This window comes from Phascolarctobacterium succinatutens (genome assembly GCF_023497905.1).
GTDB lineage: Bacteria > Bacillota > Negativicutes > Acidaminococcales > Acidaminococcaceae > Phascolarctobacterium_A > Phascolarctobacterium_A succinatutens.
On the sequence record NZ_CP097284.1, the window covers coordinates 2,207,816 to 2,265,486 of the forward strand.

Consider the following 57,671-nt stretch of genomic DNA (forward strand, 5'->3'; position numbering starts at 1 on the left):
GAAATATTTATCACCGTCATAGTACCATTTTTTCAGCTCGCGCTGCTTCCAGCGCACAACAACCTTATTATCCTTGTTGAGCAGCACCGCCTTATCCTTCATAGGCCCCTTGCCCTCTACATAGCGCTGCACATTCAGCTTTGTACCGTTTACCTTAATTGTTGTTTTGTACTGCGTCGCCGCCCACGCCAATGCCGTAAAAGCCACGAGCATTGCCAGGCACGCCACGAGCACAACCTTCAGCCGTTTCATTTTTCCGCCTCCTAACCGCCGGATATAAAAAGACCCGGCATATACTTCTTCATTTACAGTATATACCGGGTCAATATTAACTATAAGTAACCTTTAGTTAAGAGTTGGAGAAAAAGCGCTCCAGCTGATGTCTTTTATTTTTGGCCGCCGCATCAATCTGCAGCTTGGCAAAAATTTTGTTGAGATATTGCTTAATCGTCCCCTCCGACAGCGACAATCTTTGCGCAATCTCCCTGTTCGTATGGCGTGCCGCCGCCAGCTGCGCTATCTGCAGCTCCTGCTCCGTCAGCTCCTGCAGGCCTGCTTCGGCAAAGCGTGCGGACATAATCTGCCCCCGGCCCGCCTCCATCTGCTGTCCCAGGTGCAGCGCCGCTGCCGCCGCTGCCGAGTATTCACCCTGAGCCTCCTGCTCCAGATAAGGACGCAGCAGCGCTATGTTCTGTGCCAACGGCAGCACAAGCTTATCCGCCTCAGCCATTGCCAGCGCCTGCTTCAGCGAAGCGCGGCAGCTCGTTACATCGCCTCTGCCGGCAAAGGCCGCCGCCCTTTGCACCTGCAAATACAGCAGGCACAAAAAATTACTGTAGGGACGGCATTCCTGCTCCCAGTCGGACCAGCGCACCAAAAGCTCCGTATACTGCCCTTGTGCCAGCAGGCACTGGGCACTGATATAGTTGCGGCAGGGACGCGCCGGATAAAGCACCGAAGGCTGCTGTCCGTTTCCGTCCGTCAGCCAGCTTGGGATATATTCCGGCTTGCCCAGCAATGCATAGTAAAAGCCGGCGCACATATCGGCACTATTCAGCAGCATGCTCTGCTTCCAAGGCTGCAGTTGCCACTGATGGCGGCTGTACGCCTCTGCCTTACTGCTGTAAACGCCGCGGAAAAGATCGCGCTGCATCTCCAGAAAATCACAGCAGATAGTAATGCACTCCTGCCCATGCTTTTCCGCCTGATAATACGCCTTCTGCAGAGTCATATCCATTTCGTCGATGCGTCCCTGCAGCAAAAGTGCTTCCGCCTCCGTCAGCTCGGCGGCTCCGGCACCGTGCCAGCCGCTCAGCAGATAGTACGGCGGCATACACTCCTGCATATCCTCAACCGTCTGCCGCAGACTGCAGCCCGTGCGCAAATACAGCCCCAGAACACTGGGCGCGCCGAAGGTCCAGATGCCCTGCTTGCTGAGCGTCTGCGGAGCGCCGCTCAGCAGCTTGTAGGCACGCCGATGATGCTCGCTCATACCGGTGATGCTGTTGAAGGCCAAAAAGCTCAGGATAACCTCCAGCTCGCCGTAATAATTATCGCGCTCACGCTGGCTAAGCGCAGTATTGCGCTCCAGCGCTGTCACGTACCATTCCTTAACCTGCAGCATTTCCGGCACCATATTCAGCGAAAACATGCGCCGCATAATTATCAGCACTGCCTGCGGATACTGCCACAAGATTTCCGGCGGACATTCGCACAGCCAGTCGAAAAGATGCTGCCTGTGCTGCGGGTACATCGACCAGTCGCGCAGCTGCTGTACTGCAGCCAGCAGGCCGTCAAAATCACGGCCGCGGTACAGCCAGTCCAACGCTTCCTCGTACTCCTTCTGCTGCGCGTACCATTGTCCCAAACGGCGGAAGTACATTTGCTGCTCCGCCTCAGGCAACAGGCCGAAGGCATGGCGCGTTGCCTGCTTCAGCATATGATGACACCGCAGTCTGCCGTTAGCCAGCCTGATAATAAAGGCGTTGCATTCCAGCAGCCTGCCTACAGACTCTCTGCAGCTTGTGCCATAGGCATAGGCCACCTGCTCCGGTGTAAATTCCTCCGGCTGCCCCATAAGCAGCAGCAAGCGCTGCTGCTCCGACGGCAGCGGCCGCAGCAGTACATTGGCTATCATCTCATAAACGCTGCCTGTATCAAGGCAAAAGCGCTGATACCTGTCGTAGTTCAAAAAGTTAAGATAGGTAACGGAAAACCAGCCCTCGCAGGCCTCATGCAAAGCATCCAGCTGCTGCGCCGTAAGCTGCAGGCCGCATCTGCTGCTGTATTCCGCCAGCTCGTCACGCTGCAGCGCCAGGTCATGCTTATCAAGGCAAAAGACCTTACGTCCCAGCTCCAGCAGACGGCTGCCGTCAAAAATCTGCCCTCTGCTTACCAGCAGCAGATGCAAATCAGCAAAGCCTGCCTTGCTCAGAGCAAAGAGAAAGTCAATTGCCTCGCTGCTCTCCAACAGATGCAAATCATCTATAAACCAATAGACAGGCTCCTGCGGCAGCAGCTGACGGAACAGCTCCAGTACCAGCGTTTTGGCGTTGGCATCGGCAGGCAAAGACTGCTGCAGCAGCGCAGCGCCCAGCTCCGTATTTTGCCAGCTGTGGCATACTCCCTGCCAGAAGGCCTCGGCACCGGCGCCGTAAATACTCTGGCGCAGTACCCTTTTGCCGCAGCGCTCCTGCTCCTGCAAAAAGTACTGCACTGCCAGTGTTTTACCGTAGCCCATGGGAGCAACAACCAGCGTTGTTCCCGCTGTCTGCAGCTCTGCCAAAAGCTCTTTTATTCTCTTGGAATAATATAAATTATTGAGCCTTTTCATAGTGTTTTTACTTAATTACGTTCTGCGGTGCTCCTGCCAGCCATTTTTCGATGTTGGCAAAAACGATATCGGCACGTGCAGCCAGTGCTTCGGCGCTGGCGAAGGCCACGTGCGGTGTCAGCACGGTGTTCTTTGCATGGCACAGAGGATGCTCCGGCGCAATCGGCGGCTCGCTCTCAAACACATCAATGCCTGCGCCCGCCAATCTTCCTTCGTTCAGCGCCTGTGCCAGCGCCTCGCTGTCCACAACAGGACCGCGCGCAGTATTCAGCAGTACGGCCGTCGGCTTCATCTTGGCAATAGCCTCAGCGTTAATCAGTCCGCGGGTTGCGTCCGTCAGCGGCACATGCAGGCTGACAACATCGCTGGCAGCCAAAAGCTCATCCAGACTTACATAGCTTACACCGTCAGCCTGCAGCTCTGCCTTCGGAGTACGGCTGTAGGCCAGCACCCTGCAGCCGAAGGCAGCGGCAAGCTTCGCCACTCTGCTGCCAATCGCACCGGTGCCGACTACGCCGAAGGTCTTGCCAAAAAGCTCAAAGCCTACCAGCCCATCCTTCGTTCCTGCCTGACGGCAGCGTGCATCACAGGGAACAATGTTGCGGATAACGCTGATAGCCAGGCCGAAGGTCAGCTCTGCTACCGCATTGGTGGAATAGCCTGCAGCGTTGCACACTACAATTCCGCGCTCACGGCAGGCAGCCAGCGCAATATGGTCTACACCGGTAAAGGCTACAGACAGCATTTTCAAATTAGGGCAGGCGTTGATAATCTCCGCACTCAGCGGCTGATTAGCCAGCATGATAATATCGGCCTGCTGCACACGTGCCAGCAGCTTCGTCTGGTCGGTGTCCTTCTCAGTATAATATACAAAATCATGACCTGCAGCCTGCAGCGGCGCTGCCAGTGCATTAATCAGCTCCATCTTTACGCCTAACGGCTCCATAACTACTATTTTCATCAAAGCACCTCCGAAAAAGTCTATAAAATTTTTGCTTATCACTTACATATTACTACTGTAGGAATTGATTAGCAAGGAAGAATTTTTCAGGGCCTGCGTCCGCCTTTATAAATATTTGCATCCGCAAATACAAAAAAGCCGTTCTTCTTTCGAAGAACGGCATATTTTCGTTGGTGATCCACCCGAGACTCGAACTCGGGACACCCTGATTAAAAGTCAGGTGCTCTACCAACTGAGCTAGTGAATCATTTGTTACCATAAATTAGCAACATTAATATTATACAGACTAATGCAAGGAAAGTCAAGTACTTTTTTAAAATATTTTTGCTGTTTTTTCAGCAGCCTAAGCTTACAGCAGCTCTTTCAGAACGATAGTCTGCTCGCGGTTAGGACCAACGGAGATAATACCCAGCTCAACACCGGATACCTCGCTGATTTTAGCCAGATATTTTTTAGCGTTTTCCGGCAGCTCGTCATAGTTACGGATGCCGCTGATGTCGGTCATCCAGCCGTCGAACTCTTCGAAAATCGGCTCAACCTTAGCCAAAACGTTCAGGCTTGCAGGAATGCGTTTGAGAACCTCATCGCCAATCTTGTAGCCAACGCACATTTTAATCTTCGGCATATTGTCGAGGATATCCAGACGGGTAATTGCCAGATAATCCAGGCTGTTCAGGCGTGCGCTGTAACGCAGCATGAAAGCATCCAGCCAGCCGCAGCGACGCGGACGACCGGTTACGGTGCCGTATTCATGGCCGGTTTCGCGGATTTGGTTGCCGGGGCCGTCTGTATCCAGCAGCTCGGTGATGAAGGGACCTTCACCAACGCGGGTGGTATAAGCCTTAACTACGCCGACAACATGGTCGATGAAGCGGGGACCTACGCCACTGCCGGTGCAGGCATTACCTGCAGTCGGGTTGGAGCTGGTAACATACGGATAGGTACCATGGTCGATATCGAGGAAGGTAGCCTGTGCGCCTTCAAACAGAACGTTTTTGCCGGCGCTGAACAGCTCATCCATGACAACGCCGGTATCGGCAACGTACGGACGCAGCTCTTCTGCATAAGCCAGATATTCCTTCAGTACGGTATCATAGTCAAACGGTTCTGCACCGTAAATTTTGGTGATAATAGCATTTTTTGCTTCCAGATTAACCTTCAGCTTATCAGCAAAGGTTTCGGGCTCCATCAGATCGCAGATACGAATGCCTACGCGAGCAACCTTATCCATGTAGCAGGGACCGATGCCGCCTTTGGTGGTGCCGATTTTGTGATTGCCCAGTGCTTCCTCCTGCAGCTCATCAAGACGTTGATGATACGGCAGAACAACGTGTGCACGGTCAGAAATAACCAGATTGCTGCAATCAATGCCCTTTTCCTTCATGCCGGCGATTTCAGCCAGCACAACGCCGGGGTTGATTACAACGCCGTTGCCCAGAACGTTAGTCTTATCATTGAACAGTACGCCGGAGGGCAGCAGACGCAGCTTATAATTAATGTTGTTAACTACAACGGTATGGCCTGCATTGGAGCCGCCGCTGTAACGAACTACAGCGTCAGCCTTTTGCGCCAAATAGTCAACAATTTTACCTTTACCCTCATCGCCCCATTGGGCGCCTAAAACTACAACAGATGACATTAGCAGTCACTCCTTATCAAAATTATAAACCAAATCTAGCAAAAATCTCGTCAACGTGGCGCAGCATCGGTTTCGGATCGAAGCAATGCTCAACCTCTTCGTCAGTCAGATATTTTTTGATATCCGGGTCAGCTTCAACGTTGGTCTTGAAGTCAGCGCCTTGCAGCCAACGTGCCATAGCGTTGCGTTGTACCCATTTGTAAGCGTCCTCACGCAGTACACCTTTGGTAACCAGAGCAATCAGCAGGTTTTGGCTGAAAATCAGACCGCCGGTTTTGTTCATGTTGGCAATCATTGCATCAGGATATACTAGCAGCTTGTCGATGATGTTGGAGAATTTACGCAGCATATGGTCCAGAGCAATAGTTGCGTCCGGCAGAATAACGCGTTCTACGGAAGAATGGGAGATATCGCGTTCATGCCACAGGGTTACATCCTCCAGAGCTGCTACTGCATAGCCGCGCAGCAGGCGAGCCATACCGGAAACCTTTTCGCAGGTAATAGGATTACGTTTATGCGGCATAGCGGAAGAACCCTTTTGGCCGGGTGCAAAATATTCTTCAGCTTCACGGATATCGGTACGTTGCAGGTTACGGATTTCGGTTGCCATCTTATCCAGAGAGGAACCGATGATTGCCAGAGTAGTCATGAAATGTGCATGACGGTCACGTTGGATAACCTGGGTTGCCAGGCGTACCGGAGTGAGCTCCAGCTTTTCGCAGACATATTTTTCTACAAACGGATCGATGTTGGAGTAAGTGCCTACAGCACCGGACAGCTTGCCGACTGCCATCATTTCACGCGCTTGTTTCAGACGTTCGATGTCACGCTCGATTTCAGCGGACCACAGCAGGAATTTCATACCGAAGGTCATCGGTTCTGCGTGGATGCCGTGGGTACGGCCGATCATAACGGTATATTTGAATTCAGCGGCACGACGGCGCAGAATTTCATGGAAGTTTACCAGATGACGCATAATCAGGTCTGCGGATTGTACAGTCATGTAGCACAGTGCAGTATCCTTTACGTCGCTGGAGGTCAGGCCTTTGTGAATGTATTTGGACGCATCACCTACATACTCAGCCACATTAGTCAGGAAAGCAATAACATCATGGTTGGTAACTGCTTCAATTTCCTTAATGCGGTCCAGACGGAAGTCAGCCTTCGTCTGAATATCCTTCAGCGCTTCGTCAGGCACAATGCCCAGTTTGTTCATAGCCTCGCAAGCCAGAATTTCTACCTTCAGCATGGTACGGAATTCATTTTCGAGTGTCCAGATATTACCCATTTCAGGATGAGTATAACGATCAATCATTTTTGTATGCCTCCCAAGACAATTTTATTCATGAAAAAACATCTGAAAGCCACAGATATTACCTTCAGATTCTTCACTACACTTTGTTGCATAAATATCATATCATTTTCCGCGTCTTATCGCAAGCTTTATGAACATTTTTTGTTGATTTTAGGTAAAATATTCGGTTTTTCTTCGCAGCTTCCTTGTAAGCTTTTTTACACTTATCAGAAAAAATCTTTTGCCAAGAGAATAAATTTCACGCTTTTAACACCCATCAGGCAATGCTCCATGCAATACTCAAAAAGTCCCGAGATGTTAAAATCCCGGGACTTTTATTATGTCGCTGTATTCTATTCTCAGCTTTCGCGCTTCGTAAAGCCGACAAATTTGGTGAACTGCTTTTGGAAGAACAGATTAACGGTATCTACCGGACCGTTACGATGCTTAGCAATAATCAGCTCGGTGTGCTTGTTTTCCGTTTCCGGATTGTAGTAATCCTCGCGGTACAGGAATGCTACGATATCCGCATCCTGCTCCAGAGAACCGGATTCACGCAGGTCACTGAGCATGGGGCGCTTAACCTGACGCGATTCAACGCTACGGCTCAGCTGTGACAGCGCCAACACCGGCACATCCAGCTCACGCGCCAACGCCTTCAGCGAGCGGGAGATTTCCGAAACCTCCTGCTGGCGGTCGCCGGAATTATTGCGCTTGCCGCTGCCCTGCATCAGCTGCAGGTAATCGACAACAATCAAATCCAGGCCATGCTCTGCCTTCAGGCGGCGTGCACGACTGCGCATATCCATCGCCGTAATGCCTGCTGTATCATCAATATAAATTTTCGCACGGCTCATCGTATCGCAGGCATCCCAAAGGTGCGTCCAGTCCTCGTCACGCATCTCGCCTACGCGCAGGCGCTGGCTGTCGATGCCTGCTTCGGCGCAAAGCATACGGTTAACCAGCTGCTCCTTGCTCATTTCCAGGCTAAAGAAGGCTACACTGCGCGGTTCACCGCCGATAACCTTGTGCGCACGCAGCGCTACGTTCTGCACAATGTTCAGCGCCAGCGCAGTTTTACCCATGGAAGGACGCGCTGCCAGAATAATAAAATCGGAAGGATGCAGACCGCTCGTCAGCTTATCCAAATCCGCAAAGCCTGCCGGCAGACCTGTAAGACCGCCCTTGTTCTGCAGCAGACTTTCGATGCTCTGCACGCTGTCCATCAAAATATCATTAATCGCTGTAAAATCATTCTTTTTCTTACGGTTGGAAATCTCCAGGATACGGCTTTCCGCAGTATCCAGCAGCGTACCGACATCCTCGTTGGCCTCATAGCCCATAGCCGCAATTTCGGTAGAAACGCGCACAAGCTGGCGCAGAACCGACTTTTCAGCAACAATCTCCGCATGGTACTTAACGTTAGCCGCCGTCAGCACCACATTCGCCAGACTGGTGATGTAGGCGATGCCGCCAATGTCCTCCAGCTTATTGTCACGCTTGAGGATTTCTGTCACAGTAACCATATCTACTGCTTCATTCTTATTATAAAGCTCCAGCATCGCACTAAAAATAACACGATGCGCCTCGCGGTAAAAGTCATCTGCTGACAGCACTTCGGTCGCCTTGGCAATAGCTTCTTTATCAATAAGCATCGCACCCAGCACAGCCTGCTCCGCTTCTATATTTTGCGGTGGCACTCTTTCTTCAATCACTCGCTTCTACCTCCTGTCAGTAATCTTTTCATTCATATTATTATACATTATTTGCTACAAAGCTGAAAGCTTTTTATTTGAACAGTATCAATGCTAAAACAAAAACAACCTCCCGCAAGCAATAGCCTGAGTGATATGTACCCAGTTTTCTGGACACCGCTAAAAATTTGAATAATTATATTTACATCATGGATGCTTCTCTGAATTTAGAGGGAGGCATCCATTTTGTTTTAGCTTGAATTCTTTTGTTGTTATAATAATCGATGTACTCAGCTATAGCGTTTGAAAAAGATTCAAACGAAGGGTAATCTTTTTCAAATCCGTAGAACATCTCGTTTTTTAATCTGCCAAAGAAAGTTTCCATAATACAGTTGTCATAGCAGTTACCTTTCCTAGACATTGATTGAATGATTCCGTGCTTTTGCAATTCATTCCTATAAAATGCATGCTGATATTGCCATCCTTGATCTGAGTGCATAATAAGACCTTTTACAGAAGGAAAACCTTTAAATGCCTTTTTCAGCATGTCCTTTATTTGCGCCATATCTGGATGTAGAGAAAGATTGTAAGAGATTATTTCATTGCTGTTCATATCCAAAATCGGAGAAAGATAACATTTGCCCCAAGGCAGATTGAACTGCGATACATCGGTTGTCCACTTTTGCAAAGGTTTTTCGGTATTGAAATCTCGATTGATGATATTATCAGCAACTTTGCCAACATCGCCTTTATAGGAGTGGTATTTTTCCTTGGGACATTTTCCAAACAAGGTAAGCTGATTCATGATTCGTTGGACACGCTTGTGATTTACTCGAAAACCTCGATTCAGAAGCTCCTTATGTACGCGCCTTACACCATATCGCTTTTTGTTCTCGTTGAAGATAACAATAATTTCGGATGATAAGTCGGCATTTCGTTCGCTAACTTTATCTGTCTTGCTAAGCTCGTAATAGTACGTTGAACGCGACAGTCCAATCGCATCCAGCAAATAATTCAGTTTGTAACCTTCTTCACGCAGTTTTTGGACGAGCGCAGCTTTTTCGCCTTGAGTTGCGCTGCGCATCTCTCTTCTCTCAAGGCAATCTCTTTTTTTACAATAGCAATCTCCGCTCTCAAGCGCTCATTTTCTGCTCTGAGCAGAATCATTTCTTCTCGTTCTGATGGAGTAAGTTCTGCCGGCTCTATTTTTTTCTTCATTTCAGGCTCCTTGGGTGGTCGTCCTTTTCGTTGTGCGACCAATCCCTGATACCCTTTAATTTTATAGCATCTAACCCACTGATACAAGAGTCCAGCGTTAATTCCTGCAGAAATAGCTGTTTCCTTATTTGACGCACCAGCTAATACTTTGGCTACAAGTTCATATTTCTCTTCTGCTGACCAAGTTTTTCTCTGATTTTTATGTCTTAATGCTTCTGGACCACATTTATCTTCTATCCGAACCCAAACTCGGATTGTATTGTGGAAATTTTTTTCTGTTATATCTTTAGGCGTTTCAGGCCATTTACCTTGTCGATATAATTCTACACACTGTCTTTTGAACTTATAGCTGTATTTCATTAAAATACCCCCAATACTGGGTGTCCAGTATTGGGGGTACATATCAATTCAGCTCTTCGGCTTTTGCGACGGAACTTTTTGCTTTTTGAGCGCATATTTATATTGTTATTCCTGTTTAAGACCACTATACTACGATTTAGACGAGTTGTCAATAGCTAACCGCCGTTTTTTATGTTTTTTCCCACAAAAAAAAGACGAAGATAACAGTAATTTAATCCGTTATCTCCGTCTTGTATTTTCAGCTTAGTTTCTGTCGAAAACCATTACTCTGTCAAAGTCCAGGTATACCTTGGAGCCGTCAGGAATTGCATCAATGTCTGCGCCCTTAACGATAACGCGGATGTCATGACCGTGAACGTTTACACGATAGTCAACCGCATCGCCCAGGTAGAAGCGGTGAGTTACCTGACCTTCCATCTGACCGCCGCTGAGGGACATGGTAATATTCTCAGGACGTACGGCAATGGTAGCTTCGCCGGTAACCTTAGCGGTATTCGGGAAGGAAACATTGCTGCCCTTAATGAATACTCTGTCACCCTTAACCTCGCCATCGATAAAGTTAACCAGACCGATGAAGTCAGCAACCATTTTGTTGGCAGGCTTGGTATAGATTTCGTGCGGCGCACCGATTTGCTGTACAACGCCGGCGCTCATAACAACTACGCGGTCACTCATTGCCATTGCTTCGCCCTGATCATGGGTTACATAAACAACGGTGATGCCCAGTTCCTTTTGAATAGCAAGGATTTCAAAACGCATGGATTCACGCAGCTTAGCATCCAGGTTGGACAGAGGCTCATCCAACAGCAGCAGGCCCGGCTGTGCTACCAGAGCGCGCGCCAAAGCTACACGCTGTTGCTGACCGCCGGACAGCTGATGCGGATAACGCTTGCTGTATTCGCCCAAATGAACCAGCTCCAGCATCTTCTGTACGCGTTCTTCGCGTTCCTTTTTATCTACCTTTTGAATTTTCAGCGGATAGCCTACATTTTCGGCAACAGTCATATGCGGCCAAACAGCATAGGACTGGAATACCATACCGATATCACGTTTTTCCGGCGGAGCGAAGCTGCCCTTAATGGAGGAGCTTACGCAGTGGTCGCCGATATAAATTTCACCTTCGGTAGCACGCTCAAAGCCTGCAATCATACGCAGGGTAGTGGTTTTACCGCAACCGGAAGGACCGAGGATGGAAATAAATTCGCCATCCTTTACAACTAAATCAAAATCGTTTACGGCAGTTACAGCGCCGAAACGTTTAAATACATGCTCAATTCTTACCTCAGCCATTTATTACACTCCTTTAATTAAATACCTACGTTACCCTTGGAAACCTTGTTCAGAATCAGGTTACCAATCAAAACAATCAGCAGAATGATTACAGAAAGCACAGAAGCGTTCTGCGTATCTGCATAGGTCTGCAATTCATACAGCAATACGCCGATGGTCTTGGTATCACTGCCGTACAGGAGCAGGGACATAGTCAGCTCGTAGAAGGACGGCATAAAAATCAGGAACCAGCCGGCAACTATAGACGGTGCAATAAGCGGCATGATGATATCCTTACAGCAGCGCAGCCAGCTGGCGCCGGAGTTCAGTGCAGCCTCCTCCAGAGAGATGTGTACCTGACTCAGCGAAGCGGCGATGGTACGCACAGACATCGTCATGTATTTTACCAGATAAGCAACTACCATAATCCACATCGTGGAATACAGGTTCAAACCAAAATTACCGCTGAAGGTAATAATCAAAGCCAGCGCAATAACGATGGACGGGGTACTGCCACCGATAACTACCAGCAGATCCGGCAGGCTGCGGCCTTTGATTCTGGTTTTAACTGCAAGATATGCAATAAAGATGGAAATAAGTGTGCCGATGCAGGCAGCAATAACAGCGTAAACAACAGAGTTCCAAACGCTTTCCATGTACTGGGAGCTGGTGATAACGGGAATCCAGGCATCAAAGCCAATGTTGTCCAGACCAATCGGCTTGGACAGGGTGATAATCAAACTGGTAAGCACGATGGAGCCCAGCGGAATGATAATGGAAATCATGCTGTAAGCGCCAACCAGGCAGAAGCAGGGCCATTTCCATTTGCCCAGCTCTACAATGTTCGGACGGGTGCTCTTACCGCTGATAGTGGTGTAATCCTTTTTACCAACCATCCAGGTCATACCGAACAGCAGGATGTTAGCAAGGAACATGAGGGACGCAGCCAGAGCGGTAGCATCACGTACGCCCGCAGTATCGCCCATGTAAATATAGGTTACGATACGCGTGGTCATTACTTCAATGTTGCCAGGCATACCTACGATAGCAGGAATACCGAAGCAGCTGCCGGCAGCAATAAATACCAGCAAACCGCCGGCCAGAATGGACGGAGCCATCAGCGGCAGTGTTACGTCAAAAACAGTACGCATCGGAGAAGCACCGCTGACACGCGCTGCCTCCTCCAGAGTCGGATCCATTTTCTCCATAGCACGTGAAATGGTAATGAAAGCAAAGGGAGAGTAGAACAAAGTCAGTACCCATCCTAAGCCGGCCATAGTATAAATGTCAAAGGGCGCTGTTTCCAGCCCAAAGACAAATTTAAGAATCTCGTTCAGATAACCTACACTGGGGTTCAGCAGCTGTACCCAGGCAATAGCGCCTACATACGGCGGAATCATGTAGCTGGATACCAGCAGAGTACGGTAGATTTTTTTACCGGGCATATCAGTACGGCCAACCAGCCAAGCCAGCGGGAAGGTAATCAGCACACTGACAATCATAACACCCAAAGACAGCTCGATTGTATTCGTCAACGCACGCCAGTTGACATCCTGGCTATATACATTGCGATAATTTTCCAAGTTAATTGCGCCATCAAGCATGATGCTGTCATACAGCAGGATTCCCATCGGGAAGATAACAAAGTATAAAAGCAACAGCACGGAGATAGCGATAACAATAAATTTACTGTTTATTCTTGACATAGAACGCTTCTTTCTCCTTTTTTAATACCTCAGAGCAACACCAAAAGCAGACTTTCGGCCCCTCTTTATTGAGCAGAAAACAGGGATGGCCTGAAAGGTCTCCCTGTTTCCGCTATAATTTAACTTAGCAACGCATTATTTATCCATAACTCTCTTACGGAATTCTTCTTTGATTTGAGCATTGTTGTTAGCCAGCTTCTGCCAGTCAACTTTAATTCTGCCCTCAACAATCTTCTTGGTTTCTTCAGCACCGGTAGGAGCTTTTACGTCGCCACGAACGGAGTGCATCCAACCCTTAACAACTGCTTCCTGACCTTCTTTGGACAGCCACCAGTCAACCAAAGCCTTTGCACCCTCAGGATTCTTGGTTTCCTTGAAAATAGCGATCGGGGAAGGAACGTTGATTACGCCGTCGGTCGGGTAAACAATCTTCAGAGGCTCTTTCTTGGTGTTAGCCAGCTTCAGGATGTTTTCTTCCAGAATCATTACAGCTGCATATTCGCCGGTCAACAGCTTGTTTTGAATAGCGGAGTTGCCTTCTTCAACGCGCAGGCCGTTAGCTTTCAATTTATCGAAATATTCCCAGCCGTATTTGTCAGCCAGAGCGCCAACTGCTACATAAGCAGTACCGGACAGCATCGGGTTAGGCATAGCGATTTTGCCTTTCCATTTCGGATCGGTCAGATCTGTCCAGTTTTTCGGAGCTTCTTCAGCTTTCAGCTTATTGGAGTTATAAGCAATGATCATGTTGGAGATACGAACGCCGTACCAGTTGCCGTCTTTGTCTTTTTCACTGATAACGTTAGCATCTTCTTTGGATTTATAAGGCAACAGCAAGCCTTGCTCCTGCAGCTTCAGATAATAGGAAGGATCCGCAACCATCAGAACGTCTGCAGCAATTTTTTTAGCTTTGATTTCGCCGGTAATCTTGGTGATAACTTTTTCGGTACCGCCTTGGAACCAGTTAACCTTCATATCCGGGAAAGCTTTTGCAACATTAGGTTTGCACATATTGTCGATAATATCAGGATAAATAGAGGTATAAACCATCAAGCTGCCTTTTACGCCGGCAGCCTTATTGTCTGCTTTTTTGTCGCCGCCGCCGCAGCCAGCCAAAGCTACAGATAAAGCCAACATTGCTGCTGCACCAAGCATCCATTTAGATTTTTTCATTCACATACACTCCTTTTTTTGCATCGTCGTTGAAAATTATATTTTAGCGTGTTCCATTCTACACCCATATTTGATAAATTCGCTGCAGGACGTTTTTCACCTGCTTACACTTTACATTATTTTTACAAATATTTAACTTTTTATGTCACCTTGACACTTATTGAACGGACATTCCACCACCATATTACATTTGACGTTTTTTGTCCTATGTGGACTTTTATTGTCCCGCTATTTTCCGATGCAAATAAAATTCAATTCCCATGCAGGGACATAAGGATGCTTACGCAAATAAATCTTATACTCCGGCACCAGCTCCCACAAAAGCAGCGGCAGACGGAATAAATCAACATCATAATGGTAGGCCGCGACAAACAGCTTCGGCTTACATTCGCCGATAGTCTGTCTGCCACCGGCAATAGCCTGCACCTCCGCCCCCTCGACATCCATTTTGATCATTGTCACCGGGCGTCCCGCCGCTACAGCATCAATCGTCGTCACCGGCACGGTTTTCTTCTCCGCGCCGATAAACGTTGACTGTCTGCCGCCGCTGTCGCTGAAGCCCAGCTCTCCCTGCTCGCTCCAGATGCCTGCCTCGTGTATCTCGACAGTAAGCCCCTTCTCCGCTAGCTCATCTGCCAGCAGACGCAGCTTGCGGCAGTTACGGCGATCCGGCTCTACCGCCAGCACCTCGCGCCATTGCCAGTCAGTCAGGCGTCCCAGCTCCTGTATGGTATCACCGTTATAGGCACCAAGATCCATATATACTTCTTCGGCTGTCGGCGCAAGCAACATCCTGATATCCTCCTCACGCTGCGTTTCACAGTCAAAAAGATAGCTTATCTTGCCGCTAAGCTTATAGTTAAGCGTAGCCGCAAAAACTCTGCGCGACTGTTCATCCGCCAGTCTGTCATAAACCTGCGTCAGCTGCTCTTCGTAACGCTGCAGCCAGGCGGCGCTTACAGTTTCTTCCTCATCAAAAAGCGGCAGATGCGGTGCCACAACCTCCTGCTCGGCAGCCAGCTGCGCAAAGCGCTCCAGCACCTCCGGTCTTTCGCTGGCAAAAGCGATAACAACCAGAAGCTCATTGCCCAGACGCGCACGCAGCACATCATAGCGTTCTACCGTAAAGCCGCGGAACTGCTGTCCGCGGACGAACTCGTCACTGGCAAATACACCCTGCACCTGCACTCCGTTTGCTTCGCACCAGTCGATAATTTTATCGGCTCCGTTGCCCATTCCGTAAAGTACTATCGGTTTTTTTGTATGTTGCAGGAGCTCCCAGACACTTAGTGTTTCCTGCATAAATTTTAACATATCACTACCTCTTTCCGTTTCTGATCATCTATTTTAGATAGCCACAGCTTACTCATTTGACTATTTTGTTTGTTTTTTATTATACACTATCTCTGCTAGTGACGTTAAGAACTCAAACTTCGCAGGTAAAAATCCCCTGCACCCCTTGAAAGTCCAGGCTTTGTAAACAGAAAAATAGCATGAGTCTTGCCAGTTTGGTATAATTATGTTGGCTCAAAAACATACCAAGCACCGGAGGCTCATGCTATGAAAAGTATATCACAAACCACCCAGCAGATGGAATCCATCTCGAAGAAAACTTCGGCGTTCTTCCGTCGTTATCATGTCGGCCAGATTCTGCGCGCGGCCAACGCTTGCAAGCTCAAAGGATTTTCCTCCATTCTCGTTTTCCTCGTGCTCGTAAGCATCATCTTCGAGAACCGCTCGCTCTATATGCAGCGCCGACTTCACGAGGATTCGCTGCCGTTCGGCAAGGACACGGCTTACCGCTTCTTGAACTCCTGCCACACGAACTGGCGCAAGTTCACGCTGCTTCTTGCGGCGCGGATCATCAACGAAACCATCAAGCCGCTGACGGATGCCGGCCGGCGTTGTGCCATCGTCGTCGACGATTCGCTCTTCAGCCGCTCGCGTTCCAAGCGCGTGGAACTCTTGGCGAACGTCTACGACCATGTGAGCCGCCGCTATACGAAGGGCTTCCGCTTGCTCGTCCTCGGCTGGACGGACGGGAACACGTTCCTGCCACTCACGTTCTGCCTTCTTTCAACCTCGAAGGAAAAGAACCGGCTCAATGAGGCCAGCGCATCCGTCGATGCAAGAAGCAACGGCGGAAAGCAGCGCAAGCTCGCGCAGATGGAAGCGCCAGCCGTCGTCCTCAATTTGTTGCAGGAGGTCAAGGCGACAGGAATCCCCGCGCAGTACGTCCTCTTCGACACATGGTTCTGCTCGCCGTCGTCGCTGAAAGCCATCCATGACCTCGGCTATGACGTCACCGCTATGGCAAAGAAGAGCAAGAAGGTGCGCTACCCCTGCGAAGGGAAGATCTCGAACGTCAAGGCCATCTACAAGGAACACAAGAAACGCCGCGGACGCTCGCGTTACCTCCTGTCCGTCGATGCTGTCGCGACGAAACAGGGAGAATCCCTCGTGCCTGTGCGATTGGTCTTCGTGCGGAACCGCAACAAGCGGAAGGATTATCTCGTCCTCGTCACGACAGACCTCTCGCTTTCGGAGGAAGAAGTCATCCAGCTCTACGGGAAGCGCTGGGGCATCGAGGTGTTCTTCAAAGCGTGCAAGTCCTACCTGCGGCTCGGCAAGGATTGTCGTTCCGTCTCCTACGATGCGATGACGGCGCATGTCGCCGTCGTCTGCACACGATATATGCTCCTGGCTGTCGAGGAACGTGAGAACACGGATGGGCGAAGCCTCGGCGAGCTCTTCTATCTGGGGCTTGATGAGCTTCCGGACTTGAAGTACATGGAAGCGCTTCGCCTCGTGTTGCAGGAGTTTGCGGAGCAGCTTCGGGCAGAATATCCGTCAGAAGTCTTGCTGGTCGAATCGCTCTTGGAACGATTCCTGAACGATCTGCCCGCTCTTTGGATGAGTCGTCTGCGTGCACAGAAGTGTGCGTGAATGGCTTTCGACATTCAGTTCAAGCTGATTTATCAAGGCATACGGGATGTTTTCCGTGTGCGAAGTTTGAGTAATTAAGATGTGAAACAAAACATACTAAAGCGGAGGTTCATGCTATGCAAATTATACCACAAACCACCCATCAGATGGAATCCATTTCGAAGAAAACTTCGCTGTTCTTCCACCAATATCGCATCGGCCAGATTTTGCGGTCTGCCAACGCATGCAAACTCAAGGGCTTTTCCGCTATTCTGGTGTTCCTTGTGCTCGTCAGCATCATCTTCGAGAACCGCTCGCTTTACATGCAACGCCGGCTTCACGAGGAATCCCTGCCGTTTGGCAAGGACACGGCCTACCGCTTCTTGAACTCCTGTCACACGAACTGGCGCAGGTTCACGCTGCTCCTTGCGGCGCGGATCATCAACGAAACCATCAAACCGTTGACAGACGCCGGACGTCGTTGCGCTATCATCGTCGACGATTCGCTCTTCAGCCGCTCGCGCTCCAAGCGCGTGGAACTCTTGGCGAACGTCTACGACCATGTGAGCCACCGTTATACGAAGGGCTTCCGCCTGCTCGTCCTTGGCTGGACGGATGGGAACACCTTCCTGCCGCTCACGTTCTGCCTCCTTTCGACATCGAAGGGAAAGAATCGTCTCAACGAGGCCGACGCGTCCGTCGATGCCAGGAGCAACGGCGGAAAGCAGCGCAAGCTCGCGCAGATGGAAGCGCCAGCCGTCGTCCTCAATTTGTTGCAGGAGGTCAAGGCGACAGGAATCCCCGCGCAGTACGTCCTCTTCGACACATGGTTCTGCTCGCCGTCGTCGCTGAAAGCCATCCATGACCTCGGCTATGACGTCACCGCTATGGCAAAGAAGAGCAAGAAGGTGCGCTACCTCTGCGAAGGGAAGATCTCGAACGTCAAGGCCATCTACAAGGAACACAAGAAACGCCGCGGACGCTCGCGTTACCTCCTGTCCGTCGATGCTGTCGCGACGAAACAGGGAGAATCCCTCGTGCCTGTGCGATTGGTCTTCGTGCGGAACCGCAACAAGCGGAAGGATTATCTCGTCCTCGTCACGACAGACCTCTCGCTTTCGGAGGAAGAAGTCATCCAGCTCTACGGGAAGCGCTGGGGCATCGAGGTGTTCTTCAAAGCGTGCAAGTCCTACCTGCGGCTCGGCAAGGATTGTCGTTCCGTCTCCTACGATGCGATGACGGCGCATGTCGCCGTCGTCTGCACACGATATATGCTCCTGGCTGTCGAGGAACGTGAGAACACGGATGGGCGAAGCCTCGGCGAGCTCTTCTATCTGGGGCTTGATGAGCTTCCGGACTTGAAGTACATGGAAGCGCTTCGCCTCGTGTTGCAGGAGTTTGCGGAGCAGCTTCGGGCAGAATATCCGTCAGAAGTCTTGCTGGTCGAATCGCTCTTGGAACGATTCCTGAACGATCTGCCCGCTCTTTGGATGAGTCGTCTGCGTGCACAGAAGTGTGCGTGAATGGCTTTCGACATTCAGTTCAAGCTGATTTATCAAGGCATACGGGATGTTTTCCGTGTGCGAAGTTTGAGTTAAGAATTAAATGTGTTAAAATAATAGTAATCGAAATATTACATCTGATACTGATGGAGGTTATAAAAATGTCACTGCTGGAATCCGGAGAAAATTACTTGGAAACTATCTTAGTTCTGACCAAACGCAATGGCAGCGTACGTTCTATCGACATTGCGGAGGAAATGAATTTTACAAAAGCCAGCGTCAGCCGCGCTATGAGCATTCTTAAACGTGATAACTATATTATCATGGAGCCTGACGGCCGCATCCTGCTTACCAAGGATGGTCAGAAAAAAGCTGCTGCCGTCTACGACCGTCACGTAACCCTCACCCGTTTCATCAACGAGCTTCTAGGCGTAGACGAGAAAATTGCGGAAAAGGATGCCTGCCGTATCGAGCATATCATCAGCCCGGAAACCTTTGCAGGAATCAAGGGCATGCTGAAGGATTAATTTGCTATAAGTTTTCGAGAGGTCCGCTATGAAAAAATCAGTTTTGTTTCTGCTTACATTCATTATGCTGCTCTGCGTCAGCATTTCCTGCTTCGCTAATCAGCCCTATAAGCATCCTGATTACAATCTGCGTACAGTCAAAGAAATTCATATTACCCAAATTGATAATCTGGAAGGAGAGCCCGCACGCTATTTCAAATCGGACGAACATGCCGAAACCAAAGTCCTCGCCGCTGTTTTGCAGGCTGCCGGCAAACAAAAGCTGATTGCTACAGATGAAACGCAAAAGCCGCTGCCGGAATATCATAATGTTAAAACCAGCCAAAAAAATTTAGCGCCCAGAGATTTGGAAATGCGAGTTACCATTAATCATTTTGGCTACCGCACCATTCGTGTTCCCGGTCATTTTGAAGATTACACTACCCAAGAAACACATTATTACTATGACAAAGATGGAAAACGCCACTATTGGACTGAAGATGTTGTACGCCAGCGCTGGGTACCGGAAAGCTTTCATCCGTATGCACAGCTAAGCCTGATTTATAACTTTTATGATTTGTCTGACGGCACACTTGTTGCCTCCTTCAGCGACAGCCGTAACCGTGAATACGAAAATGCCCCGGCAGGCGGTATGCTCAATCGTTCTCTGAAGGACTGCTTCAAAAAAATTTTCAGGAAATAATCCTGCAACAGACTGCTGATAACAGCAGTCTGTTTTTTTATTACAGCTTCATAATAGCAATTCTTATTATTTTTGTTGACATCTCAACTATAAGTGATATAATACAGAGAAGTAAGGTTTATAAAAGAACCTTCTGCTATTTTTGATGATTATGAATTTCAAAGGAGTGCTTTCAAAATGAAAAGTCTGAAAAAATTTGCTGTTGCATCTATGACTTGCGCTGCCCTCTTAGGCTTTGCTGCTACCAGCCATGCCGCATATCAACTGAACGACGAAGTTAAAGACGCTACCCCGGCTCTGCTTATGGCATCCCAAATCGGCGTAAAAACCAATGTTAATCCGGCTCTGGCAAACCTGCCTGACAAAGACGCTATCGTTGTTATGAGCTTCGGCACCACCTTTAAAGACAGCCGTGCTAAAACTATTGAAGCAACTGTAGACGCTATTAAAGCTGCTCATCCCGGTGTAAAAGTAGTTACTGCTTTCACCTCTCATATTATTATTGACCGTATCAAAGCTCATGAAGGTCTCACCATTCCGACACCTGAACAAGCTCTGGCTCAACTGAAAGCTGAAGGCTACACCCGTGTTGCTCTGACCTCTCTGGATATTATTCCGGGCATGGAATATGCATACAAAGATGCAGTTTATAACCTGCACAAAAATGACTTCAAGAAAATGACCTTCGGCACTCCGCTGATGTACTGGCAAGGCCAGGAAGGTCAAGCTGACGATATTACCGAAACCATGAAAGCAGTTGCTACTCAATTCCCGAAACTCGGCAAAAAAGATGCTGTTCTGATTATGGCTCATGGTACTCCGCATCCGTCCAATGCTTACTATGCAGTAATGCAAGACCGTCTGAATGAGCTTGGCTATACCAACGCTTACATCTTCTCCGTAGAAGGCTGGCCGCATCTGGACACCGTTACTCCGCAACTGAAAGCTAAAGGCATTAAGAACGTAACTCTGATGCCGCTGATGATGGTTGCAGGCGACCATGCTAATAACGATATGGCCGGTGACGAGCCTGATTCCTTTAAATCTCAACTGCAGGCTGAAGGCTTCAAGGTTAACACCTATATCCACGGCCTGGGCGAAAACGCAGCAGTACAAAAACTGTTTGTTGAAAGAGCAAACGATTCTTGGGATGCTCTGGAAGCTAAATAATTTACTTAACAAGTAATTCATTTCTTTCACACCTTTTTACTCTCCGTCCGCTTTTCAGGGCGGAGAGTATTTTTATAATAAAAATTAATTTATGAAGAAGAGGTGCTATATTATATATGGATAGCAAAAAAGCTCTGGTGGTTATCAGCTTTGGCTCCACCTTTGACGAAACCAGAACCCACGATATCGGCGGCATTGAGCAGGCACTCGCAGCAGCCTTTCCTGCCTATGACCAGTACCGTGCCTTTACCTCCGCAATTATCCGCAAACGTCTGGCTGAACGAGGCATTAAAATCGACGATACGGAAACAGTTCTGCAAAAGCTGGTTGACGCAGGCTACGAAGAGGTAGTGCTACAGCCGACGCATCTGCTGCATGGTGAAGAATTCGAACAGAAGATTCTCAGCCTCAGGGATAAATTCACCGCTAAATTCCAAAAAATTATTATCAGCCAACCGCTTATCGTTAATGATGAGGATTATAGGCTGGCAGCAGCCGCTGTTGCCGTTCAGGTTCCTCCCTTAGCTGCAGATGAAGGTGTAGTTCTCATGGGCCACGGCACTCCGCGTAATAACAATAAAGCGCACGGCTATACCTATGTCAGACTGCAGGAAATCTTTGATTCTATGAAATTCCCTGCTATTGTAGGAACAGTAGAAGAAGAGGATACTCCTAATTTTGAAGCGGTTCTGCAAAAACTGCAGGAGCGCAAGTACAAGCATGTACATATGTATCCCCTGATGGTTGTTGCCGGCGACCATGCTAAAAACGATATGTACGGCGACGAGGAAGACAGCTGGAAGACTCAGATTGAAGCTTTAGGCATCAAAACAACCGGTCATCTGTGTGGTCTTGGCCGTTCCAAAGCTATTCAGGCTATTTATATCCAACATGTTTTACGTGTTTTGTCTCTAGAAGATTGACATTTATTAATAATTAACTAAAAAAACCTGCATTCTGTCCCTGATATGTACCCAGTTTTCTGGACACCGCTAAAAATTTGAATAATTATATTTACATCATGGATGCTTCTCTGAATTTAGAGGGAGGCATCCATTTTGTTTTAGCTTGAATTCTTTTGTTGTTATAATAATCGATGTACTCAGCTATAGCGTTTGAAAAAGATTCAAACGAAGGGTAATCTTTTTCAAATCCGTAGAACATCTCGTTTTTTAATCTGCCAAAGAAAGTTTCCATAATACAGTTGTCATAGCAGTTACCTTTCCTAGACATTGATTGAATGATTCCGTGCTTTTGCAATTCATTCCTATAAAATGCATGCTGATATTGCCATCCTTGATCTGAGTGCATAATAAGACCTTTTACAGAAGGAAAACCTTTAAATGCCTTTTTCAGCATGTCCTTTATTTGCGCCATATCTGGATGTAGAGAAAGATTGTAAGAGATTATTTCATTGCTGTTCATATCCAAAATCGGAGAAAGATAACATTTGCCCCAAGGCAGATTGAACTGCGATACATCGGTTGTCCACTTTTGCAAAGGTTTTTCGGTATTGAAATCTCGATTGATGATATTATCAGCAACTTTGCCAACATCGCCTTTATAGGAGTGGTATTTTTCCTTGGGACATTTTCCAAACAAGGTAAGCTGATTCATGATTCGTTGGACACGCTTGTGATTTACTCGAAAACCTCGATTCAGAAGCTCCTTATGTACGCGCCTTACACCATATCGCTTTTTGTTCTCGTTGAAGATAACAATAATTTCGGATGATAAGTCGGCATTTCGTTCGCTAACTTTATCTGTCTTGCTAAGCTCGTAATAGTACGTTGAACGCGACAGTCCAATCGCATCCAGCAAATAATTCAGTTTGTAACCTTCTTCACGCAGTTTTTGGACGAGCGCAGCTTTTTCGCCTTGAGTTGCGCTGCGCATCTCTCTTCTCTCAAGGCAATCTCTTTTTTTACAATAGCAATCTCCGCTCTCAAGCGCTCATTTTCTGCTCTGAGCAGAATCATTTCTTCTCGTTCTGATGGAGTAAGTTCTGCCGGCTCTATTTTTTTCTTCATTTCAGGCTCCTTGGGTGGTCGTCCTTTTCGTTGTGCGACCAATCCCTGATACCCTTTAATTTTATAGCATCTAACCCACTGATACAAGAGTCCAGCGTTAATTCCTGCAGAAATAGCTGTTTCCTTATTTGACGCACCAGCTAATACTTTGGCTACAAGTTCATATTTCTCTTCTGCTGACCAAGTTTTTCTCTGATTTTTATGTCTTAATGCTTCTGGACCACATTTATCTTCTATCCGAACCCAAACTCGGATTGTATTGTGGAAATTTTTTTCTGTTATATCTTTAGGCGTTTCAGGCCATTTACCTTGTCGATATAATTCTACACACTGTCTTTTGAACTTATAGCTGTATTTCATTAAAATACCCCCAATACTGGGTGTCCAGTATTGGGGGTACATATCACCCCTTCGCGGGGAATATTGCAGGTTTTTTTATTGCTTAATGCAGCAAAGTTATGCTATAATGGAATTGCCTAAATTTTTGTAAAATAAATTCATAAGAGAAAGGGATGATGAAAATTGGGTATTGTTATTTCTGCAATTATAACATTTTGGGTTGGCTATTTGATTTACAAAAAGTACAAACCACAGCCTGTGCTCTTCATGGGCGGTATTATCATGATGTATATCGCTGCTATGCTGGGTTACAGCCAGATTTTAGGAGCTAAGGCTACAACAGGCTCCGTAATTTTCGATGCCTTTGAATTTATCCGCGCAACTTTCAGCTCTAATGTCGGCAAACTCGGCCTGAACATTATGTCTGTAGGCGCTTTTGCTAAATATATGGATAAAATCGGCGCTTCCCGCTCTTTAGTACGTTTAACCATCAAACCGTTGATGGCTTTAAAATCCCCCTATCTGGTAATGAGCGGCACCTGGATTATCGGTATGCTCATCGGTCTGTGCATCAACAGTGCCTCCGGTCTGGCAATGCTGCTGATGGTAACCATGTTCCCCATCCTGTTGGGCTTGGGAGTAAGCCGTCTGTCCGCAACCGCTGCTGTAGCAACCACCCTCTGCTTCGACTGGAGCCCCAGTGATACCGGTACCATCCTCTCCGCTGAAACCGCAGGCGTTGACCCTGTAGTTTACTGGAGTCATTATCAGGTTCCTATCGTTGCTGTAGCCTTCGTAGTTGTAGGCGTTCTGCATTACCTGACTCAGAAATATATGGATAAACGCGACGGTCATATAGTGCAGCCTATGGAGGTTGAAAAAGTTGAAGAAGAAGCAGATAATGCACCGATGTGGTACGCTATCCTGCCGGTAATTCCTCTGGCATTGATTCTTTCCTTCAGCTCTCTTTGGATTACCACTATTAAGATGAACATCGTTATGGCAATGTTCATCGGCATGACTATCGGTGTTATGTGCGAGTACGGCCGTTGGCGTGACGGTCAAAAAGTTCTGGGCGATATTCAGACCTTCTTTGACGGCTTAGGTATGCAGATGGCTAACGTTATTACCCTGGTTGTAGCAGGTCAGACCTTTGCTAAGGGCCTCGTATCCATGGGTGCTATCACCACTCTTATCGACGGCAGTAAAAACTTAGGCTTCGGCCCGATGGCTATGATGCTGGTTATGGTAGCAATCATCGCTGTATCCGCAATTGTTATGGGCAGTGGCAACGCTCCCTTCTTCGCATTCGCCGCACTTACTCCGGCAGTTGCAGCGCACAGCGGCCTGCACCCTGTACTGATGCTGCTGCCGATGCACTTTGCAGCTTCCATCATGCGTAACTGCTCCCCGATTACCGCAGTTATCGTAGTATCTTCCGGTATGGGTGGCGTTTCCTCCTTTGATCTGGTAAAACGCACCGCAATCCCCATGGCCGGCGCTATGATCGTTACCATCGGTATGACCTTCTTCTACTACTACACCGGTTGGTAAGAAGCAAGTACCTTTAACTGTTAAGTAAAAATTTACAGTATTATAACCCCCGCTGTTCCACGTTCGGGAAACGCGGGGGTTTAATAAATTCTGAAAGGAGTTTTCCCTATGTTTATCTGTGATTGTCACTGCGATACCCTTACCGAATTATATAAGAAAGGCACCAGCCTTTATGCCAATGACCAGCATTTTGACATTCAGCGTCAAATCGCTCTCGGCGGCGGTCTGCAATTCTGTGCTATTTTCGTACCCACACGCGAATTCCGTTATTACGGCGGCCTGCGCTACACCCTGCAGCTGCTCGACAAATACCTGCAAGAGGTAAAGAAGCTGCATGTAGACGGTATTGACGTACTGCAGGTGCTCACAAAAGAGGATGCAGCCGATGTGCTCAACCACAAGGCCGCAACCCTGCTCGCCATTGAAGAAGGCGGCGCTATCGACGGCAGCCTGGAAGCACTGCGTTGCCTTTACGCCTTAGGCGTGCGTGCAATGACTCTTACCTGGAGCAACCGTAACGATATTGCCGACGGCGTTAACGAAGAAGGCAGCGGCGGCGGTCTTACCGTTTTCGGCCGCCAAGTAGTTGCTGAAATGAACAAGCTCGGTATGCTGGTTGACGTTTCCCACATCGCACCCGCAGGCTTCTGGGATGTTATCGAGACCAGCAGCAAGCCCATTATCGCAACTCATTCCAATGCCAAGGCTCTTTGCCCGCATCCGCGTAACCTGGATGACAAGCAGATTTTGGCAATCAACGAAAATGATGGCCTCATCGGTGTTACCTTTGCCGGTCAATTTTTGGAGCACGATTACAACGATGCCTGCATCGAAAGCATTTACCGCCATATCGACTATATGCTGAACATCATGGGCAACGATGACCATATCGGCTTCGGCAGCGACTTTGACGGCATCAGCCATCCGCCCTACAACCTCCACGGCGTGCAGGATTACAGTGCAGTGTATGAATATCTTTCTAAAAAATACAGCGCCAGCACCGTTGAAAAAATTACCCATAAAAACGTGCTGAATCTGCTGCAAAAGGTACTGTAAGCATCCCTTCTCATCTTACCGTTTAAAAGCAACTAAAAAGCCATACCTCGCTAATCAAAACGCTTAGCATGGTATGGCTTTATTTATTGCCTAAATCTGCTTATTTCTTTTTGGTGCTGCTCTTAGCTTTAGCATCATTAGCATTGGCTATCTGCGCCCAATCACGCAGCATATCAACGCAGGCTGCGGCATAAGCTCCGGCACTGCCAAAGGCACCTGCATCCTGAGTATACAGACGGAAAACCTGGATATCGTCATAATAGATATCTGCCGTAATGCCGTTGTCATAAACCACAAAATGGTTGGGGTTTACAGGTCCGCGCTGACGCACGTTCCACAAGCCGCCGGCAAGCATATAGGCACGATATTTGCCCTTGGTATCACCAATACTCTGACTTACGTTAAAGCTCCAGTTGCCCTCGGTAACAGTCGCATGGTCATCATCTTTAACAACAACATCGGGATGAATGTTATATTCCTTCAGCTGCTTCATAACGCGTTTTACGCGTTCCTCCGGCTCGGGATGGCTGCTGAACAGACCGTATTTCGCACCGCCGCCCTGCTTGGACAAATCATCAAGCTTCCACACGGTAATCAGCATGCTGTAAGGGTTATAGCCCGCTGCAATACTGTTTTTTACGCCTTCCTTATCGGCACCGCGCTCATCAGTACGGCTGTAGCCGGCAAACAACGCCTGCTGCGCTGCCTGCACAAGTCCCATGCCCTGTCCGCGGGTGGCAGCTATCAGAATCAGTGAGGTCCACATCTGCTTTTCAATCGCATTTACTGTATGCTTCTTGGCTACGTGTCCCACCTCATGACCAAGAACGCCAGCCAGCTCCATGTCTGTCGGCATGTAGTCAATCAGTCCCTTATACACATAAACAAAGCCGCCGGGGCAGGCTAATGCATTGACCTCATTATTGTTGAGCACCTTGAAGGAAAAGGTGATATCATCACGTCCGCAAACTTTCGCCAGTCTTTGGCCGATGCGGTTAACTCTTTCCTGCAGCGCAGCATCCTGCGACACGCCGTATTGCGCCTCCAGCTGCTTAGCTGTCTGCTGACCCATTTCAATTTCCTGCTCTCTGCTGATTAAACCTGCCTCTGCAGGATTAACGCCTACGAACAGGCAGCAGGCAAAAACAAACGTCATAAAAAGCTTTAATATTTTCCTCATATTGGCCTCCTGCTTCATAAACACACTACAACCAAAAAATCCTATATTGCGCCCTCTTCATGCAAAGCGCTGATTTCATTATCATTATATCCCAGTTCCTGCAAAATATCCAGCGTATGTTCGCCGAGCTTAGGCGCTCTCATGCGGATGGTACTTGCATCCTCACTGAACTTCACCGGACCGCCGATATACTGCAGCCTTCCAAGATCACTGTCTGCTTCCTGCAGGATATACTCCTGCGCCGTCAGCTTACTGTCCAGTGCTTCCTCCAGGCTGCATACAGGCGTTACGCAAAATTCTGCGCCGCCGATAAGCTCCAGCCACTCTTGCTGAGTTTTAGCAGCAATTTTGGCAGCTACCAGCTGCTGCAGCTCCTCCTCATGAGCAAAATCATATTGGCGTTTTTCCAGCTCCGGACATTCAATTAAATCGCAAAAGCGTTGCCAAAACTTAGGCTCGATAGTACCAACTGTCATATATCTGCCATCTGCGGTACGATAAATATTATAATAATGCGCTATACGGCCAAAGGGCTTTTCACCAGTTTCCCGGCAGCCCCACAAAGCGCTGATGCCCGTCACCTGCATAGACAACGCCGTAGCATATAGATTGACATCGAGCCACTGTCCCTTGCCGGTACGTTCGCGCGCCAGCAGCGCCATCGAAATCGCACTCAAAGCATTCAGACCGCTGCCTACGGCGCTCACCTGCACCTCAGATACGCAGGCTCTGCCGACATCATCAAGATTGTTTAAGCCTGCCAGCCCCACAACATTCAAATCATGCGCCGGCTTATGCGATTCCTGGCCGAAGCCGGTAATCGAACAGTACACCAGACGCGGATTGATTTTATGCACGCTTGTATAATCCAGTCCATAACGCGCCAGATATCCCGGACGGAAGCCCTCTAGAAAAACATCGGCCTCTTGCAACAGCTTCAGCAGCAAATCACGTCCGCCGTCCTTTTTAAGATTCAAGGCAACGCCTCGCTTATTGCGGTTCAGCATCAAATGCCAATAGCTCATACCTTTAGTTTTTTCAGGCCAAAAGCGACGTGTCGCATCACCCTGCAAATCCTCAATCTTAATAACATCTGCACCGTAATCACCCAACAGCATACCGCAATATTGTCCCGGCAGCCATTTGGAAAAATCAACAACCTTAATACCTTCTAACAAAGCCAAATTTATCACTCCTGTTCTGCTTAATAAGCTTTTATATTCTGAAAAATTTTCTTATGAATTTATTCAGATATGTTCACAAAACACCTATTTAAATGCTATAATATAGTTATATCATTGTTAGCCATACACAACTTTCATATGGAGGTTTTTATATGCAAACCCGCAAGCTGACATCAGCAGCGCTTCTGATTGCCATCGGCACACTAAGCGCACATTTAATTTATATTCCGGCAGGTGTTTCCAAATGCTTCCCTGTGCAGCATGCCATCAATGTTATGGGTGCGGTTCTCTTGGGACCTGATTACGCCGTTGCTATAGGCTTTATTATTGCCTGTCTGCGCAACATGCTTGGCACAGGCTCACTGCTGGCTTTCCCCGGCAGTATGATTGGTGCAGCCCTCGCCGGACTGGCCTACAGCCGTTACAAAACATTGCCGGCAGCTATGGCCGGTGAAATTTTCGGCACCGGTATCATCGGTGGCTTCGTCGCCTGGATTATGGCTACTCTGCTTTTAGGCAGCAAGGCTGTAGCCTGGTTCTTTATTCCGCCGTTTTTGGTAAGCACCATCGGTGGCAGCGTTATCGCCTGCCTGCTGCTCAAAACCGGCTTTTTCAAGCAGTTCAGCAGCAAAGAAGGTAAGTAAGATGAACTTCGGCGAAATCGTTAACCTCCTTCTTTATGCCTTCAGCGGCATTTGCTTCGGAGCCTTTGCCTCACGCTACAGCGTTTTCAGTGCGCTGCACATTAAAAGCAAATGGCAGGAGGAAGGCATCAGCTGTCTTTTCGGCTGCTTGCCGCAGCTGCTCTTTCTCAGTGTAAGCTTTTTCCTTTTTCCGACGTGGTTTATCAGCAAGACTCCTACCGGAGGCTTCTTTTATTACGCAGTACTCGCATTCTTTTTCAATAAAGGTCTGCGCTTAAACAATAAAAAATAAAGTAGGTGAAAAAAATGACACACATCCACAATCATGCCTTGCCTTTCCCCGGCAAAGATGACGAAAAATATATCCAGCCTATGGCAGATATTTTTAAAGTTCTCAGCGATCCCACACGTATCCGCATTCTCTCTCTGTTAGCACACGAGGAAATGTGCGTTACCTGCATTGCCGATTCCCTTGGTATGACTCATTCCGCTATTTCGCATCAGCTGCGTCTGCTGCGTGCCACCAACCTGGTAAAATTTACCAAGGATGGCAAAGAAGTTATCTATTCTCTGGATGACAGCCATGTGCTCAGTCTTTTTGACCAGGCACTGGACCATGTAAAGCATAAGGTTTTATAATGCTGATTGGCGCTGTAAAAGCGCCAATTTTTTTATGCCTTTAAAGCGCACCTCGCCATTGACGGATAATCTCACTCTTATAGACCGAGGTCCAGCTTAAATCATCTACCGGCACGCGGACATTACCTATAAGCTCCCTACGGCCGTCATTATAGGGATATTTTTTTACATGCCACATATAGTGATAACCGTTAGCAGGCAACAGCTCTACGCCCGCGTCACTCATCAGATAATCTAAAAAGGCACGCGCCTCATCCGGATGCTCTGCGCTGCGCATCATTGCCGCACCGGTAAGCATCGTACGGTTGGCATCCTTCACTACTGTCGCAAACAGATGGCGGTGACGCGCTTCCATTTGCAGAGCATAATCCAACGGCACTACAGCAACGGTTTTTTTACCGATATATACAAGGTCTACCGCCTCGCCGAAGCCCTTGGTATACACCGGCTGCTGCGCATTAAGCTTGGCTGCATAAGCCATAGCCTGCTCCTTGCCGCGCATCTGCCAAATGCTTGTAATCATGCCGAAGCTTGCTCCGCCAAGATCAAAGTCGGCAATCGCCAGCTCATCCTTAAGCTGCGGTGCCAAAAGCTCATCCCAGGTTTCCGGAGCATACAGACCGTAGGCATGCAGATTGTTTTTATTGCTCAGCAAAGCGATATAGCTAAGATACAGGCTTGTCCATTGTCCTGTACGGTTACGCAGCTCTGCCGGCACCTTGTAGGATTCCTTGGCAATATACGGCTGCAGAATATGCTGCTCATCTGCCATGAAATACTCCTCACTCGTACCGCCCAGCCAGACATCAAATTTATGCTTGCGCAGGTAATCCAAACGTTCCTGCTGCGTGCCTCCCGGCAGATAGCTTATATTTACTTTTACACCGGCAGCCTTACTGTAGCTGTCGGCAATAATCTCCGTCAGCTTGGTGCCCATGCTGCTGCAGAGCTGCAGCTCTTTCGGCTGTGGCTGTTGGCTGCCGCAGCCTGCTGCCAGCAAAGCCAGCAGCGCCAAAATATATATTATAACTTTTCGCATTATCTTTTCCGCCTTTCGCTTTGCTATTATTATAGCATGAACGCCAAGCTTTCTCCATATTTTAGACAGCCTGCGGCTTGCCGTAAATCCTTAGTTGACTTATAATAAATTACATTGATACACAAAAAATTACTGCAAGGAGATTGTCTATGATTTTCGGCAAGAATGACATCTATGATTTGCTAAACGCTAAGAACATACCGTTTACCTGTACGGAACACCGGCCGGTTTATTCTATGGAAGAATTCGATGTACTGGATATTCCTGCCAACGCCGTTATCTGCAAAAACTTATTTTTGCGCAACAGTAACGGTAAGCAGCACTTTCTTCTGACCGTCCCCGCAGCTACGCCTGTTGACCTAAAAGAGCTTGCAGTAAAGCTTGCAAGCTCCCGCCTCAGCTTCGCTTCGGCAGAGCGTCTGGAAAAATATCTTAGACTGCAGTCAGGCTTAGTTTCTCCCTTCGGCCTGTTGAACGATACAAGCAAAAGCGTTATCTTCGTCAGCAGCAAAAACTTACCGCTATCCGCCATCATCGGTATTCATCCGAACGATAACACCACCGCTACCGTCTGGCTTACTTTCGGCGATTTACTGGCATTGTTGTCTGAACTGAAGGTAGAAGTAAAGCTGATAGAAATGTAAGTATAAAGCATACTTGCGTAAAATGAGCGTTAAGACTGCCCTCTCTGCGTCTAAAAAATCCTGGACTTGTCACGTTTTTCCGCATTTCATCATTGCTTTCCGTAACATTTTTCCGTACTTTTCATGCCCCATCTGTAACGTTTCTCCGTATTTTTTATACTTCATCTGTCACGTTTTTCCTAAAATATAAAAACCGCACCAACGTTAAACGCTGATGCGGTAATAATTCTATTTTCATTTTACAGCCTGAGCTACAGACTGATTCATCTCAACACGGCCAACGGCGGCCACAGGCTCAACCTCAGCCTTTACGCGCTCCCAGATAACAAACTTAGCCTTGCTGAAACCGTTAAAAGTAGTTGCACTGGCAGAGGTATAGGCACCGCAGCTGGGAACCAGCAGCAAATCGCCAACCTGCAGCGGTACTGTCAGGCGTCCGCGGAACATAATATCCAGGGAATCGCAGCTTGGTCCTGCAAACGTCGCTGCCACCTTTTCCTCACCCTCACGGAAGCTGATGAGCTTGAAATCCCATTGATCAAAGAGGACGCCGGAGAAGGTTCCGTACAAGCCCTCATTAAGGAAGTACCATGGCTGACCGCCACGCTCGGTAACACCGATGACGCTGGTAATCAGATTAACCGCCGTACCGCAGATATAACGGCCCGGTTCGGCCCAAATTTCGGCATCGGCAAAATCTTCATCCAAACGCGCATTGATTTGGCGCAGCATTTCCGGCAGATTGAATTTCACCTTCGGCTCAGGAATAGGGAAGCCGCCGCCGACATCAAGAATGCGCAGCTTCAGGCCTGCTGCCTCAGCCTCCTCAAACAGCTCACGCGCAATATCCAGCGCATGCAGATAAGGATCAGCGCTGACAGTCTGGCTGCCTACATGAAAGGCAATGCCAGCCATATCCAAGCCTGCTTCCTTAGCCTGCTGCATCAAAGCCAGAGCATTTTCACGCGCTGCACCGAATTTTTTATTCAAATCAACATGTGCCGAAGAATTGTCGATACGCAGTCTGAGCAGTACAGTCGCATCCGGGCACTGTTTTTTTATTTTATCTATTTCACTGGCGCTGTCAAAGGTCATCTTGCGTACGCCACAGCTGCGGCAGGCCTCCAGACCTACGCCCGTCTTTACCGGATTAGCGTAAATCAGACGGCCGCCATCCACACCCATATCATGCATAGTGCGGATTTCTCCGTCGCTTGCTACGTCAAAGCAGGAGCCCATATCTGCCATCACCCGCAAAATTTCCGGATGAGGATTAGCCTTAATCGCGTAATGAATTTTGACACGCGGCATATATTTTTTCAAAACCTTGTAGTTCTTTTTGATTTCCTCAAGAGAAAGCACTAACAGCGGCGTACCGAAACGTACCGCTAATTTTTCTACAGCCTGTTGGCTTATTTGGAAATGTTTTTTATTACTCATAACACTCTCCCCTTGCTATTGCATTTATTTTTTCTTCTATGATTGTACCACAATAATTTTAAAGTACAATAGGAAAACGGCAAAAAATTGATTTTTTTCAAGGAGAACGGGAAAATTTTCCAATAATCACGGATTGGCTCATTTTCTAGCATAAAATAGCGAAAATTTCGCCACAAAACATATTAAACACAGAAACATATCTGAATCCGGCAGGCAAAACAAAAGCGTTGAAATGCCGGTTAAATGACATTTCAACGCTTATTTTTTTTAGCTGTATCTGCGCAAATTATTTTTTCGGAGCGGGAATTACATCGCAGCCCATGTAAGGACGCAGAACCTCAGGAACAACTACGCTGCCATCAGCCTGCTGATAGTTTTCCAGAATAGCAGCAACAGTACGGCCAACAGCTACACCACTGCCGTTAAGGGTATGTACAAATTCCGGTTTGGATTTTGCATCACGACGGAAGCGGATGTTGGCACGACGTGCCTGGAAGTCCAGGAAGTTGGAGCAGGAAGAAATTTCACGGTAGCAGTTTGCTGCCGGCAGCCATACTTCGAGGTCATAGGTGGTAGCAGAGCTGAAGCCAAGATCACCGGTGCACAGACGTACAACATGGTACGGCAGGCCCAGTAATTGCAGAACCTCTTCAGCATCGTTGGTCAGCTTGTCCAGCTCAGCCCAGGATTCTTCCGGTTTGGTGAATTTAACCAACTCAACCTTATTGAACTGATGCATACGGATCAGGCCACGGGTATCACGGCCTGCAGCACCGGCTTCTGCACGGAAGCAAGCGCTGTAAGCGGTATATTTCAGCGGCAGTTCGTCGCCGGTCAGAATATCATCACGATGATAGTTGGTTACAGGAACCTCTGCGGTCGGAATCAGGTACATATCGCCGTTTTCCAGCTTGTACATATCCTCGGCAAATTTCGGCAGTTGGCCGGTGCCCTGCATGCTTGCACCGTTAACGATGAACGGCGGGAAGAATTCGGTATAACCATGCTTTCTGGTGTGTACATCCAGGAAGAAGTTGATAACGGCACGCTCCAGACGGGAGCCCATGCCACGATAGAATACATAACGTGCACCGCTAACCTTAACGCCACGTTCGAAATCCAGAATGCCCAGGTTTTCACCGATATCCCAGTGAGCCTTAGGTTCAAAATCAAATTTGGTCGGTTCGCCCCAGGTGCGGATAACCGGGTTGCAGGTATCATCTTTGCCTACGGGAACATCTTCTGCGGGAACGTTAGGAATAGTCAGCAGAATGCTTTTGATTTTTTCTTCAATTTCTTTCAGTTCCTTGTCATCTGCAGCAATTTTATCGCCGAGAGCACGAACTGCAGCCATCTGCTCAGCAGCATCCTGACCGGCTTTTTTCAGCTTGCCGATCTCCTGAGATGCAGTGTTGCGTTCTTTTTTCAGTGCTTCTACCTGTTGGGTAATTTCACGACGTTGTTTATCCAGTTCCAGGAATTCAGTCAAATCAAGGCTGCCATTACGGCTTTTTACAGCCTCTTCGACCAGCTTCGGATTTTCGCGGACGAATTTTAAATCTAACATAATATAGCCTCCAAATAATTTATCATAACTTATATTGTAGCATAAATCCCGTCGGGATAAAAGATTTTACTGCAATTTTTAATAGTCAATTCCCTCATCGCGACGTGCAAGATAGCGGATTGCCGAAAGAGCAGCCTTTTGTCCCTGACCGGCAGCACGGTTTACCTGCCAAGGCTGACCTGTGCAGTCACCGCCGGCAAAAACGCCTTCAATATTTGTTTGCGCCTGATCATCAACATAAATGCTGCGGCCGCGTATTTCCAGGCCCGGCAGGAAGCTGTTAAGCGGGTCGCTGGCACGGAACACAAAGGCAGCCTTAACGCTGTAAAAATCATCGCCTGCACGCAAGCCGGTAACCTTGTCGGTACCGGTAATTTCTGTCGGCTTATCCAGCACTACGGTAATATTTTTCTTTTTAGGCGGAACAAAGCCGGTATACAGCGGGAAGAAGAATACATGCTCGCACTGGTCTGCCAGATATTCAACCTCTTCCAGAGCATCAGGTACTGTAGCAATAGCAGCCACGGACTTGCCCTTATATTTATCAGCATCAACAACAGCGCAGTAGCTTACGCCCTTACCCAAAAATTCCTTTTCACCGGGGAAAAGGGTAGAGCGGGAAATACCGGTTGCCAATACTACGGAATCCGCAGAATATTCACCATGCGGAGTACCCAGCATAAAGCCTTCGCCTACCTCACGCAAAGAAATAATTTTGGCCTCAATAATATCTACTTCCATCTGCTTGAGATGATTTACAAAAATATCCATAAGCGCAGTACCGGAAATATCGGGTATACCCATATAATCTGTAATCTGCGCTACACTACGCAGACGGGGGCTGAAGCCATGGGCTTCAAACAGAACAACCTTACGTCCCTTGCTGGCTGCAGTAATCGCTGCAGATACGCCGGCAGGACCACCACCAATAACGGCAATATCGTAATCCATAAGTCTATCCTCCGTACAAAAAATTTAGAACCTACTATAACACTTTAATTGTATGCTTTTCTAGATGCATAGTCAAATGTTTTTATGCTTCCGGAGATTTTTTAAGTTTTTTTGAAAAAAGTGCTTGACATTTTCCTGCATATAGAGTATTATAATCAAGTAACGTGACCACGGCCCATTAGCTCAGTTGGTAGAGCACCTGACTCTTAATCAGGGTGTCGTAGGTTCGAGGCCTACATGGGTCACCACATTTGGCCGGTTGGTCAAGCGGTTAAGACACCGCCCTTTCACGGCGGTATCGGGGGTTCGATTCCCCCACCGGTCACCAAATACGGGCGCTTAGCTCAGCTGGGAGAGCGTCTGCCTTACAAGCAGAATGTCAGCGGTTCGATCCCGTTAGCGCCCACCATTTTTTTGCCCATTTTGCCTCAATATTGTAATGGCCCGGTGGTTCAGTTGGTTAGAATGCCGCCCTGTCACGGCGGAGGTCGTGGGTTCGAGTCCCATCCGGGTCGCCATTACGCCTCGGTAGCTCAGTTGGTAGAGCAAAGGACTGAAAATCCTTGTGTCCACAGTTCGATTCTGTGCTGAGGCACCAATCCAAAAACAGCACCTGCTATTGCGGGTGTTTTTTTATTATATGTATATCTATATCTGCTTAAACACATTTTTTAGCCAGCAAGGAGTGTTATCATGTTTGAAAAATTTTTCCATGAAGTAACCGGTCCCTACATCTGGGGTCTGATTCTGCTTTTATCCCTGCGTGCCATCTTCTCTTCCGTGCGCAAAAAGGATTATCCGCACGCTGCTGCTTTTATCGTCGTAGCCATTGCTGCCGCATTTATGACAGCAAGCGCACTTGACATGCTTCCGCCTGCTATAGCAGAAATATTTGCATAAGAAAAAGGCCGCTGCGCAGCGACCTTTTTACAAACTTAAACGCCGCTTTACGCGGCGTTTTTTGTGCTTATTTTCAGTTGATGCCGGTTACATCAAAGCCGGTATCCTCAACAGCAGCCTTCAAAACTGCATCATCCAGGCCTGTGCCCTCAACAACCGCATTATTGTTTTCCAAGGAAACAACAACACTTGTTACACCTGCTACAGCAGAAAGTGCTTCCTTAACGGCGCCAACACAATGCTGGCAATGCATACCTTCGATAGCAATAGTCCTAGTCATAATAAAATCTCCTTTGCAATTACAATTTTATAAAACGCAGTCTTAGTGCGTTAGTAACAACAGAAACACTGCTGCAGCTCATCGCTGCCGCTGCAATCAGCGGATTCAGCAGCCAGCCGAAGGCAGTATAAAATACACCTGCAGCAAACGGAATACCGACAGCATTATAAATAAAGGCCCAGAAAAGATTTTCCTTGATATTGGTCATCACGCTGCGGCTTAAGCAAATTGCCTTCGCCACATCCAACAAGTCGCTTTTAATCAAAACCATATCAGCAGCTTCAATCGCAATATCCGTGCCGGCACCGATAGCGATACCTACATCGGCACGCGCCAACGCCGGCGCATCGTTAATGCCGTCGCCTACCATGGCGACAATATGACCTTCCTGCTGCAGCTTGCGTACCACCGCTTCCTTATCCTGCGGCAGCACCTGAGCAACAGCCTCATCAACGCCTACCTGTGTGCGAATCGCCTCCGCCGTCGCCCGGTTATCACCTGTTACCATCAGCACACGCAGGCCCATTGCCTGCAGCTTGCCGATAGCCTCCCTGCTCGTAGCCTTTACGGTATCGGCAACAGCAATACAGCCTAAAAGCTCGCCTGCACGGACAAAATATAACGGGGTTTTTCCCTGAGCCGCCAGCTTGTCATACCGTTCCATCAAACTGCTGACATCAACATTCAACGCCTCCAGCAGCTTGAGATTGCCTGCCGCACATTCAGCTCCCGCAAGCTCCGCTGTAACACCCTGACCAGGGATTTGCTTATAATTGCCGGCTTCCGGCAAAACAAGCTGCTTTGCTTCAGCAGCAGCAACAATAGCTTCACCCAACGGATGCTCCGACAGCTTTTCCAGTCCTGTGGCAAAGGCCAGCAATTCATTTTCCGTAATCTTTATAGGTAAAATATCCGTCACCACCGGCTTGCCCGCTGTAATCGTACCTGTTTTGTCTAAGATAACGGTATCAATCTTATGCGCTGTTTCCAACGCTGTTGCCGATTTAATCAGAATGCCGCTCTTGGCACCACGCCCCGTTCCTACCATAATCGCTGTCGGTGTTGCCAATCCCAAAGCACAGGGGCAGGAAATGACGAGCACCGAAATAGCTATCGTCAGTGCAAAGTGCCAGCTTGCGCCCAGCGCCAGCCAGACAACCGCCGCAAGCACGGCAATGCCTATAACGGCAGGCACAAAATAGCCGCTCACCTTATCAGCTAGCTTGGCAATAGGCGCTTTAGAAGATGTTGCCTCATCCACCAGCGCAATAATCTTCGCTAAAGCAGTATCAGCGCCAATCGCAGTCGCTTCCATCTTAAAGTAACCGCTTCTGTTAATAGTGCCGCCGATAACCTTGTCACCGATTGTTTTATCTACCGGCAGGCTTTCACCCGTCAGCGCACTTTCGTCCAGGGCAGCGCTGCCCTCAATAATTTTGCCGTCCACGGGCACGGACGCACCACTTTTTACAATCAGCACATCGCCCGTAACTACCTCCTCTACAGGAATTTCTCCCTGCAGACCGTGACGCTCGACAAGCGCCGTCTTCGGCGTAAGATTCATCAGCGCCTTAATCGCATCAGAGGTGTGGCTCTTTGCCCGCGCCTCCATAAACTTGCCGACAGTTACAAGTGCCAAAATTACGGCACTCGCTTCAAAATATAAAGCATCGGCAAAGCCCGGCAGCAAATCAAGACGGTTATGTCCAAAGGCATACGCCATGCCAAATACGGAATACAAACCATAAATAAACGATGCACCGCTGCCTACGGCAATCAGGGAATCCATATTAGGCGCACCGCTTAAAAGATTGCGCACACCGTGGATAAAATACTTGCGGTCGATAAAGAGCACCGGAATACACCACAGCATCTGCAGCAAAGCGTTAATCAGCTCGTTTTCCTGCCCCAGAATAAAGCTTGGCAGCGGCCAGCCCCACATGCGCCCCATGTGCTGATAAAAGACAAGACCGGCAAAAATCAGCGAGCCGATAAGACGCTGGCGCATCTCCTCCATCTCCTGTGCCGCCGTATCCTGCTGAGGTACCGGTGCTGCAACATTTGCAGCATGCACTTTCGCGCCAAAACCCAGCTTTTCAATGCGGGCGATAATTGCTTTTTCATCCACAACACTTTCGTCAAAGGTAACGTGTGCATTATTTTTCAGCAGATTAACGCTCATCTGCTCTACACCCTGCATCCTGTTGACAACCTTTTCGATGCGCGAAGAGCAGGCACTGCAGCTCATGCCCGTTATATCAAGTAACTGTTTTTTCATCGTGACTCCTTTCGCTTGCTATCTGTTTGACGTAAAAATTTTTATCTGCTATTATTATAGCAAACGCTATCTTTATTTCAAGAACGCACTATTTAGGTAGATAGTATGTAAAAAGATACTGTAAAGATATATAATTTTTGCTGCGCAAGGCAGACATATGATTTTTTCATAACATCATTATATCTTAATCACCTTGCTCTTTGCAGAAAGGAAACTCCAAATGAAAGACACTATTAACGTCAACTGTCCCGTTGCCGCCACGCTGCAGCTTATCGGCGGCAAATATAAAGCATTGCTCCTGTGGCATCTGTCCGGCAAAATTTTGCGCTTCAACGAGCTGCGCCGCCTCGTCCCCGAGGCAACACCCAAAATGCTCACCCAGCAATTACGCGAGCTGGAAGGTGACGGCTTGATTGCGCGCAAGGTGTACGCCGTCGTGCCACCTAAGGTTGAGTATAGCCTGACGCCGCGGGGCGAAAGCCTCTTTCCTATTCTGCAGGCCATGTACGCCTGGGGCAGCAAGCTTTTAGAGGGCGAAGGCATCTGCCCGGAATGCTCCATGAAGCCTGTGGAAGCAGAACATTGCTGCTGCCACGATAAAAACAAATAGAAACGAAAAACTTCGGTAGAACGATTATATTTAGCGTTCTACCGAAGTTTTTTATTTGCTGTTCTTTTCGAAAAATATGCAACTTCTTATTACTATCCGAAATCGCTTGATACTTCATAAATTCAGCAAACCGCCAACACAAAAAGCACGCTGCAGCCTGCGCCAAGCGCAAGCCGCAACGTGCTCATATAATGCTTATAATCAGCCGATTTCTGCTTCCTTTTCAGTACCGCGAACGTTGATTGGATGGTTGTTTTCGTCAACCATTACAACCTTCGGTACATAAGTTTTAGCTTCTTCCTCGGTCATAAGGCTGTAAGCGATGATGATAACAGTATCACCAACCAGAACCTTACGTGCAGCAGCACCGTTCAGGCAGATAACACCGCTGCCACGCTCACCGGCGATAACATATGTTTCCAGACGGTTACCGTTGTTGTTGTCAACGATTTGTACACGCTCTCCCGGAAGAATACCGGACAGCTCCAGCAGCTCGCTGTCGATAGTAATGCTGCCCATATATTCCAGATTAGCCTGGGTTACGGTAGCGCGATGAATTTTGCCATGGTGCATAGTATAAAGCATATTATTTCTCCTCCAAAACTACATTATCAATCAGACGTGTGGTGCCGAATTTAACAGCTACAGCCAGCAGGTTGCTGCCTGCCATCGGAGCTGCTACAGGTTTCAATTCCGGCAGTGCATAAATTTCAACATAATCAATATCAGACATGGACTCTTCTTTAATGGAAGCGGTAACAGCCGCAGTAATCTTAGCAGCGTCACGCTCACCTGCTTCGTACTGCTCCTTAGCAGCCTTCAGGCTACGGCTCAGTACCAGAGCTGCTTTGCGCTCTGCTTCATTCAGATAGGTGTTGCGGGAGCTCTTTGCCAAACCGTCAGCTTCGCGGACAATCGGCATAATGCGCAGCTGGATATTGAAGAACAGGTCTTTTACCATGCGCTTCAGAACCTCAACCTGTTGTGCGTCCTTCTGGCCGAAGTAAGCACGGTCAGGTTGTGCCAGGTTGAACAGCTTGGTAACAACGGTAGTTACACCGCGGAAGTGAATCGGACGGGTACGGCCGCACAGAACCTTGGTAATATCACCGGTTACTTCTACCCATGTTGCATCTTCGCTCGGATACATTTCCTTCGGAGCCGGAGCGAAAACTACGTTAGCGCCCATGCTTTCTGCCAGCTTGCAGTCTGCTTCCAGAGTACGCGGATAAGCGTCCAGATCTTCGTTAGGACCGAATTGAGTCGGGTTTACGAAAACGCTGACTACAACAAAGTCATTTTCCATGTTAGCTGCTTTAATCAGGGATGCATGGCCTTCATGCAAAGCGCCCATAGTAGGCACCAGGCCGATGGTCAACCCCTGAGCTTTAGCTGCTGCAACCTCTTCGCGCAGCTCTGCAACTGTATGTACTAATTTCATTTTGAATTACCTCACTTTATTTATGAAAGTATTAATATAATTTTTCTAAAACAGCATCGTCAATCTTAAAGGTATGCTCAGGAGCAGGGAAGGTTCTTGCCTTAACATCGGCAATATATTCCTTTACTGCTTCTACGGTAGTATCATGCAGATTAGCATACTTCTTAACAAATTTCGGGCAGAAGCCGGTGGAAACTCCCAAAAGGTCATTGCATACGAGCACCTGACCGTCGCAGCCGTTGCCGGCACCTATACCGATGGTAGCCATGGTTTTCAGCTCGCTGGTTACCTTAGCAGCCAGTGCGGCCGGAACGCATTCCAGCACGCAGGCAAAAGCACCTGCAGCCTCCAAAGCCTTGGCATCATCAATCATTTTTTGTGCAGCGGAAATATCCTTGCCCTGTACCTTGAAGCCGCCCAGCTGATTTACAGATTGCGGAGTCAGACCGATATGAGCACATACCGGAATGCCGGCCTGTGTCAGACGCTCTACGAGAGGTACTACCTCAGAGCCGCCCTCCAGCTTAACTGCAGTGCAGCCTGTTTCCTTCAGGAAACGTGCCGCATTATACATTGCGTCAACAATGCTTGCCTGATAGCTCATAAACGGCATATCGCCAACTACTAAAGCAGTGCTGTTGCCACGCATAACAGCCTTGGTATGATGAATCATTTCATCCATCGTTACTGGGACTGTGGAATTATATCCTAAAATTACGTTACCCAGGGAATCACCTACAAGAATCATATCTACGCCTGCTTCGTTCACGTTGCGGGACATTGCTACGTCGTAAGCGGTTATCATCGTGATAGGTTCGCCATTTTGCTTCATTTCCTTAATCGTTGCGACTGTTACTTGTTTGTTAGCCATAATATCCTCCAAGCAAATTTCTCAGCTCATCAGCTGCATTTTCGTCAATAGTGCCATTAGCAAGGGCCAGCGAGGTTGTCGCCAGGCCCAGAGAGCAATAGGCAGGAATTACATCTGCCGGTAAGGCAGCAAGATGTTTCGCTACCGTGCTGACATCACCGCGGGCAATTGGTCCCGTCAGGACCGCTGCAGGATTTTGCGTAGCCTGCAAATTAGCCGTTGTGCCTTTGAACAAGGGAAGCAGTGCTTCCCAGGCAGCTTCATTGCTGCCGGTCCAGCGCGCCATCAGCTGCGCCGCCATAGCCTCCACCGCTACGGCGTAGTTAGAGCAGATACACGCTGCCGCATGGTAGGCCGCACGTTCTTCAGCAGGAACACTGAACGCTTTGCCGCCAAAAAGCTCAACGAGCTTTTTGCCTGCGTCCTGCGCTTCGCTGTCACCGTCCAACGCCATATACACACCTGCAAGCTTTGTATTGCCGCCGGCAAAGCTTTGCAGCGGATGCAGGCTGCCTACGTGTGCGCCCAGCTGAGCAAGCGGAGCCAAAGGCTCCAATCCCACACTGCCGCTCACATGCAGTACAACCTTAGCCGCCGGTGTCACGCTTTGCGCTAGCTCCTCCGCTACCGTACCAATTAACCGGTCCGGTACGGTAAGCAACAACACGTCCGCTGCCTGCCACAGCTTCGCGTTATCCGTCGCCGGTACACCAAACTGCTGTGCCAGCTGTGCGCTGTGCTGCTCAGATGCAGCCGTAATGCCGACCAGCACGCCTGCTTCACGCAAGCTTGCAGCCAGACGGCTGCCAACGCGGCCACCGCCAATAATACCAACCTTCAAGATTGCCCTCCCTTCTGACCACAGGAGACGCTGTGCAAATTCAAGGCTATGGAATTGCCGATTAATGCCGAAGCATATAAAAAAGCGCATTCCGGTACGGAATGCGCATAGTTAGCCTGTTTGCGTCTTCGTCCCGGTCTTATAGATCCAAGCGAGTATTGATTTAAAAATTTTTCAGAAGTAAGCTTTACTGTTAACTGCTCCAGCTCATCCTAAATGCTACTGTGCATCAGTAAATTTTACCGCACTTATAATAGCATAGAAACGCGCAGTTTGCAAGCAAAATATGCTATAATGAAAGAAAAACGCAAGGAGGTCATCAGCATGCCCTATGTAAACATCAAAATCACCAAAGAAGGTAACGTTACACCTGAGCAGAAGCGTGCTCTCATCGAAGGCGCAACCAATCTTCTGCATGACGTTCTAGGCAAAAACAAATCTACCACCGTTGTCACCATCGACGAGGTTGATACAGATAACTGGGGCATCGGCGGCATACCGGTAACCGAAATCCGTAAAAACGCAGCAGCAAAAAAATAATTTTTTCCTTTTTATTAAGATGATTCTTCGTTAACCACAAAATAAGCAAAGATTGACAGTTATAACCACAAAATATGGCTGTCAATCTTTTTTTATGCCCAACCGACATGGTTAACCATACTATTTTGCTAGGTTGACATTAAAATCTTCACAGCGTATACTTAAGCTATAACAAAGTTAACCGTATAGAATTTTAAGTTAACCAAAATAAATTACGAAGGTGAAAATTATGAGTAAAGGTCTTTTCATTACAGCAATCGGTACAGATATCGGTAAAACATACGTTACCGGCCTGCTTGTTAAACGCTTACGCGATGCAGGCGTCAACGCAGGCTATTACAAAGCAGCGCTGAGCGGCGCCGAAGAACAGCCTGACGGCACCTGGCTGCCGGGCGACGCAGTCTTTGTTGCTAAAACCGCCAACATCCCGGAAAAACCGGAAAACCTTGTTTCCTACATTTATAAGGAAGCAGTTTCTCCGCATCTGGCAGCACTGCGCGAGGGCAATCCCGTAGAAATGGAAAAGATTGAAGCTGATTATCAGGCTTCCCTTGCCAAATATGATTACGTTACCATGGAAGGCAGCGGCGGCATCATCTGCCCCATCCGTTGGGACGAAGAGCACATCCTGCTCGAGGACATCATCAAGAAGCTTGATTTGGGCGTATTGGTAATCTCCAACGCAGCGCTCGGTTCCATCAACAACTGCGTACTGACCATCTCTTACCTCAAGCAGAAAGACATTCCCGTCCGCGGCATCATCCTTAACAACTACGACGGCAGCAACTTCATGCAGGCCGACAACAAGCGTATGATGGAAGAAATTACAGCGGTCCCCGTACTTGCCTGCGTACCGCCGAATGCCAGCGAGCTGGATATTGATGTAGAAGTGCTTAAAGGATTATATAAATAAAAATCAACAGCCCCCTTTAGTCTCGCTAAAGCTCGACAGTTCCCCCGAGGGGGAACTAAGAAAGTTCGACCGCAGATCTTGCCTGCCCCTACGGGGAAAGTGCCGAATAACGTGAGGCGGAAGGGGGAATAAACAATAATGACACAAAACTCAGGAGGAAGAAAAAATGAACGATAGAGTAGCAGATTTACAAAAAAGAGATTTAGCCCACATCTGGCATCCCTGTTCCCAAATGAAGGACTACGAAACCTTACGTCCTATCATCGTTGACCACGCTAAAGGCCCCTACCTCTACGCAGCCGACGGCACCGAATATCTTGATATCATCAGCAGCTGGTGGTGTAACCTTTTAGGTCACTGCAATCCCAAAATCAACGCCGCCATCAAAGAGCAGATTGAACAATTAGAGCACGTTATCTTCGTTAACTTCACCCACGAGCCTGCTATTAAGCTGTGCGAAGAGCTGGTTGATGTTCTCCCCAAAGGCCTGAACAAATTCAACTTCGCCGACAACGGCTCCTCTTCCGTAGAAATCGCACTGAAAATCGCTTTCCAATATCAGCTGCAGACCGGTCACCCGGAAAAACAGCGCTTCATGTGCCTCAGCGAAGGTTATCACGGTGAAACCATCGGCGCTCTTTCCGTAGGCAGCATGGACCTGTTCGCACAGATGTATAAACCCATGATGATGAACAACATCCATGTAAAGGCACCTGATTGCTACCGTTGCCCGTTTGCCAAAGACCGCGAGCATTGCCAATGCGAATGCTTCAAATTTGCTGAGGAAGAATTTGCCAAACACGCAAAAGAAACCGCTGCAATTATCGTTGAGCCTATCGTGCAAGGCTGCGCAGGCATGCGTATCTATCCGCCTCTCTACCTGCAAAAGCTGCGTAAGCTCTGTGATGAGTACGGCGTACTGCTGATTGCCGACGAAATTGCTACCGGCTTCGGCAGAACCGGCAAAATGTTCGCCTGCAACCATGCGGGAATCACTCCTGATATCATGACCATCAGTAAGGCACTCACCGGCGGTTATCTGCCGATGGCTATTGTCTGCACCACAGACAAAATTTACGATGCCTTCTATGACGATTACAACAAAGGCAAGCAGTTCATGCACAGCCACACCTATGCCGGTAACCCTATCGGCTGCGCTACCGCCCTTGCTGTACTTAAGATTATGAAGGAAGAAAAAATTCTCGAGCATGCTGCGGAAAAAGCAACATATTTCCACAATGCGCTCATGGATACCTTCGGCGCTCATAAAAACATCGGTGAAATCCGTCATATCGGCCTGATTAACGCTATGGAGCTTGTTACCGATAAGGATAAGAAAATCGGCTTCGACGGCGACCTGCGTATAGGCTACGAAATTTATAAAAAAGCACTTACCCACGGTCTGTTGCTGCGTCCTCTGGGTAACGTCATCTACTTCAACCCGCCGCTGAATATCGAAAATAAAGATCTGGATAAGGCTATAGCACTGGCTAAACAGTCTATGGATGAGGTTTTAAAGTAAGGAGCAAATAAATGAAAGATTTGAGTATGAAAGAGCTGACTACTATCGCTTTGTTAGGTGTCTTGATTCTGATTTCAGGTTCTTTTAAAATCCCTTCGCCAATTGCCGGTGGCGAATTCCAGTTATCTGCACCAATCGCCGTACTCATCTGCGCCTGCTTCGGCTTTAAACGCTACATTATCGCAGGTATCCTTGCCAGTATGCTGGGAATGATGCTCGGCATGCACAACATCATCAACGTACTTGTACAGATGGTATTCCGCGTTGTTGCCGGTGGCACCATGGCCCTGCTCGGAACTAATCTGCTTACTGTTGCTGTCAGCGGCCCGCTCGGAACCTTCGCTGCCCGCCTCGTACTGTGGCAGGTTACCGGTGTAAACTGGATGGTACTCACCGCCGCAGCCTTACCCGGTATGATTTTTACCGCAGTTGCTGCCGGTGCATTCTATAAGCCCGCAAAACAGCTGCTTACCAAAGTTGCTTTGCTCAGAGGCTGATAAATAGTTTAGAGAAGCCCCCTTTAGTCTCGCTAACGCTTGACAGTTCCCCCAAGGGGAACTAAGAAAGTTCGACCGCAGATCTTGCCTGCCCCTTGCACTCTTCGAGTATAACACGACCAACATTTTTCATTACATGAAAAATGGGTCTTAGTATAGGGAAGGTGCCGAACATAGTGAGGCGAAAGGGGGCAATTTTTAACACTTAATTCATAAACTCAAACTTCGCAGGTAAAAATCCCCTGCACCCCTTGAAAGTCCAGGCTTTGTAAACAGAAAAATAGCATGAGTCTTGCCAGTTTGGTATAATTATGTTGGCTCAAAAACATACCAAGCACCGGAGGCTCATGCTATGAAAAGTATATCACAAACCACCCAGCAGATGGAATCCATCTCGAAGAAAACTTCGGCGTTCTTCCGTCGTTATCATGTCGGCCAGATTCTGCGCGCGGCCAACGCTTGCAAGCTCAAAGGATTTTCCTCCATTCTCGTTTTCCTCGTGCTCGTAAGCATCATCTTCGAGAACCGCTCGCTCTATATGCAGCGCCGACTTCACGAGGATTCGCTGCCGTTCGGCAAGGACACGGCTTACCGCTTCTTGAACTCCTGCCACACGAACTGGCGCAAGTTCACGCTGCTTCTTGCGGCGCGGATCATCAACGAAACCATCAAGCCGCTGACGGATGCCGGCCGGCGTTGTGCCATCGTCGTCGACGATTCGCTCTTCAGCCGCTCGCGTTCCAAGCGCGTGGAACTCTTGGCGAACGTCTACGACCATGTGAGCCGCCGCTATACGAAGGGCTTCCGCCTGCTCGTCCTCGGCTGGACGGACGGGAACACGTTCCTGCCACTCACGTTCTGCCTTCTTTCAACCTCGAAGGAAAAGAACCGGCTCAATGAGGCCAGCGCATCCGTCGATGCAAGAAGCAACGGCGGAAAGCAGCGCAAGCTCGCGCAGATGGAAGCGCCAGCCGTCGTCCTCAATTTGTTGCAGGAGGTCAAGGCGACAGGAATCCCCGCGCAGTACGTCCTCTTCGACACATGGTTCTGCTCGCCGTCGTCGCTGAAAGCCATCCATGACCTCGGCTATGACGTCACCGCTATGGCAAAGAAGAGCAAGAAGGTGCGCTACCCCTGCGAAGGGAAGATCTCGAACGTCAAGGCCATCTACAAGGAACACAAGAAACGCCGCGGACGCTCGCGTTACCTCCTGTCCGTCGATGCTGTCGCGACGAAACAGGGAGAATCCCTCGTGCCTGTGCGATTGGTCTTCGTGCGGAACCGCAACAAGCGGAAGGATTATCTCGTCCTCGTCACGACAGACCTCTCGCTTTCGGAGGAAGAAGTCATCCAGCTCTACGGGAAGCGCTGGGGCATCGAGGTGTTCTTCAAAGCGTGCAAGTCCTACCTGCGGCTCGGCAAGGATTGTCGTTCCGTCTCCTACGATGCGATGACGGCGCATGTCGCCGTCGTCTGCACACGATATATGCTCCTGGCTGTCGAGGAACGTGAGAACACGGATGGGCGAAGCCTCGGCGAGCTCTTCTATCTGGGGCTTGATGAGCTTCCGGACTTGAAGTACATGGAAGCGCTTCGCCTCGTGTTGCAGGAGTTTGCGGAGCAGCTTCGGGCAGAATATCCGTCAGAAGTCTTGCTGGTCGAATCGCTCTTGGAACGATTCCTGAACGATCTGCCCGCTCTTTGGATGAGTCGTCTGCGTGCACAGAAGTGTGCGTGAATGGCTTTCGACATTCAGTTCAAGCTGATTTATCAAGGCATACGGGATGTTTTCCGTGTGCGAAGTTTGAGTTCATAAATACAAAGGAGATTTCCCTATGCCTTTATACAGCATCAAAATGCGCGCATCCAAAGGTGATTTACATGTCAGCGGCGCAGAACGCATTATCCCGCAAGCCGATATCAGCAGCGCTGTCAGCGCACTTACCGAGCGCGCTCTGCATCACGGCCTCGGCCGAGCAGACTTCATCAACGTCAAAATGGAAGAGGTCGCACCGGAAAAGCTGCAATATCTCGACGCTCTGCCTGTCAGCAAACGTCCTGCCGACACAGTAGAGGAAACCTATAAAATCATGAAGAAAATGCTCTGCGAGCTGGGATTGGAAGCCAAGGCAGATGCATTAATCGACCTTCTGCGTCACAACCATCCTATACGCGGTGCAGTTCTCTATGACGTCGCCACAAACTCCAGACTTGAACCCGACCACGAGCGAGGCATCCGCGTAACCTATATGGATGCCGAAGGAGCAACGAGCAACTGTAGCGGTAAAAACCATTTCCGTGAAGCCATCGTATTGGCTACCAAAGTTGTTAACGCCCCCGGCATCATCGCCGAGCTGTGCCTTTCCGATGATCCCGATTACCTCGTCGGCTACCTAGCTTCCTTAAAGCATGGTTATGTACGCCTCATGCCGATGAAGGAAATGGGCAATCCGCACGGTGGCCGTGTATTTATCTTTGACAGCACCAAGGCTAAGGCCGAGGATGCTATCAATTACCTGGAAAAGCAGCGTGTACTTGTACGCGGACTGCCAGTTGAAAAGCCTGCTAATCCAAACCCGGAGCAGATTTTTGCTGACGAGCTGAAACAGCTTAAGGAGCAGAATCTTTACCGCTCCCTGCGCACCATGGACAGTGAGCAGAGTAAATACATTGAAATGCAGGGACGCAAGGTTTTAATGCTGGCCTCCAACAGCTATCTTGATTTGGCAGCAGATACCCGCGTTAAGCAAGCCGCTGCCGAAGCTGCGCTTCAATGGGGTGCAGGCAGCGGCGGCAGCCGTCTGACTACCGGCAATACCGCACTGCACGAAGCACTCGAAAGCAAGCTGGCACAGTTCAAGGGTACGGAAGCAGCATTAGTATTCAACACCGGTTACATGGCCAACGTCGGCATTATTTCCGCCCTCTGCAACAGTGAAAGCGTTATCTTCAGTGACGAATACAATCACGCCAGCATCATCGACGGCGCACGTCTTTCCAAAGCGCGCATCGTTGTCTATAAGCACAATGATATGCAGGACCTGGAAGCGAAAATCCTTGCTACCCCCTGCAGCAGGGGATTGATTGTCAGCGACGCAGTTTTCAGTATGGACGGTGATATCGTCGACCTGCCTGCTCTCGTCGCACTCGGCCAAAAGTATCATCTGCTCACGATGATTGACGAAGCACATGCCACCGGCGTTATCGGCAAAACCGGTCACGGTACTGTTGAGCATTTCGGCAATACCGTTCGCCCTGACATTCTCATGGGTACGCTCAGCAAAGCACTCGGCGCCGAAGGCGGTTACGCCTGCGCCAGCAAGGTAATCATTGAATATCTCAAGAATAAAGCTCGCAGCTTTATCTTCGCCACCTCGCAGACTCCTGCAACGCTCGCTGCTGCATTGCGAGCAATCGAGGTACTGAAGGAAGAACCGCAACGTGCGCAAAATCTGCAGCACAACGTAGAGTTTTTCTTAAACGCTCTACATGCTGAAGGCGTAGAAGCCTACTCTCCCACCGCCATCATTCCTATTATCATCGGCGATGAGAAGTCCGCTCTGCAGGTTGCTGACGAGCTGTTGGCAAACGGCGTGCTCGCCCCCGCTATCCGCTATCCGACGGTAGCAAAGGGTACTGCGCGCCTGCGCGTTGCTCTCATGGCAACGCACACCGAAGCGGAGCTGTCGCAGACAGCGAAGCTGATCGGTGCGGCAATCAGAAAGTATAAAAAATAAAGCACCAAAAGGCAAGGCCTAGGAACATACATCCTAAGACCTTGCCTTTTAATTTTTATAAACCAGCTTATTTATGCTCAGCTATATCCTCGGCATCAAGCACCTTGATGCCATACTTAGTAAGCAGCCGGGCGAACACACCCTGCCCTTTTACCTTCTTGCCGCTGAAGCTGCCGTCATATATTTCCTTCACGCCACAGCTGGGACTGCGTGATTGCAGAATTGCCAAATCCACCTTTTTTTCCAAAGCAGCTGCCAATGCTGTCTGCGCTCCCTTGCGAAATTCTGCATCCACACTGATGCCTTCCTTGTTCGTCACTATGCCTTCAACCATTTCCGCCGGCAAACGCGGTGTAGAGAGCCCGCCCAACTGCTCCGGGCAAACGCCGATAACCTCATGTCCTTCGATAAAATCCAACACGCTTTGATTTAAGTTATTACCACCGTTATACTTACAATTTTTGCCCAACAAGCAGGCACTCACGAGAATCTTCAAAGAAACATTCCTCCGTTATTGTAAAAATAAGCTGCTAACATACCGGATGCTAACAGCTTATTTCATTTTTATTCTTCCTTGCTTATTTCTACAGGAACTTCCGGCAGCTTGCCATCAATGCTGCGGAATTTTAAAACCGCCTATACCGATAAGAATACGTGGATTTTTCGTCAAGCCGGAAATAATATACGCCACGTTTGGGGGTGCCTTCACATAACAGGTCTTAGCCGCAATAATAAATAAAACCAGGGAAATAATAACGAGAAAAACAATTCCATAAGTCAAAATAATTCCCCCTTTATCATCTAAATGCTTTAAGTAAATCATAACATAGGCAAAACTTAAAGACAAGGTAATTATTTGTTGCATTTTGAACATTAGCACAATGTATTAAAAGTATACGATAAAAACAGGATAATCTTTTTACAGCAATTAATCCAACAATCAAAAAAGTTTTGGGAAGATTCTTCGAAGCTTTGCGGTCTTGCTAAGTTAGGCAGAGCAACAATTTCTAAACACATCAAAATATGCTTCAAACCAACAATTAAATACCTCACATTAACAACAAAATATGCTCGTGGTAAAATCATCATAATTTATCAGAGGACTTGTAGCGCTCAAGCTATTGAAGCGGGATAGGATTCAAACGAATTTCATCCCGCTTTTTTAGATAAATTATGGCAACACTCAACCCATAAAAGCTCTCATAGCTACTTAGGTAACGAAAGGAGTTTTTACAATGCAAATCAACAAACCAGATAACACTTTACAAAATATTTCCGTCGGCAGCAAAGAAATCAATGCAGCGCGTGTCGCCTTTTTCCTGCCCGGCTTCGTCATTTCCACCTGGGCACCGATGATTCCTATGGTCAAAGCACGCCTGAAGCTTGAAGCGGATGTACTCGGTCTTTTTCTTCTGTGCATCGGTATCAGAGCTTTTATCTTTATGCCTTTGGCCGGCGCACTCGTACAACGCTTTGGCTGCAAAAAAGTCGTCATCACAGGTGCAACGCTGATGCCACTAATTTCCGTGCTGCTTTCTTGCCTGCCAAACATCTGGAGCTATGCCATTGCGCTTGCATTCTTTGGGGCAGTCATGGGCGCAACGGATGTCAGCATGAACACCAATGCCGTTATTGTGGAAAAGCTTGCCGGCCGCAGACTGCTTAGCGGTATGCATGCCTTTTGGAGTATCGGCTGCTTTGCCAGCGCAGGTCTTTTCAGCGTACTGGCATCTTCAAGCTTAAACGTAACGCTCATCGCCACACTGCACTGTGCTATTGTTTTAGCGTTGCTGGCAGTTTTCGGCCGCCACTTACTGGATTATAAAAGCCCCGGCGGCGAAAAGGCCTTTGCTATCCCACGCGGCATTGTTATCGTTTTAGGCATTCTCGCCTGCATTTCATTCCTTGTTGAAGGTGCAGTTATGGATTTGAGCGGCGTACTGCTCACCGAAGTGAAAAATATGGATATAGCGTTGGCAGGCACAGGTTACGCTATCTTTTCCGTTGCTATGCTCATCATGCGTCTTTTAGGCGATAAAACTGTGCAATTCTTAGGCGAACAAAAAGCTGTTATCGGCGGCAGCATCGTCACGGCAGCAGGCTTTGCGCTCGTAGTTGTTTTAGATAACCTGTATCTAAATGCCTTTGCCTTCATTCTCATCGGCCTTGGTTGTGCCAACATTGTCCCTGTGTTTTATTCACTTTTAAAATACCAGAAGGGCATGCCTATCAGCGCTGCGGTAACTTCCGTAACCAGTTTAGGTTATACAGGTGTTATTCTAGGCCCCGCACTTTTAGGCTTTGTCGCCCACGGTATCAATATCAGCGCGGTATTCGAACTGGTTGCCTTATTGCTTGTCATTGAAGCAGGAATTGCCAAGTACGTTTTCTGCAAGCTGAAAATGTAAAATACGTCATATATCAAAACGAGCTGATTTTAGCAGCAACGCTAAAGCCTGCTCGTTTTTGATTGCAAAAGTTTTGGGAAGATTTTTCCCAAAACTTGGCGATTCTGTATGAGGCTGGGACAAAACCACCCTCTCAAACTAAAAAAGGACTGGAATTTGAGTTTTTTCTCAAATTCCAGTCCTTTTACTTCGCGTAAAATTAAGCTGCAGCTGTATGCTGCATATATTTTCTTAAATTTACTGCAATTAAAGCCAAACCCATTTCTATTTTTGCTTTGAATTTTCCTCTTACCGTAAATCTGTTGAAACGCAAATTAGCCTTCAAGAATCCAAAGACTGGCTCTACATCAATTTTCCTTCTCTTGTAGATTTTACCAGTCTTATTATCTGAAAGCTGTGCTCTAATATATTCTTTTTGCTGTTCCCATTTTACGTTTATACTTATTTTTCTGTTATTGCCTTCTTTGGCCTTGCAACACTGACTGCGGTATGGGCAATTACAACAATCTTCGCATTCGTATACTCTAAAGTTTCTCGCAAAGCCGTTCTTATCTTTTCTTTGGGAATTATATTTAAATATCAATTTTTTGCCGTTTGGACACGTATAGTAATCATCAGCATTATCATAATCCCAATTAGCGGTCTTGAAAGCATCTTTTTTATATCTTCTTTCCTGCTCTTTCAGATACATGCCATAAGTAATTAACGGTATCAGTTGTCTGTTTTCAATAATGTCGACATAGTTTTCCTCGCTGCCATATCCAGCATCAGCTACAATATATTCCGGCAAAGCAAAATAACTGCTTTCAATAACATCTAGAAATGGTTTAAGTGTGCGAGTATCTGTAGGATTGGGAAATAAGTCATATGCAAGAGCGTATTGGCCTTCTGTTGCTATTTGTACGTTATAACCTGGCTTCAGCTGGCCGTTCTTCATATAATCTTCTTTCATACGCATAAAAGTAGCATCTGGATCTGTTTTGGAATAACTGTTTCTATTCTCCATAATAGCAAGTTGTCTGTCGTATTTTTGTTTTCGGGCAATATTATCTTTTAAGATTTTTCTGAGTTGCTTCGGACGTTTCCTTTTGTGCCTTATTCGTTTACGTTTTTCGACAGAATCAGATTCAGCTATTTCTTTGTCCATAACCTCAATAGCTGAATCAAGCTTTTCGACCACCTCAACCATCTCTTTTTCGTTAATCGTAGCTTCTTGCTCAAGCTCCATGGCAGGAATTATTTTCTGCTCAACCAATTCATCATATATCCGTCTGGAATTTTCTATCAGACTTATACCATATTTTTCTACAGCCTTTTTCCATACAAAGCTGAATTTGTTGGCATTGGCTTCTATCTTTTTTCCGTCTATGAAAATAGCTTCATTGTTTATTATCTTTTCTTTTATAAGTTGGGCTCTGAACTGAATAAAACACTGACAAAGCAGTTCCTGCATGTCTTTGTTGCTTCTGAATCTGTTAATAGTGCGGTAGCTGGGTGAATATCCCTGAGCTAACCACATCATACGAATGCTGTCAGATAACAACGCTTCTATTTTTCTACCGGAAAATACCGACTGAGAGTAGGCACACAATAATATTTTGAACATCATTCTCGGGTGATATGCCGGGCAGCCCGTTTCTTTGTAATATTTATCAAAGGCCTTTTTGGGAATACTTTCAACCAAATTGTTTACGTGCCTTGCGATATCGTTATCCTGAATTTTTATTTCTAAATTTAGAGGCAAAACCAGCTGATTTATGTTATAATTTTTGTACATGACGAGTTCCTTTCCTTGTTTTTGTTATTTTGTGGTGATTTAATTCTAACAGAAAAGCAACTCGTTGTGTACTTTTAGCACTAAAAAACCAGTGGAAATTTACCTGACGGTAAAACTCCACTGGTTTTTCTGTTTGAGGTTGGGCTTTGTCCCAGCCTCATTGTATTTACTAAGTTTCAGACTTAAAGGTCGGAATGTTTGGCACGCCAAGAATTCTTTATGAAATCAAATATGCGCTCACGTAGTACGTAAAACGCATCAAGAAAAATAAGCTGCTAGCACGTCACAAGACACGCTAACAGCTTATTTTTATTGTTCTCGTTCAACCTCAAAGCTCTTTCCCAAAACATCAACGTCGGCGCTATGACGACTGGAACGGACAACGAACCTGTCATAACTTCCTTGTTCCTCGTAGTTATATAGTAACGGAGCAATGTGAATTTTTTCGCTGGAACGATAACGCGACTTTTAGCCCGAAACGCTCCCCTACTACCCACCGATAGCAAGAGAGCGTTCTCTATTTCTTATTGCGATTAAACACCTTAATATTTTTATTGTAATAATTTCTTAACTGACTTATCAAAATCAGATTCTATTTTTTGTGTTTTATTGAATATCTCATACTCAGCATAAGCCTTAGCATGTGCATTTTTACTAGAAATACGACCATTATCCGGAAGTATATCATATCTACGGAAAGCTAAAAATTCATTTACACTTGAAGCAAATTCTTCCATAGTAAATGTATTCTCTCGCTCGATCAGATCTTCAATATAATCAAAATATCCACTAACTGTCCGTTCTAATTGTCGTATTTGTTTTTCATCCAAATAATTTTTAGCTACAATAACATCTGACTTCAATATTCTACCATCAGGAGCATTCTTCCATGTTGTTAATCCCATATGCTCTTTTTCGTGATTCGCCTGATAATATATAATTTCTGCTGCAGTATGACCAGCAATAGCATAATGAAATTTATTCTGTATAGTTGCGTAAAATTTTTTTGTTATATCTGCCTCTTTATCATAGTCAATACTACATTCAGCAAAAATATCTGTTATTTGCTGATAAATACGTCTTTCGCTAGAACGTATTGAACGAACACGCTCTAATAATTCACGAAAATAATCTTTGCCAAAAGCCTTCTTGCCTTGTTTTAACCTCTCATCATCCAATACAAATCCCTTTTGTATATATTCTTTTAAAATGTTCGTTGCCCAAATACGAAAATGGGTAGCTCTCATTGAGTTAACCCGATAGCCTACAGAAATAATAGCATCTAAATTGTAAAACGCTATATTGCGTGTGATTTCCCTTTCTCCTTCATTTTGAACTGTTGCAAAAAACGCAACAGTTGAATGCTCAACAAGTTCTTTTTCCTCATATATATTTTTTAAATGTCTGGAAATAGTAGACTTGTTTACACCAAATAATTCAGCCATTGATTTTTGAGTCAACCAAAGCGTTTCGTTTTGGATAAAAGCCTTAACAATAACATCTTCTTGCTCTACCTTATAAAGCAGAAAACGAAAGTCTTTAACATTACTCATCGTCAACGCCCCTTTCCTGAATTTTTACGAACATATTTTCTTGTTATTGTATCATATGATTCATACTATGTCAAATTATAAAAAAACGCTCCCCTGCTACCCGACGATAGCAAGAGAGCGTTCTCTTTATCTGCTTATTTACTTTTCTGCTGCAGCGCTCTTCACAACCGCCTTCGCAGCCTTTTCGAACTTGGTACGCGCCAACATCACAAAATGTCCGCAGCCGCAGCATTTCATACCAAAGTCCATACCCGTACGGGTAATTTCCCACTCATCACTGCCACAGGGATGAGCTTTTTTCATTTTGACGATATCGCCTACATTAACTTCCTTACCGGAAAGCATTATTCAATACCGTCCAAAGTCATTACGTCGCTGACCTCATAGCCGGCTTCACGGATTTGCTCAATGATATCCATACCATTATTATTGAGAGCGGCACGAATGGTAACTTCAGCGGTACCATCACCATTTTGCTTGGTAACCAGAGAAATAATATTAATGCCATCTTCCTTCATAATGTTGGAGATTTCCGCAACAACACCAACTTTATCAGGTGCTTCGATAGTAATACGCAGGCAGTTGCGGTTCATACCCATAATTTCTACGATAGAACGGAAGATATCGCTGCGGGAAACAATACCGCAAAGCTTATTCTCCTGGTTAACAACCGGCAGAGCGTTAACTTTGTATTTATACAGCTTGTAGGCAACATATTCGATAGTATCATCTGCCTCAACGCTGATAACGCTACGTTTCATAACGTCTTTAACCTTCAGACGTCCCAGCAGATAATTAGCCTCATAACGGGAAAGGGTGCTGCTGTCACTGGGAGAAGCTTTGCCGATATCATCACTGGTAATAATGCCGCGTACGCGTTGCATATCATCTACAACTGGCAGGCTGATAAGTCTTTTGCCACGCATAATTTCGCGTGCTTCCAAAATGGATTGATCCTCACGTATGGTAACAACAGGTTCAGTCATAATATCTTTTACTAACATATGAGTTTTACCTCCTTTGACTAGAAAACACAATCATTTTAATATAATCATTTTCACTTTAAGGCAGCTATGAAGCAACCCGACGCATTTGTATATTAATCAGCCGCCGAGATATGCTTTGCGAACAGCCTCGCTGCTTGCCAGCTCCTTAGCTGTACCGCTCAGAGTAATACGTCCTGTTTCCAGAACGTAGGCCTTATCAGCGATAGACAGCGCCATATTAGCATTCTGCTCAACCAACAGAACGGTAGTACCGCTCTCGTTGATTTCCTTTATTATATTAAAAATTTCCTTTACAAGCAAGGGGGCAAGACCCATAGAAGGCTCGTCCAGCAGCAGCAGCTTAGGACGGCTCATCAGCGCACGGCCCATAGCCAGCATCTGCTGCTCGCCACCGGAAAGCGTACCGGAAAGCTGGTCCTTACGTTCCAGCAGCCGCGGGAATTTTTTAAAGACATCATCCATGTCCTTGGCAATTCCGTCCTTGTCCTTACGCAGATAAGCGCCCAACTCCAGATTTTCCAGAACAGTCATATTGGCAAAAACATGACGGCCCTCAGGAACCTGGCACAGGCCCATGCCGACAATTTTATGCGCCGGTACACCGGCAATATCATGACCTTCATATAAGATTTTACCGGTCTTCGGTTTCATCAGACCGGAAATGGTACGCAATGTGGTAGATTTACCGGCACCGTTGGAACCGATCAGCGCTACGATTTCACCATCGGGAACATCGAGGCTGATACCTTTGATAGCGTGAATCGCGCCATAATATACATTGATATCTTCAACAGTTAACATCAGTTGATAACCTCCTCGCCCAAGTATGCTTCAATAACGCGTGCATTTTGTTTGATTTCATCCGGAGTACCTTCGGCAATCTTCATGCCGTATTCCAGTACGTAAATACGCTCGCAGACACCCATTACCAGGCCCATATCATGCTCAATCAGCAGGATGGAAAGATTGAATTCCTTACGAATCCAGCGAATCATTTCCATCAGCTCTTTGGTTTCCTGCGGGTTCATGCCGGCAGCAGGTTCGTCCAGCAGCAGCAGCTTCGGCTCGGTAGCCAGAGCACGCGCAATTTCCAGACGACGTTGTTTGCCATAAGGTAGGTTTTTGGCTACCTCATGTGCTTCTTCCTCCAGATGGAAGATTTTCAGCAAATCAAGAGCCTTTTGTGTAATGAATTCTTCCTCACTGAGATACTTGCCGTCGCGGACTATAGCATCAGCCAGATTATAGGTTACGTGCATATTATAAGCAATTTTTA

54 protein-coding genes, 6 tRNA genes and 1 pseudogene (2 of these 61 running past the window's edge) are annotated in these 57,671 nt (G+C 47.5%); 26 read left to right on the forward strand and 35 right to left on the reverse strand.

Annotated features, from left to right (window positions below; genetic code table 11):
- The 13 genes from M5E81_RS10625 to M5E81_RS10685 form a co-directional block, all read right to left on the reverse strand.
- Window positions 1-252, reverse strand: partial view of a flagellar hook assembly protein FlgD gene (locus M5E81_RS10625; RefSeq protein WP_249747483.1) — the start only. Its footprint begins 432 nt before the window's first position; only the first 252 of its 684 coding nucleotides appear in the window; the start codon lies at window positions 250-252; its stop codon lies off the left edge, out of view.
- Between the two features lie 97 nt (window positions 253-349).
- Entirely contained in the window at window positions 350-2,833 is a 2,484-nt protein-coding gene (locus M5E81_RS10630) for a LuxR C-terminal-related transcriptional regulator (RefSeq protein ID WP_249747484.1), read from the reverse strand.
- 7 nt (window positions 2,834-2,840) lie between these two features.
- Window positions 2,841-3,794, reverse strand: coding sequence for a 2-hydroxyacid dehydrogenase (locus M5E81_RS10635; protein ID WP_249747485.1), 954 nt, complete (start codon window positions 3,792-3,794; stop codon window positions 2,841-2,843).
- A 171-nt stretch (window positions 3,795-3,965) separates the two neighbouring features.
- Window positions 3,966-4,041: transfer RNA gene (locus M5E81_RS10640), tRNA-Lys, on the reverse strand.
- Window positions 4,042-4,143: 102 nt separating this feature from the next.
- Window positions 4,144-5,433: an adenylosuccinate synthase gene (locus M5E81_RS10645; RefSeq protein WP_009145945.1), complete on the reverse strand. Its 1,290-nt coding sequence runs from the start codon at window positions 5,431-5,433 to the stop codon at window positions 4,144-4,146.
- Between the two features lie 22 nt (window positions 5,434-5,455).
- On the reverse strand, window positions 5,456-6,748 hold the full coding sequence (gene purB / locus M5E81_RS10650; protein WP_009145944.1) for an adenylosuccinate lyase: 1,293 nt from the start codon (window positions 6,746-6,748) through the stop codon (window positions 5,456-5,458).
- A 338-nt stretch (window positions 6,749-7,086) separates the two neighbouring features.
- A complete protein-coding gene (gene dnaB, locus M5E81_RS10655; protein ID WP_302291865.1) occupies window positions 7,087-8,439 on the reverse strand; it encodes a replicative DNA helicase in 1,353 nt (450 codons plus the stop codon).
- Window positions 8,440-8,623: 184 nt separating this feature from the next.
- Window positions 8,624-9,505 carry an IS3 family transposase gene (locus M5E81_RS10660; RefSeq protein ID WP_249747005.1) on the reverse strand — a complete coding sequence of 294 codons (882 nt, stop codon included), beginning with the start codon at window positions 9,503-9,505 and terminating at the stop codon, window positions 8,624-8,626.
- Complete coding sequence (locus tag M5E81_RS10665) at window positions 9,436-9,999, reverse strand: transposase (RefSeq protein WP_249747006.1); 564 nt, start codon at window positions 9,997-9,999, stop codon at window positions 9,436-9,438. Before M5E81_RS10665 ends, M5E81_RS10660 begins: the two co-directional genes overlap by 70 nt.
- A 243-nt stretch (window positions 10,000-10,242) precedes the next feature.
- Window positions 10,243-11,289, reverse strand: coding sequence for an ABC transporter ATP-binding protein (locus tag M5E81_RS10670; protein WP_249747487.1), 1,047 nt, complete (start codon window positions 11,287-11,289; stop codon window positions 10,243-10,245).
- Between the two features lie 17 nt (window positions 11,290-11,306).
- Window positions 11,307-12,974 (reverse strand): ABC transporter permease, encoded by a 1,668-nt coding sequence (locus M5E81_RS10675; protein WP_249747488.1) that lies wholly within the window; start codon window positions 12,972-12,974, stop codon window positions 11,307-11,309.
- A 135-nt stretch (window positions 12,975-13,109) separates the two neighbouring features.
- A complete protein-coding gene (locus tag M5E81_RS10680; RefSeq protein WP_009145163.1) occupies window positions 13,110-14,147 on the reverse strand; it encodes an ABC transporter substrate-binding protein in 1,038 nt (345 codons plus the stop codon).
- Window positions 14,148-14,375: 228 nt separating this feature from the next.
- On the reverse strand, window positions 14,376-15,461 hold the full coding sequence (locus M5E81_RS10685) for an FkbM family methyltransferase (RefSeq protein ID WP_249747489.1): 1,086 nt from the start codon (window positions 15,459-15,461) through the stop codon (window positions 14,376-14,378).
- A gap of 246 nt (window positions 15,462-15,707) precedes the next feature.
- On the opposite strand from M5E81_RS10685, the gene M5E81_RS10690 reads away from it, so the two are divergent.
- The 6 genes from M5E81_RS10690 to M5E81_RS10715 all read left to right on the forward strand — a co-directional run bounded on the left by M5E81_RS10690 (window position 15,708) and on the right by M5E81_RS10715 (window position 21,876).
- Window positions 15,708-17,093 (forward strand): IS4 family transposase, encoded by a 1,386-nt coding sequence (locus tag M5E81_RS10690; protein ID WP_249747014.1) that lies wholly within the window; start codon window positions 15,708-15,710, stop codon window positions 17,091-17,093.
- Between the two features lie 116 nt (window positions 17,094-17,209).
- Window positions 17,210-18,595 carry an IS4 family transposase gene (locus tag M5E81_RS10695; protein WP_249747153.1) on the forward strand — a complete coding sequence of 462 codons (1,386 nt, stop codon included), beginning with the start codon at window positions 17,210-17,212 and terminating at the stop codon, window positions 18,593-18,595.
- 146 nt (window positions 18,596-18,741) lie between these two features.
- On the forward strand, window positions 18,742-19,101 hold the full coding sequence (locus M5E81_RS10700; protein ID WP_367317910.1) for a metal-dependent transcriptional regulator: 360 nt from the start codon (window positions 18,742-18,744) through the stop codon (window positions 19,099-19,101).
- 28 nt (window positions 19,102-19,129) lie between these two features.
- Window positions 19,130-19,783 (forward strand): hypothetical protein, encoded by a 654-nt coding sequence (locus M5E81_RS10705; protein WP_009145160.1) that lies wholly within the window; start codon window positions 19,130-19,132, stop codon window positions 19,781-19,783.
- Window positions 19,784-19,960: 177 nt separating this feature from the next.
- Window positions 19,961-20,953 (forward strand): sirohydrochlorin cobaltochelatase, encoded by a 993-nt coding sequence (locus M5E81_RS10710; RefSeq protein ID WP_009145159.1) that lies wholly within the window; start codon window positions 19,961-19,963, stop codon window positions 20,951-20,953.
- 116 nt (window positions 20,954-21,069) lie between these two features.
- Window positions 21,070-21,876, forward strand: a complete 807-nt coding sequence (locus tag M5E81_RS10715; RefSeq protein WP_009145158.1) for a sirohydrochlorin cobaltochelatase — start codon at window positions 21,070-21,072, stop codon at window positions 21,874-21,876.
- A 91-nt stretch (window positions 21,877-21,967) separates the two neighbouring features.
- On the opposite strand, the gene M5E81_RS10720 is transcribed toward M5E81_RS10715, so the two are convergent.
- Together M5E81_RS10720 and M5E81_RS10725 are read right to left on the reverse strand one after the other, a co-directional pair.
- Window positions 21,968-22,849, reverse strand: coding sequence for an IS3 family transposase (locus M5E81_RS10720; protein WP_249747005.1), 882 nt, complete (start codon window positions 22,847-22,849; stop codon window positions 21,968-21,970).
- Window positions 22,780-23,343 carry a transposase gene (locus M5E81_RS10725; RefSeq protein WP_249747006.1) on the reverse strand — a complete coding sequence of 188 codons (564 nt, stop codon included), beginning with the start codon at window positions 23,341-23,343 and terminating at the stop codon, window positions 22,780-22,782. Before M5E81_RS10725 ends, M5E81_RS10720 begins: the two co-directional genes overlap by 70 nt.
- A gap of 162 nt (window positions 23,344-23,505) precedes the next feature.
- Between M5E81_RS10725 and dcuC the strand changes: the two genes are divergently transcribed.
- The gene (gene dcuC, locus M5E81_RS10730; protein WP_210685335.1) at window positions 23,506-24,876 is read left to right on the forward strand and encodes a C4-dicarboxylate transporter DcuC; all 1,371 of its coding nucleotides are present in this window, start codon (window positions 23,506-23,508) and stop codon (window positions 24,874-24,876) included.
- Window positions 24,877-24,984: 108 nt separating this feature from the next.
- Window positions 24,985-25,932, forward strand: coding sequence for a dipeptidase (locus M5E81_RS10735; protein ID WP_009145156.1), 948 nt, complete (start codon window positions 24,985-24,987; stop codon window positions 25,930-25,932).
- 100 nt (window positions 25,933-26,032) lie between these two features.
- Here the strand turns inward: M5E81_RS10735 and M5E81_RS10740 are convergent, their stop codons facing one another.
- Both M5E81_RS10740 and M5E81_RS10745 read right to left on the reverse strand, forming a co-directional pair.
- A complete protein-coding gene (locus tag M5E81_RS10740) occupies window positions 26,033-27,112 on the reverse strand; it encodes a M48 family metallopeptidase (RefSeq protein ID WP_249747491.1) in 1,080 nt (359 codons plus the stop codon).
- 41 nt (window positions 27,113-27,153) lie between these two features.
- Window positions 27,154-28,296 carry a CaiB/BaiF CoA transferase family protein gene (locus M5E81_RS10745; RefSeq protein ID WP_040565002.1) on the reverse strand — a complete coding sequence of 381 codons (1,143 nt, stop codon included), beginning with the start codon at window positions 28,294-28,296 and terminating at the stop codon, window positions 27,154-27,156.
- A gap of 152 nt (window positions 28,297-28,448) precedes the next feature.
- Here M5E81_RS10745 and thiW point away from each other — a divergent pair, with 152 nt between their 5' ends.
- Genes thiW through M5E81_RS10760 form a run of 3 tightly spaced genes read left to right on the forward strand, consistent with a single transcriptional unit; the run spans window position 28,449 to window position 29,579 of the window.
- Window positions 28,449-28,940 carry an energy coupling factor transporter S component ThiW gene (thiW, locus tag M5E81_RS10750; RefSeq protein WP_009145153.1) on the forward strand — a complete coding sequence of 164 codons (492 nt, stop codon included), beginning with the start codon at window positions 28,449-28,451 and terminating at the stop codon, window positions 28,938-28,940.
- Window position 28,941: 1 nt separating this feature from the next.
- A complete protein-coding gene (locus M5E81_RS10755) occupies window positions 28,942-29,232 on the forward strand; it encodes a hypothetical protein (protein ID WP_009145152.1) in 291 nt (96 codons plus the stop codon).
- A 14-nt stretch (window positions 29,233-29,246) separates the two neighbouring features.
- Entirely contained in the window at window positions 29,247-29,579 is a 333-nt protein-coding gene (locus M5E81_RS10760; protein WP_249747492.1) for an ArsR/SmtB family transcription factor, read from the forward strand.
- Between the two features lie 40 nt (window positions 29,580-29,619).
- Here M5E81_RS10760 and M5E81_RS10765 read toward each other — a convergent pair whose 3' ends face one another.
- On the reverse strand, window positions 29,620-30,618 hold the full coding sequence (locus M5E81_RS10765; protein ID WP_249747493.1) for an extracellular solute-binding protein: 999 nt from the start codon (window positions 30,616-30,618) through the stop codon (window positions 29,620-29,622).
- Window positions 30,619-30,767: 149 nt separating this feature from the next.
- Here M5E81_RS10765 and M5E81_RS10770 point away from each other — a divergent pair, with 149 nt between their 5' ends.
- A complete protein-coding gene (locus M5E81_RS10770) occupies window positions 30,768-31,262 on the forward strand; it encodes a prolyl-tRNA synthetase associated domain-containing protein (protein ID WP_249747494.1) in 495 nt (164 codons plus the stop codon).
- Between the two features lie 234 nt (window positions 31,263-31,496).
- Here the strand turns inward: M5E81_RS10770 and M5E81_RS10775 are convergent, their stop codons facing one another.
- The 3 genes from M5E81_RS10775 to M5E81_RS10785 all read right to left on the reverse strand — a co-directional run bounded on the left by M5E81_RS10775 (window position 31,497) and on the right by M5E81_RS10785 (window position 35,220).
- A complete protein-coding gene (locus M5E81_RS10775; protein ID WP_009145853.1) occupies window positions 31,497-32,702 on the reverse strand; it encodes a type III PLP-dependent enzyme in 1,206 nt (401 codons plus the stop codon).
- Between the two features lie 286 nt (window positions 32,703-32,988).
- A complete protein-coding gene (gene serS, locus M5E81_RS10780; RefSeq protein WP_009145851.1) occupies window positions 32,989-34,269 on the reverse strand; it encodes a serine--tRNA ligase in 1,281 nt (426 codons plus the stop codon).
- Window positions 34,270-34,347: 78 nt separating this feature from the next.
- Window positions 34,348-35,220, reverse strand: coding sequence for an NAD(P)/FAD-dependent oxidoreductase (locus M5E81_RS10785; RefSeq protein WP_009145850.1), 873 nt, complete (start codon window positions 35,218-35,220; stop codon window positions 34,348-34,350).
- Window positions 35,221-35,392: 172 nt separating this feature from the next.
- Here M5E81_RS10785 and M5E81_RS10790 point away from each other — a divergent pair.
- From M5E81_RS10790 to M5E81_RS10815, 6 genes are all read left to right on the forward strand, one after another.
- Window positions 35,393-35,468, forward strand: a tRNA-Lys gene (locus M5E81_RS10790).
- Between the two features lie 5 nt (window positions 35,469-35,473).
- A tRNA-Glu gene (locus M5E81_RS10795) sits at window positions 35,474-35,548 on the forward strand.
- A gap of 5 nt (window positions 35,549-35,553) precedes the next feature.
- A tRNA-Val gene (locus M5E81_RS10800) sits at window positions 35,554-35,629 on the forward strand.
- A 32-nt stretch (window positions 35,630-35,661) separates the two neighbouring features.
- Window positions 35,662-35,738: transfer RNA gene (locus tag M5E81_RS10805), tRNA-Asp, on the forward strand.
- 4 nt (window positions 35,739-35,742) lie between these two features.
- Window positions 35,743-35,818 (forward strand) — tRNA-Phe (locus tag M5E81_RS10810).
- A gap of 95 nt (window positions 35,819-35,913) precedes the next feature.
- Window positions 35,914-36,120 carry a hypothetical protein gene (locus M5E81_RS10815; RefSeq protein WP_009145849.1) on the forward strand — a complete coding sequence of 69 codons (207 nt, stop codon included), beginning with the start codon at window positions 35,914-35,916 and terminating at the stop codon, window positions 36,118-36,120.
- A gap of 73 nt (window positions 36,121-36,193) precedes the next feature.
- Here the strand turns inward: M5E81_RS10815 and M5E81_RS10820 are convergent, their stop codons facing one another.
- Both M5E81_RS10820 and M5E81_RS10825 read right to left on the reverse strand, forming a co-directional pair.
- A complete protein-coding gene (locus M5E81_RS10820) occupies window positions 36,194-36,400 on the reverse strand; it encodes a heavy-metal-associated domain-containing protein (RefSeq protein ID WP_249747495.1) in 207 nt (68 codons plus the stop codon).
- A 19-nt stretch (window positions 36,401-36,419) separates the two neighbouring features.
- Complete coding sequence (locus M5E81_RS10825; protein WP_249747496.1) at window positions 36,420-38,678, reverse strand: heavy metal translocating P-type ATPase; 2,259 nt, start codon at window positions 38,676-38,678, stop codon at window positions 36,420-36,422.
- Window positions 38,679-38,898: 220 nt separating this feature from the next.
- On the opposite strand from M5E81_RS10825, the gene M5E81_RS10830 reads away from it, so the two are divergent.
- Window positions 38,899-39,288: a winged helix-turn-helix transcriptional regulator gene (locus M5E81_RS10830; protein ID WP_249747497.1), complete on the forward strand. Its 390-nt coding sequence runs from the start codon at window positions 38,899-38,901 to the stop codon at window positions 39,286-39,288.
- A 201-nt stretch (window positions 39,289-39,489) separates the two neighbouring features.
- Here M5E81_RS10830 and panD read toward each other — a convergent pair whose 3' ends face one another.
- The 4 genes from panD to M5E81_RS10850 are packed head-to-tail and all read right to left on the reverse strand — an operon-like array spanning window position 39,490 to window position 42,441.
- Window positions 39,490-39,873 carry an aspartate 1-decarboxylase gene (gene panD / locus M5E81_RS10835; RefSeq protein ID WP_009145844.1) on the reverse strand — a complete coding sequence of 128 codons (384 nt, stop codon included), beginning with the start codon at window positions 39,871-39,873 and terminating at the stop codon, window positions 39,490-39,492.
- Between the two features lies 1 nt (window position 39,874).
- Window positions 39,875-40,729, reverse strand: coding sequence for a pantoate--beta-alanine ligase (gene panC / locus M5E81_RS10840; RefSeq protein WP_009145843.1), 855 nt, complete (start codon window positions 40,727-40,729; stop codon window positions 39,875-39,877).
- A 31-nt stretch (window positions 40,730-40,760) separates the two neighbouring features.
- Complete coding sequence (gene panB / locus M5E81_RS10845; protein WP_249747498.1) at window positions 40,761-41,600, reverse strand: 3-methyl-2-oxobutanoate hydroxymethyltransferase; 840 nt, start codon at window positions 41,598-41,600, stop codon at window positions 40,761-40,763.
- Window positions 41,593-42,441 carry a Rossmann-like and DUF2520 domain-containing protein gene (locus M5E81_RS10850; RefSeq protein ID WP_249747499.1) on the reverse strand — a complete coding sequence of 283 codons (849 nt, stop codon included), beginning with the start codon at window positions 42,439-42,441 and terminating at the stop codon, window positions 41,593-41,595. The genes panB and M5E81_RS10850 overlap by 8 nt, the downstream gene beginning before the upstream one ends.
- Window positions 42,442-42,765: 324 nt before the next feature.
- On the opposite strand from M5E81_RS10850, the gene M5E81_RS10855 reads away from it, so the two are divergent.
- The 6 genes from M5E81_RS10855 to bioF all read left to right on the forward strand — a co-directional run bounded on the left by M5E81_RS10855 (window position 42,766) and on the right by bioF (window position 49,650).
- Window positions 42,766-42,981 (forward strand): tautomerase family protein, encoded by a 216-nt coding sequence (locus M5E81_RS10855; RefSeq protein WP_021719834.1) that lies wholly within the window; start codon window positions 42,766-42,768, stop codon window positions 42,979-42,981.
- A gap of 229 nt (window positions 42,982-43,210) precedes the next feature.
- Window positions 43,211-43,894: a dethiobiotin synthase gene (gene bioD, locus M5E81_RS10860; protein WP_249747500.1), complete on the forward strand. Its 684-nt coding sequence runs from the start codon at window positions 43,211-43,213 to the stop codon at window positions 43,892-43,894.
- A gap of 166 nt (window positions 43,895-44,060) precedes the next feature.
- Window positions 44,061-45,416, forward strand: a complete 1,356-nt coding sequence (bioA, locus tag M5E81_RS10865; protein ID WP_249747501.1) for an adenosylmethionine--8-amino-7-oxononanoate transaminase — start codon at window positions 44,061-44,063, stop codon at window positions 45,414-45,416.
- Between the two features lie 11 nt (window positions 45,417-45,427).
- Window positions 45,428-45,913 (forward strand): hypothetical protein, encoded by a 486-nt coding sequence (locus tag M5E81_RS10870; protein WP_249747502.1) that lies wholly within the window; start codon window positions 45,428-45,430, stop codon window positions 45,911-45,913.
- A 352-nt stretch (window positions 45,914-46,265) separates the two neighbouring features.
- Window positions 46,266-47,651 (forward strand): IS4 family transposase, encoded by a 1,386-nt coding sequence (locus tag M5E81_RS10875; RefSeq protein WP_249747014.1) that lies wholly within the window; start codon window positions 46,266-46,268, stop codon window positions 47,649-47,651.
- Window positions 47,652-47,748: 97 nt separating this feature from the next.
- Window positions 47,749-49,650 (forward strand): 8-amino-7-oxononanoate synthase, encoded by a 1,902-nt coding sequence (bioF, locus tag M5E81_RS10880; RefSeq protein ID WP_249747503.1) that lies wholly within the window; start codon window positions 47,749-47,751, stop codon window positions 49,648-49,650.
- Between the two features lie 67 nt (window positions 49,651-49,717).
- On the opposite strand, the gene M5E81_RS10885 is transcribed toward bioF, so the two are convergent.
- On the reverse strand, window positions 49,718-50,146 hold the full coding sequence (locus M5E81_RS10885) for a 2-thiouracil desulfurase family protein (RefSeq protein ID WP_249747504.1): 429 nt from the start codon (window positions 50,144-50,146) through the stop codon (window positions 49,718-49,720).
- A gap of 123 nt (window positions 50,147-50,269) precedes the next feature.
- Window positions 50,270-50,419 (reverse strand): annotated as a pseudogene (locus M5E81_RS11460) (flotillin family protein); the annotation flags it as partial.
- A gap of 466 nt (window positions 50,420-50,885) precedes the next feature.
- On the opposite strand from M5E81_RS11460, the gene M5E81_RS10895 reads away from it, so the two are divergent.
- Window positions 50,886-52,058, forward strand: a complete 1,173-nt coding sequence (locus M5E81_RS10895; RefSeq protein ID WP_249747506.1) for an MFS transporter — start codon at window positions 50,886-50,888, stop codon at window positions 52,056-52,058.
- 199 nt (window positions 52,059-52,257) lie between these two features.
- On the opposite strand, the gene M5E81_RS10900 is transcribed toward M5E81_RS10895, so the two are convergent.
- The 6 genes from M5E81_RS10900 to M5E81_RS10925 form a co-directional block, all read right to left on the reverse strand.
- Window positions 52,258-53,835: an IS1182 family transposase gene (locus M5E81_RS10900; RefSeq protein ID WP_249747507.1), complete on the reverse strand. Its 1,578-nt coding sequence runs from the start codon at window positions 53,833-53,835 to the stop codon at window positions 52,258-52,260.
- Window positions 53,836-54,386: 551 nt separating this feature from the next.
- Window positions 54,387-55,388 (reverse strand): virulence RhuM family protein, encoded by a 1,002-nt coding sequence (gene rhuM / locus M5E81_RS10905; protein WP_249747508.1) that lies wholly within the window; start codon window positions 55,386-55,388, stop codon window positions 54,387-54,389.
- A 138-nt stretch (window positions 55,389-55,526) separates the two neighbouring features.
- Window positions 55,527-55,733 (reverse strand): DUF951 domain-containing protein, encoded by a 207-nt coding sequence (locus tag M5E81_RS10910; RefSeq protein WP_249747509.1) that lies wholly within the window; start codon window positions 55,731-55,733, stop codon window positions 55,527-55,529.
- Complete coding sequence (locus M5E81_RS10915) at window positions 55,733-56,392, reverse strand: CBS domain-containing protein (protein WP_009145533.1); 660 nt, start codon at window positions 56,390-56,392, stop codon at window positions 55,733-55,735. The genes M5E81_RS10910 and M5E81_RS10915 overlap by 1 nt, the downstream gene beginning before the upstream one ends.
- A gap of 99 nt (window positions 56,393-56,491) precedes the next feature.
- Window positions 56,492-57,196, reverse strand: coding sequence for an ABC transporter ATP-binding protein (locus M5E81_RS10920; protein WP_009145532.1), 705 nt, complete (start codon window positions 57,194-57,196; stop codon window positions 56,492-56,494).
- On the reverse strand, window positions 57,196-57,671 hold the 3' portion of the coding sequence (locus tag M5E81_RS10925) for an ABC transporter ATP-binding protein (RefSeq protein WP_009145531.1). 298 nt of this gene lie beyond the right edge of the window; only the last 476 of its 774 coding nucleotides appear in the window; its start codon lies beyond the right edge, outside the window — the gene reads right to left on this strand; the stop codon is at window positions 57,196-57,198. The genes M5E81_RS10920 and M5E81_RS10925 overlap by 1 nt, the downstream gene beginning before the upstream one ends.

Bases quoted from the DNA above. Each gene is read 5' to 3' on its own strand.
- M5E81_RS10630 (WP_249747484.1), bottom strand. From the start codon at position 2,833: ATGAAAAGGCTCAATAATTTATATTATTCCAAGAGAATAAAAGAGCTT.
- M5E81_RS10635 (WP_249747485.1), bottom strand. From the start codon at position 3,794: ATGAAAATAGTAGTTATGGAGCCGTTAGGCGTAAAGATGGAGCTGATT.
- M5E81_RS10645 (WP_009145945.1), bottom strand. From the start codon at position 5,433: ATGTCATCTGTTGTAGTTTTAGGCGCCCAATGGGGCGATGAGGGTAAA.
- purB (WP_009145944.1), bottom strand. From the start codon at position 6,748: ATGATTGATCGTTATACTCATCCTGAAATGGGTAATATCTGGACACTC.
- M5E81_RS10660 (WP_249747005.1), bottom strand. From the start codon at position 9,505: ATGCGCAGCGCAACTCAAGGCGAAAAAGCTGCGCTCGTCCAAAAACTG.
- M5E81_RS10665 (WP_249747006.1), bottom strand. From the start codon at position 9,999: ATGAAATACAGCTATAAGTTCAAAAGACAGTGTGTAGAATTATATCGA.
- M5E81_RS10670 (WP_249747487.1), bottom strand. From the start codon at position 11,289: ATGGCTGAGGTAAGAATTGAGCATGTATTTAAACGTTTCGGCGCTGTA.
- M5E81_RS10675 (WP_249747488.1), bottom strand. From the start codon at position 12,974: ATGTCAAGAATAAACAGTAAATTTATTGTTATCGCTATCTCCGTGCTG.
- M5E81_RS10680 (WP_009145163.1), bottom strand. From the start codon at position 14,147: ATGAAAAAATCTAAATGGATGCTTGGTGCAGCAGCAATGTTGGCTTTA.
- M5E81_RS10685 (WP_249747489.1), bottom strand. From the start codon at position 15,461: ATGTTAAAATTTATGCAGGAAACACTAAGTGTCTGGGAGCTCCTGCAA.
- M5E81_RS10690 (WP_249747014.1), top strand. From the start codon at position 15,708: ATGAAAAGTATATCACAAACCACCCAGCAGATGGAATCCATCTCGAAG.
- M5E81_RS10695 (WP_249747153.1), top strand. From the start codon at position 17,210: ATGCAAATTATACCACAAACCACCCATCAGATGGAATCCATTTCGAAG.
- M5E81_RS10705 (WP_009145160.1), top strand. From the start codon at position 19,130: ATGAAAAAATCAGTTTTGTTTCTGCTTACATTCATTATGCTGCTCTGC.
- M5E81_RS10710 (WP_009145159.1), top strand. From the start codon at position 19,961: ATGAAAAGTCTGAAAAAATTTGCTGTTGCATCTATGACTTGCGCTGCC.
- M5E81_RS10715 (WP_009145158.1), top strand. From the start codon at position 21,070: ATGGATAGCAAAAAAGCTCTGGTGGTTATCAGCTTTGGCTCCACCTTT.
- M5E81_RS10720 (WP_249747005.1), bottom strand. From the start codon at position 22,849: ATGCGCAGCGCAACTCAAGGCGAAAAAGCTGCGCTCGTCCAAAAACTG.
- M5E81_RS10725 (WP_249747006.1), bottom strand. From the start codon at position 23,343: ATGAAATACAGCTATAAGTTCAAAAGACAGTGTGTAGAATTATATCGA.
- M5E81_RS10735 (WP_009145156.1), top strand. From the start codon at position 24,985: ATGTTTATCTGTGATTGTCACTGCGATACCCTTACCGAATTATATAAG.
- M5E81_RS10740 (WP_249747491.1), bottom strand. From the start codon at position 27,112: ATGAGGAAAATATTAAAGCTTTTTATGACGTTTGTTTTTGCCTGCTGC.
- thiW (WP_009145153.1), top strand. From the start codon at position 28,449: ATGCAAACCCGCAAGCTGACATCAGCAGCGCTTCTGATTGCCATCGGC.
- M5E81_RS10755 (WP_009145152.1), top strand. From the start codon at position 28,942: ATGAACTTCGGCGAAATCGTTAACCTCCTTCTTTATGCCTTCAGCGGC.
- M5E81_RS10760 (WP_249747492.1), top strand. From the start codon at position 29,247: ATGACACACATCCACAATCATGCCTTGCCTTTCCCCGGCAAAGATGAC.
- M5E81_RS10765 (WP_249747493.1), bottom strand. From the start codon at position 30,618: ATGCGAAAAGTTATAATATATATTTTGGCGCTGCTGGCTTTGCTGGCA.
- M5E81_RS10770 (WP_249747494.1), top strand. From the start codon at position 30,768: ATGATTTTCGGCAAGAATGACATCTATGATTTGCTAAACGCTAAGAAC.
- M5E81_RS10775 (WP_009145853.1), bottom strand. From the start codon at position 32,702: ATGAGTAATAAAAAACATTTCCAAATAAGCCAACAGGCTGTAGAAAAA.
- serS (WP_009145851.1), bottom strand. From the start codon at position 34,269: ATGTTAGATTTAAAATTCGTCCGCGAAAATCCGAAGCTGGTCGAAGAG.
- M5E81_RS10785 (WP_009145850.1), bottom strand. From the start codon at position 35,220: ATGGATTACGATATTGCCGTTATTGGTGGTGGTCCTGCCGGCGTATCT.
- M5E81_RS10815 (WP_009145849.1), top strand. From the start codon at position 35,914: ATGTTTGAAAAATTTTTCCATGAAGTAACCGGTCCCTACATCTGGGGT.
- M5E81_RS10820 (WP_249747495.1), bottom strand. From the start codon at position 36,400: ATGACTAGGACTATTGCTATCGAAGGTATGCATTGCCAGCATTGTGTT.
- M5E81_RS10825 (WP_249747496.1), bottom strand. From the start codon at position 38,678: ATGAAAAAACAGTTACTTGATATAACGGGCATGAGCTGCAGTGCCTGC.
- M5E81_RS10830 (WP_249747497.1), top strand. From the start codon at position 38,899: ATGAAAGACACTATTAACGTCAACTGTCCCGTTGCCGCCACGCTGCAG.
- panD (WP_009145844.1), bottom strand. From the start codon at position 39,873: ATGCTTTATACTATGCACCATGGCAAAATTCATCGCGCTACCGTAACC.
- panC (WP_009145843.1), bottom strand. From the start codon at position 40,729: ATGAAATTAGTACATACAGTTGCAGAGCTGCGCGAAGAGGTTGCAGCA.
- panB (WP_249747498.1), bottom strand. From the start codon at position 41,600: ATGGCTAACAAACAAGTAACAGTCGCAACGATTAAGGAAATGAAGCAA.
- M5E81_RS10855 (WP_021719834.1), top strand. From the start codon at position 42,766: ATGCCCTATGTAAACATCAAAATCACCAAAGAAGGTAACGTTACACCT.
- bioD (WP_249747500.1), top strand. From the start codon at position 43,211: ATGAGTAAAGGTCTTTTCATTACAGCAATCGGTACAGATATCGGTAAA.
- bioA (WP_249747501.1), top strand. From the start codon at position 44,061: ATGAACGATAGAGTAGCAGATTTACAAAAAAGAGATTTAGCCCACATC.
- M5E81_RS10870 (WP_249747502.1), top strand. From the start codon at position 45,428: ATGAAAGATTTGAGTATGAAAGAGCTGACTACTATCGCTTTGTTAGGT.
- M5E81_RS10875 (WP_249747014.1), top strand. From the start codon at position 46,266: ATGAAAAGTATATCACAAACCACCCAGCAGATGGAATCCATCTCGAAG.
- bioF (WP_249747503.1), top strand. From the start codon at position 47,749: ATGCCTTTATACAGCATCAAAATGCGCGCATCCAAAGGTGATTTACAT.
- M5E81_RS10895 (WP_249747506.1), top strand. From the start codon at position 50,886: ATGCAAATCAACAAACCAGATAACACTTTACAAAATATTTCCGTCGGC.
- M5E81_RS10900 (WP_249747507.1), bottom strand. From the start codon at position 53,835: ATGTACAAAAATTATAACATAAATCAGCTGGTTTTGCCTCTAAATTTA.
- rhuM (WP_249747508.1), bottom strand. From the start codon at position 55,388: ATGAGTAATGTTAAAGACTTTCGTTTTCTGCTTTATAAGGTAGAGCAA.
- M5E81_RS10910 (WP_249747509.1), bottom strand. From the start codon at position 55,733: ATGCTTTCCGGTAAGGAAGTTAATGTAGGCGATATCGTCAAAATGAAA.
- M5E81_RS10915 (WP_009145533.1), bottom strand. From the start codon at position 56,392: ATGTTAGTAAAAGATATTATGACTGAACCTGTTGTTACCATACGTGAG.
- M5E81_RS10920 (WP_009145532.1), bottom strand. From the start codon at position 57,196: ATGTTAACTGTTGAAGATATCAATGTATATTATGGCGCGATTCACGCT.